The organism is Anaeromassilibacillus sp. An172 (assembly GCF_002160515.1).
In the GTDB taxonomy this organism is placed as follows: Bacteria; Bacillota; Clostridia; order Oscillospirales; family Acutalibacteraceae; genus Limousia; species Limousia pullorum.
This window is the reverse complement of the sequence record NZ_NFKS01000008.1, coordinates 57672-114034: the sequence shown is the minus strand read 5'-3', so window position 1 is coordinate 114034 and position 56363 is coordinate 57672. Positions and strand designations below refer to the sequence as shown.

Annotated in this window: 49 protein-coding genes, 2 pseudogenes and 1 other annotated feature (1 of these 52 only partly in view); of the genes and pseudogenes, 21 read left to right on the top strand and 30 right to left on the bottom strand. The window is 41.9% G+C overall.

The genetic code is table 11. From position 1 onward, the window contains the following. From B5F08_RS05665 to pheS, 7 genes and pseudogenes are all read right to left on the bottom strand, one after another. Nucleotides 1-547 (bottom strand): annotated as a pseudogene (locus B5F08_RS05665) (RCC1 domain-containing protein); the annotation flags it as partial. Nucleotides 548-575: 28 nt separating this feature from the next. Beyond that, entirely contained in the window at nucleotides 576-2519 is a 1944-nt protein-coding gene (locus B5F08_RS05660) for an RCC1 domain-containing protein (protein WP_087377243.1), read from the bottom strand. A 132-nt stretch (nucleotides 2520-2651) separates the two neighbouring features. Beyond that, nucleotides 2652-5045: a homocysteine S-methyltransferase family protein gene (locus B5F08_RS05655; protein ID WP_087377241.1), complete on the bottom strand. Its 2394-nt coding sequence runs from the start codon at nucleotides 5043-5045 to the stop codon at nucleotides 2652-2654. After that, nucleotides 5035-5679 carry a hypothetical protein gene (locus B5F08_RS05650; protein WP_087377239.1) on the bottom strand — a complete coding sequence of 215 codons (645 nt, stop codon included), beginning with the start codon at nucleotides 5677-5679 and terminating at the stop codon, nucleotides 5035-5037. Before B5F08_RS05650 ends, B5F08_RS05655 begins: the two co-directional genes overlap by 11 nt. 14 nt (nucleotides 5680-5693) lie before the next feature. Then, the gene (gene metF, locus B5F08_RS05645) at nucleotides 5694-6551 is read right to left on the bottom strand and encodes a methylenetetrahydrofolate reductase [NAD(P)H] (protein ID WP_087377237.1); all 858 of its coding nucleotides are present in this window, start codon (nucleotides 6549-6551) and stop codon (nucleotides 5694-5696) included. 325 nt (nucleotides 6552-6876) lie between these two features. Continuing rightward, complete coding sequence (pheT, locus tag B5F08_RS05640) at nucleotides 6877-9255, bottom strand: phenylalanine--tRNA ligase subunit beta (protein WP_087377235.1); 2379 nt, start codon at nucleotides 9253-9255, stop codon at nucleotides 6877-6879. A gap of 19 nt (nucleotides 9256-9274) precedes the next feature. Further along, nucleotides 9275-10297 carry a phenylalanine--tRNA ligase subunit alpha gene (gene pheS, locus B5F08_RS05635; protein ID WP_087377233.1) on the bottom strand — a complete coding sequence of 341 codons (1023 nt, stop codon included), beginning with the start codon at nucleotides 10295-10297 and terminating at the stop codon, nucleotides 9275-9277. Between the two features lie 100 nt (nucleotides 10298-10397). Next, nucleotides 10398-10621 (bottom strand) — a binding site (T-box leader). A gap of 268 nt (nucleotides 10622-10889) precedes the next feature. On the opposite strand from pheS, the gene B5F08_RS05630 reads away from it, so the two are divergent. The 6 genes from B5F08_RS05630 to B5F08_RS05605 all read left to right on the top strand — a co-directional run bounded on the left by B5F08_RS05630 (nucleotide 10890) and on the right by B5F08_RS05605 (nucleotide 14891). After that, nucleotides 10890-11423 carry a DUF6106 family protein gene (locus B5F08_RS05630; RefSeq protein ID WP_087377231.1) on the top strand — a complete coding sequence of 178 codons (534 nt, stop codon included), beginning with the start codon at nucleotides 10890-10892 and terminating at the stop codon, nucleotides 11421-11423. A gap of 56 nt (nucleotides 11424-11479) precedes the next feature. Then, nucleotides 11480-12364 (top strand): NAD(P)H-hydrate dehydratase, encoded by an 885-nt coding sequence (locus tag B5F08_RS05625; RefSeq protein ID WP_087377229.1) that lies wholly within the window; start codon nucleotides 11480-11482, stop codon nucleotides 12362-12364. A gap of 243 nt (nucleotides 12365-12607) precedes the next feature. After that, complete coding sequence (locus B5F08_RS05620; protein WP_087377227.1) at nucleotides 12608-13120, top strand: hypothetical protein; 513 nt, start codon at nucleotides 12608-12610, stop codon at nucleotides 13118-13120. Between the two features lie 131 nt (nucleotides 13121-13251). Then, nucleotides 13252-13452, top strand: a complete 201-nt coding sequence (locus tag B5F08_RS05615) for a DUF1858 domain-containing protein (RefSeq protein ID WP_087377225.1) — start codon at nucleotides 13252-13254, stop codon at nucleotides 13450-13452. 4 nt (nucleotides 13453-13456) lie between these two features. Further along, complete coding sequence (locus B5F08_RS05610; RefSeq protein WP_087377223.1) at nucleotides 13457-14125, top strand: class I SAM-dependent methyltransferase; 669 nt, start codon at nucleotides 13457-13459, stop codon at nucleotides 14123-14125. Continuing rightward, nucleotides 14118-14891, top strand: coding sequence for a Nif3-like dinuclear metal center hexameric protein (locus tag B5F08_RS05605; RefSeq protein ID WP_087377221.1), 774 nt, complete (start codon nucleotides 14118-14120; stop codon nucleotides 14889-14891). The genes B5F08_RS05610 and B5F08_RS05605 overlap by 8 nt, the downstream gene beginning before the upstream one ends. 177 nt (nucleotides 14892-15068) lie before the next feature. Here the strand turns inward: B5F08_RS05605 and B5F08_RS05600 are convergent, their stop codons facing one another. Continuing rightward, on the bottom strand, nucleotides 15069-15338 hold the full coding sequence (locus B5F08_RS05600; protein ID WP_087377219.1) for a hypothetical protein: 270 nt from the start codon (nucleotides 15336-15338) through the stop codon (nucleotides 15069-15071). Nucleotides 15339-15464: 126 nt separating this feature from the next. On the opposite strand from B5F08_RS05600, the gene B5F08_RS05595 reads away from it, so the two are divergent. Together B5F08_RS05595 and B5F08_RS05590 are read left to right on the top strand one after the other, a co-directional pair. Next, a complete protein-coding gene (locus tag B5F08_RS05595) occupies nucleotides 15465-16346 on the top strand; it encodes a helix-turn-helix domain-containing protein (protein ID WP_087377217.1) in 882 nt (293 codons plus the stop codon). 14 nt (nucleotides 16347-16360) lie between these two features. Then, a complete protein-coding gene (locus B5F08_RS05590) occupies nucleotides 16361-17110 on the top strand; it encodes a cohesin domain-containing protein (protein ID WP_087377215.1) in 750 nt (249 codons plus the stop codon). Here B5F08_RS05590 and B5F08_RS05585 read toward each other — a convergent pair. Further along, entirely contained in the window at nucleotides 17107-17640 is a 534-nt protein-coding gene (locus B5F08_RS05585) for a DUF6512 family protein (RefSeq protein WP_087377213.1), read from the bottom strand. The two genes, B5F08_RS05590 and B5F08_RS05585, sit on opposite strands and share 4 nt — an antisense overlap. A 201-nt stretch (nucleotides 17641-17841) precedes the next feature. Next, nucleotides 17842-18153, bottom strand: a complete 312-nt coding sequence (locus B5F08_RS05580; protein ID WP_087377211.1) for a hypothetical protein — start codon at nucleotides 18151-18153, stop codon at nucleotides 17842-17844. Between the two features lie 143 nt (nucleotides 18154-18296). Between B5F08_RS05580 and B5F08_RS05575 the strand changes: the two genes are divergently transcribed. The 4 genes from B5F08_RS05575 (at nucleotide 18297) to B5F08_RS05560 (ending at nucleotide 23530) form a co-directional block, all read left to right on the top strand. Continuing rightward, a complete protein-coding gene (locus tag B5F08_RS05575; protein ID WP_087377209.1) occupies nucleotides 18297-18755 on the top strand; it encodes an S-ribosylhomocysteine lyase in 459 nt (152 codons plus the stop codon). Between the two features lie 25 nt (nucleotides 18756-18780). Then, entirely contained in the window at nucleotides 18781-19158 is a 378-nt protein-coding gene (locus B5F08_RS05570) for a hypothetical protein (protein WP_087377207.1), read from the top strand. Nucleotides 19159-19565: 407 nt separating this feature from the next. Then, complete coding sequence (ilvD, locus tag B5F08_RS05565; protein WP_087377205.1) at nucleotides 19566-21221, top strand: dihydroxy-acid dehydratase; 1656 nt, start codon at nucleotides 19566-19568, stop codon at nucleotides 21219-21221. A 239-nt stretch (nucleotides 21222-21460) separates the two neighbouring features. Beyond that, nucleotides 21461-23530, top strand: a complete 2070-nt coding sequence (locus tag B5F08_RS05560; RefSeq protein ID WP_087377203.1) for an elongation factor G — start codon at nucleotides 21461-21463, stop codon at nucleotides 23528-23530. 492 nt (nucleotides 23531-24022) lie between these two features. On the opposite strand, the gene gpmI is transcribed toward B5F08_RS05560, so the two are convergent. The 4 genes from gpmI to trmL all read right to left on the bottom strand — a co-directional run bounded on the left by gpmI (nucleotide 24023) and on the right by trmL (nucleotide 28345). Then, entirely contained in the window at nucleotides 24023-25534 is a 1512-nt protein-coding gene (gene gpmI, locus B5F08_RS05555; protein ID WP_087377201.1) for a 2,3-bisphosphoglycerate-independent phosphoglycerate mutase, read from the bottom strand. 54 nt (nucleotides 25535-25588) lie between these two features. Continuing rightward, on the bottom strand, nucleotides 25589-26356 hold the full coding sequence (gene tpiA, locus B5F08_RS05550; protein WP_087377199.1) for a triose-phosphate isomerase: 768 nt from the start codon (nucleotides 26354-26356) through the stop codon (nucleotides 25589-25591). Nucleotides 26357-26467: 111 nt separating this feature from the next. Continuing rightward, nucleotides 26468-27679, bottom strand: a complete 1212-nt coding sequence (locus tag B5F08_RS05545) for a phosphoglycerate kinase (RefSeq protein ID WP_087377197.1) — start codon at nucleotides 27677-27679, stop codon at nucleotides 26468-26470. Nucleotides 27680-27832: 153 nt separating this feature from the next. Next, a complete protein-coding gene (trmL, locus tag B5F08_RS05540; RefSeq protein ID WP_087377195.1) occupies nucleotides 27833-28345 on the bottom strand; it encodes a tRNA (uridine(34)/cytosine(34)/5-carboxymethylaminomethyluridine(34)-2'-O)-methyltransferase TrmL in 513 nt (170 codons plus the stop codon). Nucleotides 28346-28460: 115 nt separating this feature from the next. Here trmL and B5F08_RS05535 point away from each other — a divergent pair, with 115 nt between their 5' ends. Beyond that, a complete protein-coding gene (locus tag B5F08_RS05535; protein ID WP_087377193.1) occupies nucleotides 28461-28643 on the top strand; it encodes a hypothetical protein in 183 nt (60 codons plus the stop codon). A gap of 465 nt (nucleotides 28644-29108) precedes the next feature. On the opposite strand, the gene B5F08_RS05530 is transcribed toward B5F08_RS05535, so the two are convergent. The 4 genes and pseudogenes from B5F08_RS05530 to B5F08_RS05515 form a co-directional block, all read right to left on the bottom strand. Then, nucleotides 29109-29939, bottom strand: a complete 831-nt coding sequence (locus tag B5F08_RS05530; RefSeq protein WP_087377191.1) for a hypothetical protein — start codon at nucleotides 29937-29939, stop codon at nucleotides 29109-29111. Between the two features lie 80 nt (nucleotides 29940-30019). Further along, the gene (ftsX, locus tag B5F08_RS05525; RefSeq protein ID WP_087377189.1) at nucleotides 30020-30910 is read right to left on the bottom strand and encodes a permease-like cell division protein FtsX; all 891 of its coding nucleotides are present in this window, start codon (nucleotides 30908-30910) and stop codon (nucleotides 30020-30022) included. 168 nt (nucleotides 30911-31078) lie between these two features. Further along, nucleotides 31079-31756 (bottom strand): annotated as a pseudogene (gene ftsE / locus B5F08_RS05520) (cell division ATP-binding protein FtsE); the annotation flags it as partial. A gap of 250 nt (nucleotides 31757-32006) precedes the next feature. Further along, the gene (locus B5F08_RS05515; RefSeq protein ID WP_087377185.1) at nucleotides 32007-33092 is read right to left on the bottom strand and encodes a PucR family transcriptional regulator; all 1086 of its coding nucleotides are present in this window, start codon (nucleotides 33090-33092) and stop codon (nucleotides 32007-32009) included. A gap of 285 nt (nucleotides 33093-33377) precedes the next feature. Between B5F08_RS05515 and B5F08_RS05510 the strand changes: the two genes are divergently transcribed. The 6 genes from B5F08_RS05510 to B5F08_RS05485 all read left to right on the top strand — a co-directional run bounded on the left by B5F08_RS05510 (nucleotide 33378) and on the right by B5F08_RS05485 (nucleotide 39793). Next, nucleotides 33378-34343 carry a calcium/sodium antiporter gene (locus tag B5F08_RS05510; protein WP_158096229.1) on the top strand — a complete coding sequence of 322 codons (966 nt, stop codon included), beginning with the start codon at nucleotides 33378-33380 and terminating at the stop codon, nucleotides 34341-34343. A gap of 360 nt (nucleotides 34344-34703) precedes the next feature. Next, nucleotides 34704-35177, top strand: coding sequence for a transcription elongation factor GreA (greA, locus tag B5F08_RS05505; RefSeq protein ID WP_087377181.1), 474 nt, complete (start codon nucleotides 34704-34706; stop codon nucleotides 35175-35177). Nucleotides 35178-35280: 103 nt separating this feature from the next. Then, the gene (gene lysS / locus B5F08_RS05500) at nucleotides 35281-37212 is read left to right on the top strand and encodes a lysine--tRNA ligase (protein WP_087377179.1); all 1932 of its coding nucleotides are present in this window, start codon (nucleotides 35281-35283) and stop codon (nucleotides 37210-37212) included. Between the two features lie 93 nt (nucleotides 37213-37305). Next, nucleotides 37306-37749 (top strand): GNAT family N-acetyltransferase, encoded by a 444-nt coding sequence (locus tag B5F08_RS05495; RefSeq protein WP_204245158.1) that lies wholly within the window; start codon nucleotides 37306-37308, stop codon nucleotides 37747-37749. Between the two features lie 109 nt (nucleotides 37750-37858). Further along, nucleotides 37859-38368 carry a helix-turn-helix domain-containing protein gene (locus B5F08_RS05490; RefSeq protein ID WP_087377175.1) on the top strand — a complete coding sequence of 170 codons (510 nt, stop codon included), beginning with the start codon at nucleotides 37859-37861 and terminating at the stop codon, nucleotides 38366-38368. A 297-nt stretch (nucleotides 38369-38665) separates the two neighbouring features. Continuing rightward, entirely contained in the window at nucleotides 38666-39793 is a 1128-nt protein-coding gene (locus B5F08_RS05485) for a dockerin type I repeat-containing protein (protein WP_087377173.1), read from the top strand. 281 nt (nucleotides 39794-40074) lie between these two features. On the opposite strand, the gene B5F08_RS05480 is transcribed toward B5F08_RS05485, so the two are convergent. Then, entirely contained in the window at nucleotides 40075-45063 is a 4989-nt protein-coding gene (locus tag B5F08_RS05480) for a dockerin type I domain-containing protein (RefSeq protein ID WP_087377171.1), read from the bottom strand. Between the two features lie 350 nt (nucleotides 45064-45413). On the opposite strand from B5F08_RS05480, the gene B5F08_RS05475 reads away from it, so the two are divergent. Continuing rightward, entirely contained in the window at nucleotides 45414-46460 is a 1047-nt protein-coding gene (locus B5F08_RS05475; RefSeq protein ID WP_087377169.1) for a Fic family protein, read from the top strand. Nucleotides 46461-46535: 75 nt separating this feature from the next. On the opposite strand, the gene B5F08_RS05470 is transcribed toward B5F08_RS05475, so the two are convergent. From B5F08_RS05470 to B5F08_RS05435, 8 genes are all read right to left on the bottom strand, one after another. Further along, entirely contained in the window at nucleotides 46536-49007 is a 2472-nt protein-coding gene (locus B5F08_RS05470; RefSeq protein WP_087377167.1) for an ATP-dependent Clp protease ATP-binding subunit, read from the bottom strand. 63 nt (nucleotides 49008-49070) lie between these two features. Continuing rightward, a complete protein-coding gene (locus B5F08_RS05465) occupies nucleotides 49071-50069 on the bottom strand; it encodes a protein arginine kinase (protein WP_087377165.1) in 999 nt (332 codons plus the stop codon). Nucleotides 50070-50071: 2 nt separating this feature from the next. Beyond that, nucleotides 50072-50599, bottom strand: a complete 528-nt coding sequence (locus B5F08_RS05460) for a UvrB/UvrC motif-containing protein (RefSeq protein ID WP_087377163.1) — start codon at nucleotides 50597-50599, stop codon at nucleotides 50072-50074. A 68-nt stretch (nucleotides 50600-50667) separates the two neighbouring features. After that, nucleotides 50668-51117, bottom strand: a complete 450-nt coding sequence (locus tag B5F08_RS05455; RefSeq protein ID WP_087377161.1) for a CtsR family transcriptional regulator — start codon at nucleotides 51115-51117, stop codon at nucleotides 50668-50670. A 365-nt stretch (nucleotides 51118-51482) separates the two neighbouring features. Then, nucleotides 51483-51659 carry a DUF4250 domain-containing protein gene (locus B5F08_RS05450; RefSeq protein ID WP_087377159.1) on the bottom strand — a complete coding sequence of 59 codons (177 nt, stop codon included), beginning with the start codon at nucleotides 51657-51659 and terminating at the stop codon, nucleotides 51483-51485. A 278-nt stretch (nucleotides 51660-51937) separates the two neighbouring features. Then, the gene (locus B5F08_RS05445; RefSeq protein ID WP_087377157.1) at nucleotides 51938-52285 is read right to left on the bottom strand and encodes a helix-turn-helix domain-containing protein; all 348 of its coding nucleotides are present in this window, start codon (nucleotides 52283-52285) and stop codon (nucleotides 51938-51940) included. 199 nt (nucleotides 52286-52484) lie between these two features. After that, nucleotides 52485-52793 carry a helix-turn-helix domain-containing protein gene (locus B5F08_RS05440; RefSeq protein ID WP_087377155.1) on the bottom strand — a complete coding sequence of 103 codons (309 nt, stop codon included), beginning with the start codon at nucleotides 52791-52793 and terminating at the stop codon, nucleotides 52485-52487. Between the two features lie 23 nt (nucleotides 52794-52816). Further along, a complete protein-coding gene (locus B5F08_RS05435) occupies nucleotides 52817-53098 on the bottom strand; it encodes a helix-turn-helix domain-containing protein (protein ID WP_442856060.1) in 282 nt (93 codons plus the stop codon). A 183-nt stretch (nucleotides 53099-53281) separates the two neighbouring features. On the opposite strand from B5F08_RS05435, the gene B5F08_RS05430 reads away from it, so the two are divergent. Continuing rightward, nucleotides 53282-53752, top strand: a complete 471-nt coding sequence (locus B5F08_RS05430) for an SLOG family protein (protein ID WP_087377151.1) — start codon at nucleotides 53282-53284, stop codon at nucleotides 53750-53752. Between the two features lie 77 nt (nucleotides 53753-53829). Here the strand turns inward: B5F08_RS05430 and B5F08_RS05425 are convergent, their stop codons facing one another. The 3 genes from B5F08_RS05425 to B5F08_RS05410 all read right to left on the bottom strand — a co-directional run. Next, the gene (locus B5F08_RS05425) at nucleotides 53830-54924 is read right to left on the bottom strand and encodes a dockerin type I repeat-containing protein (RefSeq protein WP_242968305.1); all 1095 of its coding nucleotides are present in this window, start codon (nucleotides 54922-54924) and stop codon (nucleotides 53830-53832) included. Next, nucleotides 54876-55820 carry a beta-N-acetylglucosaminidase domain-containing protein gene (locus B5F08_RS05420; RefSeq protein ID WP_158096227.1) on the bottom strand — a complete coding sequence of 315 codons (945 nt, stop codon included), beginning with the start codon at nucleotides 55818-55820 and terminating at the stop codon, nucleotides 54876-54878. Before B5F08_RS05420 ends, B5F08_RS05425 begins: the two co-directional genes overlap by 49 nt. A gap of 536 nt (nucleotides 55821-56356) precedes the next feature. Continuing rightward, nucleotides 56357-56363, bottom strand: the final stretch of a protein-coding gene (locus B5F08_RS05410) for a phosphotransferase enzyme family protein (RefSeq protein WP_087377256.1). Its footprint extends 1043 nt past the window's final position; only the last 7 of its 1050 coding nucleotides appear in the window; its start codon lies beyond the right edge, outside the window; it ends in the stop codon at nucleotides 56357-56359.

The following is a 56363-nucleotide window of genomic DNA, read 5'->3' as shown; positions in this document are numbered from 1 at the left end:
AATTTCTCTTTGCAGATATTGCGGCTATATTCTTCCAGCCTTTTAATCTTTCCTTTTCTCCGTTTTTATTGCTTCCGGCATAAACTACAGTTCCGTCTTTTTTAAGTCCTATTGTATGATAGCATCCTGCATAAACCGCCGCAAGATTTTTCCAGCTTCCCACGCTGCATTGACCGCTGTAGTTATTGCCTATTGCCGCAGCTGTTCCGTCCTCTTTAAGTACAACAGTGTGATAATCCCCCGCCGCAACGGCTGTTATTTTATTACGCTTTTTCGCCTTTTCAAGCTTTATAACCTTTCCGCATACAGGGCAGGTCAAAATATATTTCTCCTCGTCAAAGTAAAATGTATAGCCGCCGCAGACCTCACAGCGCTTTACATTTTTAAATTTCGCTTCCCTTACTATTTTCAATTTGGAACATGAGAGGCTTCCGCTTTTAATCATTGATAATGTGGGAAGTCTCTCAAAATCACAGCTTAAATCAAAGCCGCAGTCACTGCAAACAAAGCCTGTATTTTCCTTTCCGCACACGGGACACCTGTTCATAAAAATCCCTCCATCAAATTTTTTATATTTAGTCCGCCATAAGCTTCTCAGCGTCGCACTGTCCGTAATCTATATCCTTTGTTGTAACCACTGTTCCGTCACTTTTAAGTCCTGCCGTAAAGCCGAATCCAGAGGCAACAGCCACGATATTTTTCCAGTCCTTTACATCGCACTGACCGTGTCTGTTATCCCCTGCCGCAACAACCGTACCGTCTTTTCTAAGTCCCACTGTGTTATCCATACTTGCCGAAACGGACATTATATTATCCCATCCGCCCACATCGCACTGACCGCTGGAATTATCGCCTGCAGCCACAACCGTTCCGTCGCTTTTTAAACCTACTGTGTGATAAAATCCTGCCGCCGCAGACACTATATTTTCCCAACAATCCACGTTCCGCTGGCCGCTGCCGTATGCTCCGGCGGAAACAAGTTTTCCATCGTTTTTTACTCCTATTGTAAAGTCACTTCCTGCCGAAATACCTTTTATGTTTTTCCATTTACTAATATCACAGCTTCCAAAAAAATTTTCGCCCACAGCCACTGCTCTGCCGTCCGCATTAAGCCCTGCTGTATGTTCCCATCCTGCTGAAACAGCAATAATGTTTTTCCATTTTGAAACATCGCATTGCCCTCTATAATTATCTCCCGTTGCCACAACCGTTCCGTCGTTTTTAAGTCCCACAATATGACGGGAGTTTAACGAAATATCAAGTATACTTTTCCAGCCGCTTACATCATAGGAAATATTTTTATTTCTTTCGGCAAATAAAGCACTGCCGTCATATGTCACACCTGCAATGCCGGCGGCTCCTGCGGAAATCTTCCTGATATTTCTCCAGCCTGCGGTTTTCTTCTGTAAGCCTTCTTTTAATTTTGTACATATCAGCGTACCGTTTTTGTCAAGTGCCGCCATATGATATTTTCCCGACGCAATTTTACTGATGTTTTCCCAAATCGAGCCTTCAATAAGACAACATTCTCTGTCTCTTACTGACCACACTGTCCCGTCCTTTCTGAGTCCGAATATTGCGATATCTCCACCGACAACAGCGGTTATGTCCTTCCAGCTCTGTACTGTACTCATAAAGGAATAATTATTCCCCGCAAACAATACGGTTCCGTCTTTTTTAAGACCGGCTGTATACTTATATCCTGCCGCAATGGCAGCTATGTCTTTCCAGTCACCCACATTGCAGTGCTCGTTAGAGTCAAAATAGTTTCCTCCGGTCGCCACAACTGTTCCGTCTTTTTTAAGACCGACCGTGTGGTCATATCCTGCGGCGATCGCCTTAATATTTTTCCAGTCGTATACAAAGCTTTGTTTCCCGTCACCTGTACTCACAACCGTTCCGTCGCTTTTAAGACCTACAGTATGTTCGTAGCCCGCCGCAACGGAAACTATAGACATCCAATCCCCTGTTTCACACTGTCCTTTGGAATTGTTGCCCACAGCAACAACGGTTCCGTCTTTTCTAAGTCCTACAGTGTGATAGCCTCCGGCGGAAACCTGCGAAATATTTTTCCATGTTCCCACATTGCACTGTCCGCTGTAGTTGTTGCCTATTGCCCCAACAGTTCCGTCCTCTTTCAGTACAACAGTGTGATAATCCCCCGCCGCAAGGGAAACTATTTTCTTTCTGTTTTTCGGTTTATTATTTATAACAGATGTATGAGTTATTTCATCACCGTACTTTTCGGGTATTTGAAGCTTTGATGTCTTTCCGCAGGCTGTACAGATAAAAAGATATTTTTTCTCATCAAAATAAAAGATGTGACCGCCGCAGACATTACAGCGCTTTATATTTTTAAAACTACCTTTCCTTATAATTTTCAGCTTTGAAACAGATAAGCTTCCGCTTTTAACTGTTGATAATGTGGGAAATCTCTCAAAATCACAGCTTAAATCAAAGCCGCAGTCACTGCAAACAAAGCCTGTATTTTCCTTTCCGCACACGGGACATTTATTCATTTTCTTTTCCCTCCTAATTCAAATAATATCCGTTCATCCTTTTTTTCAATTATACCACAAAATAACCACTCTACAATAAAAAAGACCTGTTTTCCTCTCAAGAAAACAAGTCTTTTTGAAGTTTTTATTAAATTAACCCAGCACCAATTTTGCTGTATCAACGCTTTCCTTTGCGTCCTTGCAGTAATAGTCTGCGCCTATCTTCATGGCGTAGTCTTTGGTGAGCACCGCTCCGCCTACAAAAATAACGCACTTGCTGGTTCCGTCGGGATTTTGAAGCTGTGGAGTGTTTCTCACAAGCTTTATTGTGTCCTCCATGCTTTTAAGGGTTGTGGTCATCAAAGCTGACAAACCAATCATTTTAATGTTCTGAGCAATAGCTGTGTCAACAACCTTCTGAGGGTCAACATCTCTGCCCAAGTCCACAACGGTATATCCGTAGTTGTCCAAAAGTACCTTTACAATATTCTTTCCGATATCGTGAATATCCCCCTTTACCGTTGCAAGGATTATTTTTCCCTTGCTTACAGGGGCATTGCTTGAGGATGCTATTTTTTCCTTGATTATCTCAAAGCAAGCCTGAGCCGCATTTGCGCTCTGGATAAGCTGGGGCAAAAAGGTTTTTCCCTTTTCAAAGGAATCGCCCGCCTTGTCCAAAGCAGGAATAAGCTTTTGGTTTACTATTTCCAAAGGCTCCATTGTGTTTAAAAGCTCCTTTGTTATGGCGGCGCACTCGGATTTAAGTCCGTTTTCTATTGCTTCCGCCAAGTCCCCTGTTCCCTTTTGGGCTGTGGGCTGCGGCTTTTTCTCTCCAACATTAGCCTGATTATAGCTTTCGATAAATTTTACGGAGTTTTTATCAATGGCTTTTAAAACCTTGTAGGCTCTCACCGCTCCTGTCATGCTGTCCACATTTGGGTTGATAATAGGCAGGTCAAGGCCGTTTTCCAAAGCCATGGTGAGAAATGTTCTGTTTATAAGCTCTCTTTCCGGAAGACCGAATGAGATATTTGAAACGCCTAAAACAGTCTTGCATCCAAGCTTTTCTTTAACCATTTTCAAGGCCTTAAGGGTCTCTGCGGCTCCCTCCTGCTCCGCTGAAACGGTGAGAGTAAGACAGTCAATATAAACGTCCTCACGGGAAATACCGTAGCTTTGAGACGCCTTTACTATCTTTTCCGCAATGGCAAATCTTCCCTCTGCGGTTTTTGGTATTCCGCCTTTGTCAAGGGTAAGACCAACCACGGAAGCTCCGTATTTTTTAACCAGAGGAAGAACTGTAGCTATGCTCTCGTCCTCGCCGTTTACTGAGTTTACAATGGCTTTTCCGTTATAAACCCTAAGTCCTGCTTCCAAAACATCCGGCTTTGTTGTATCTATCTGCAAAGGCACGTCCACAACCGCCTGTATCTCCTTAACGGCACGAACCATCATTTCTTTTTCGTCGATTTCCGGAAGTCCCACGTTTACGTCAAGAATATCCGCTCCGCCCTTAACCTGAGCCACCGCCTGGTTTAAGATGTAGTCCATATCACCGTCAATCAATGCTTGTTTAAACAACTTCTTCCCGGTAGGGTTTATTCTCTCACCGATTATTCTCGGCTCCTCAATGTCCACAGCCTTTGTGGCACTACAAACTGCCGGATATTTTCTCACGGTGTTTTCCACATGCTTTTTATCCTTTAAAGCTTCACAAAGCTTTTCTATATATTCGGGAGTTGTTCCGCAGCAGCCTCCGCAGATTCTCAAACCCAAAGGCACAAGCTTTGCCATGCTCTCTGCGAACTCCTCCGGCGACACATCGTATGTGTTGCTGTTTGGGTCTGGCAAGCCTGCATTCGGCTTGATAACTATAGGCAATGGTGAAAACTGTGAAAGCTGTTCTGCTATCGGGAACATCTCCTCAGGTCCCAAAGAGCAGTTAAGTCCCATTGCGTCAACGCCCAGGCCCTTTAATGTCATAGCCATACACTCAACGGAACAACCTGTAAAGGTTCTCAAATCCTTTTCAAATGTCATGGTGCAGATTATAGGCTTATCTGAATTTTCCTTTGCGGCAAGCACTGCGGCTTTAAGCTCGTAAAGGTCGGTCATTGTTTCAAAGACAATCAAGTCCGCATCACTGCCTGCCAAAATCTGCTCCTTAAAAATCTCGTAAGCTTCTTCAAAGGCAAGACCGCCGGCCGGCTCCAAAAGCTGACCGATAGGGCCTATATCAAGAGCCACCAGAGTGTCGGTGTTTTCCGCCGCCTTTTTGGCGTTCACAACCGCTGTCTTTATAACCTCTTCTGCGCTGTAGCCACAGCCCTCTAACTTATAGCTGTTTGCGCCGAAGGTGTTGGCGTATATAATGTGGGCGCCTGCGTCTATATAGCTTTTGTGTATGCCGGTTATAATTTCCGGATGGGAAATTCCCAGAAGCTCCGGAATTTCTCCAACTTTCAATCCGGACTTTTGAAGCATTGTTCCCATTGCTCCGTCCAGAATTATAAACTCTTTTGTTTCAAGCAATTCTTTAAATGTCACAGCGCAAACCCGCCTTTCTGAATTTACAGTTTTCCCTCATATTGCAAACGGCGCAGCCTCTTTTTCTCTTTTCAATAGGATTTTTTGAAATTCCCATAACCGCCGTAACCGACTTTGTAGGGGTAAGCAAAGAGCTTTTATTGGTGCAAAGGCCTATTTTTCTCGGTGCGTCTAAAATCCTGAGAAATTCCCCCTGCAAATCTATTGGGTAATCCCCGTATCCGCAGGAAAATCTGAATGTGAGATACTCTCCCGGGTACAGCGAAGATACAATCATATCCACCTGATTACACACCTGTTCTATTGCAACGCTTGCAAGACTGTCAATAACCACCGCTTCCGACATATCGGTTATCTGGGAAACCCTTATAAGCCTGTCAATTCCTGCACCAAGAGTTGCGCACATTACAACAGCCTTTTCACAGCCCTTTAAATGTTCCTCAATATCATTTCCGTGATGAAGCACAGGACTGTCAACAGGGATTTCCTTATACAGATATTTGACCGAAGCCGTTTCAAATATTTTCTTTTCGCAGATATCCAGCATATTTTCTATCTGAGGAGTTACTGAAAGATTTTTTCCTCCCAGATATCTCAGACATTCCTGTCTGCTGAGTTTTTCAAGCTTTATCATCTGTTTCCCCTCAATCAAAGGAGATTTTTTATTGCAGAGGTGATTTTCTCTGCTATGTACGGGTTGTTCATTGTATAGATATGAATACCCTCTGCTCCGCTGGCGATAAGGTCAACAATCTGTTCAACCGCATAGGCAATTCCTGCGTCTCTCAACGCCTCGGAATTGCTCTCGTATTTCGCCATAATTTTTGAAAACTTAGCCGGAAAACTTGCTCCGCACAGGGAAACCATTTTCTCTATCTGCTTTTTATTTACAACCGGCATAATACCCGCAGAAACAGGCACATTTATTCCGGCGATTCTTGCCCTTTCTCTGAAACGGTAATAGGCGTTATTGTCAAAGAAAAGCTGAGTTATAAGATGCTCTGCACCTGCGTCAACCTTTTTCTTTAAGTTGAGTATGTCCTCAACCTCGTCTGCGGCGTCCACATGAACTTCCGGATAACAAGCTCCGCTGAGGTAAAAATTACCCTTTTCCTTTATGTAGCTGCAAAGGTCGGAAGCGTGTTTAAAGTCGTGGCAAGGCTCTTTATCGGGGACAATATCGCCTCTCAAAGCCAGAATGTTTTCAATTCCTCCAGCCTTAAATTCTTCCAAAACTCTGTCAATATGGGATTTTTCGCTGTTGATACAGGTAAGGTGAGCCAAAGCGTCTATTTTATGGTCGTTTATAAGCTTTGAAGCGATTTCAACGGTATGTCCCACATTGCTTCCGCCTGCTCCGTAAGTAACGCTTATAAAGTCCGGTCTAAGCTCCACAAGCTTTTCCAGTGTTCCGTAAATAGTCTCCACCGGAGATGTTTTTTTCGGAGGGAAAACCTCAAAGGAAAGCACTGTCTTTCCCTTATTAAATTTATCTGCTATATTCATATTCATCACCTGCTGTATCATAATTTTAAAATCTATTACCTCATATAATACCACAATACGACCGGTAACACAACACTAAATGGTAAAAATACGCCTGTTACAGAGATGATGTTAACTAACAAACCAACCTGAAATATATTTTTATAATTATGATTAAATATAAAAATAACCGTGGTTCAAAATTTAAAGAACCACGGTTGTTGTTTCTATTATTTAAAATTCAACCCAAATACAAGCGAGCCATTCCAAAGACTTAACAGAAGGTCTCGCCCGACCTGTGCAGAACCTTATTTTTATAACCACCCTTTGCAGGTCGGATATAAAATCATCGGAGGGTTGCGCCTATGGAGGCTAAGGCTTCGATTGATTTCTTCATTACAGAGTTTATCTGCTCCTCGGTGAGGGTGGCTTCTGCGCTTCTCATAACAATGTTGAATGCTACGCTCTTCTTGCCTGCTTCAATCTGCTTGCCCTGGTAAACGTCGAAGAGCTTAACCTCTTCAAGAAGCTTGCCTGCTGCCTTTGCTATTTCCTTTTCAAGGGTGAGAACCGGAATATCCTCATCACAGATAACAGCAAGGTCACGGGAAACCGCCGGATATTTTGGAAGCGGAATAAATGTCTTTTCAAGCTGTGCATTTTCAAACATAAGGTCAACGTCAAGGGTGAAGCAGTAAACCTTAGTGTCGATGTCATAGTTCTTTGCAGCGTCCGGGTGAATTTCGCCCATAACGCCAAGGCGTTTGCCGTTTATCTCAAGAACTGCGCATCTGCCCGGATGATATCCGAACTCATTTTCAGAAGCATAAATATCCCAGTTCTTAACACATGTCTTTTCAAGAACTCTCTCAACTGCTCCCTTTAATGTGAAGAAGTCTGCGTCGTCGCCGTAAACGCCGGCAACAAGTACGTTTTTCTCTATAGGAAGCTCATCAGGAGTTGTTGGGATGTACTCTCTTGCAATTTCAAAGAGAGCTACATTTGAATTTCTGTTGTTGTAGTTTTTGGAAAGTATCTCCATCATGCTTGGGAGAGCGGTTGTTCTCATAATTGAGGTATCCTCGCCCAGAGGGTTGGAGATTACAACGGAATTTCTCAAAGGATGATTTTCCGGCATAAGGATTTTATTGTAATATTTCGGGCTTATGAAAGAATATGTCATAATCTCGTTGAAGCCCAAAGCAAGCATTGCTGCGGAAATTGTCTTGTCGAACTTCTGACGCTCTGTGAACTTGCCCTGTGCGCCGCCGGAAATTGCTGTTGAATCGATTACATTGTATCCGTAGAAACGTGCGATTTCCTCGGCGATATCTGCCTTACACTCAAGGTCAGGTCTGAATGTGGGAACGGTGATTGTGTCGCCCTCAACCTTACATTCAACCTTGTGGAGAATGTCTATCATCTCTTCACGGGAAAGATTTGTTGCAAGGAACTTGTTTGTCCATTCTGGCTCGAACTTGATTGTGTGGTTGCCCTCTTCGTACTGCTTATCCATAAGGATACCGTCCATAACGTCGCCGGCGTCAAGAAGCTCTACAAGCTCGCAGGCTCTTTCAAGAGCAGGGAGGCAGGCGTTAGGGTCAAGGCCCTTTTCATATCTTGAGGAAGCGTCTGTTCTCATACCCTGGGACTTTGCGGTAATTCTTACGCTTGAACCCTTAAAGGTTGCGCTTTCAAATACGATAGTTGTTGTATCGTCCATGATACCTGAGTACTCGCCGCCCATAACACCGGCAATAGCAACAGGCTTGTTTGCGTCGGCGATTACAAGGTTTTTGTCGGTGAGTGTTCTCTCAACGCCGTCAAGTGTTGTAATCTTTTCGCCGTTTTTGGCAAGTCTTACTCTGATTTTGCCCTCGTCGATAAATCTAAGGTCAAAAGCGTGCATAGGCTGGCCGTATTCAAGCATTACATAGTTTGTAATATCAACGATGTTGTTGATAGGACGAACGCCCATTGCTCTCAGACGCTCTCTGAGCCAGCGTGGTGAAGGCTTAACTCTTACGTTTTTAACTATTCTTGCGGAGTAGATTTTGCAAAGCTCCGGGTTTTCTATTTTAACATCCAGCATACCTGTGCAGTCGCCGTTTCCGGCCTTTACAACAGGTTTGTGAAGTTTAAGCTCTTTGTTAAATGTTGCGGCTGCTTCTCTTGCAAGACCGATAACGCTGAAGCAGTCAGGACGGTTTGAGGTTATTTCAAACTCAACCTTTGTGTCGTTAAGACCTATAGCCTCTCTGATGTCCTTGCCCAGAGTTTTGTCGCAGTCGTCGCCGAGAACAAAAATTCCGTCCTCGATTGCATACGGGAAGTCGTGGGCTGTAAGTCCCAGCTCGGAAAGTGAGCAGAGCATACCGTTTGATGGAACGCCTCTGAGCTTGCCCTTTTTAATCTTTACGCCGTTTGGCAAAACCGAATTGTCCTTAGCAACAGGGATATAGTCGCCTACTGTAAGGTTTTTAGCACCTGTAACAATCTGAACAGGCTCGCCCTCGCCGATGTCTATCCGGCATACAACCAGCTTGTCAGCGTCCGGGTGCTTTTCAATGGACAAAACCTTTCCCACTACCACGTTCTTTGTGTTTTCAGCCTCAATTTCATAGCCCTCAACCTTAGAACCGCTCATGGTCATTGCCTCGGAAAATTCTCTCGGAGGCATTTCTATATCTACAAATTCTTTAAGCCATCTCATTGACAGATTCATAAAATTCTACCTCCTTTTATCAGTCAAACTGCTTGAGGAAACGAACATCGTTTTCAAAGAACAGTCTTAAATCGTTTATGTTGTATCTTCTCATTGCAATTCTTTCAAGTCCGAGACCGAAAGCAAATCCTGAGTAAACCTCCGGGTCGATGTTGCAGGTTTCCAAAACCTTTGGATGAACCATGCCGCAGCCGAGAATTTCAATCCAGCCTTCGCCCTTACAAAGAGGGCAGCCTGCGCCGTGGCAGTTAAAGCACTGAACGTCAACCTCTGCGGAAGGCTCTGTAAATGGGAAGTGGTGAGGTCTGAAACGAACAACGCTGTCCTCGCCGTAAAGCTGCTTTATAAAGATTTCAAGAGTTCCTTTAAGGTCTGCAAAGGAAACGCCCTTATCAACCACAAGTCCCTCAATCTGGTGGAAGAGAGGTGAGTGTGTTGCGTCTACAGCGTCGCTTCTGAAAACTCTTCCCGGAGAAATAATTCTGATAGGAGGCTGCTGCTTCTCCATAACACGAACCTGAACCGGTGAGGTCTGAGTTCTCAAAACTATATTTTCATTTATATAGAATGTATCCTGTGTATCTCTTGCAGGGTGGTCTTTTGGAATATTGAGAGCCTCAAAGTTGTAATAATCCTTTTCAACCTCTGGGCCGTCAACGATATCAAATCCCATACCGATAAAAATATCCTTGATATCGTCAAGCACAACGGTGAGTGGGTGTCTGCTTCCCAAAACCTTAGCCTTGCCCGGAAGAGTAACGTCGATTTTCTCTGCTTTGAGCTTTTCTGCCTGGAGCTTCTGGGCGATTGATTTGCTGTCCTCTTCGATTTTTGCTTCAATCTCGCTTCTGATAACATTTGCAAGCTGTCCTACAACAGGTCTTTCCTCGGCGGAAAGCTTACCCATCTGCTTCAAAATTCCTGTAAGCTCGCCTTTTTTGCCCAGGAATTTAATTCTCACCGCTTCAATATCCTGAATTGATGCGGCATTTTCAAGTTCATTTAAAGCCTTTTGTCTTATGGCTTCAAGCTGTTCTTTCATCAAAGTCAATCCTTTCCTTTAAGCAGTTTATATTTCTGATAAATTAACACAATTTAAAATACGGCGGAAAAATAAAAAAGCCCCATCGGCATAAAAATGCCAAAGGGACGAAATTATCCGTGGTACCACCCTGTTTTTTGCTTCAAAAAGAGCAAACACTCCTTCGGCATATAACGGTGCCTGCCGTCGAAGCCTACTGAAATTTCAGCCTCGCCACTCAAAAGGGAACTTCACAAACCCTGCAAAGCAGTGCGCTTCCAGCCACGGCGCACATTCTCTGGGCAATGCTTTTGGGAAAGCTACTTCCTTTGTCATCGTGTTATCATCAGCTATCTTTGTAATATTATCATTTTTTTGTGAAATATGCAAGGGCTTTATTGAATTTTTTTCGGATATATGTTATCATATACAATATTAGCCGAAAACCCTCTAATAGTTTGTGAGTTTTATCTACAAAAGAAACTGAGAGTTTACGGCGTATATCAACAAATAATTTATTTTAAAAAGGGTAAGATAACGGCATAACCTTTCCTCATGTTTCGGAAAAATAAAAGGCTTTGCCGGACGGAAAATTCCCGTCGGAAAGGAAAATATGGACATCTTCGTGGAACAGCTTGTTAAAAAGAAAAGAAAAGCGGTTGACTATGCCACTGTGGCACTGGTTATTATGATCGGTCTTATTCTTGCCGGACTTTCAGTGCTTCTGGTTATTATGTTTGCGCCGTTTATGCTGATTTTGTCATTCATCGTTGTGTTTGCTTTTATTTACCTTGCAATCTTTGTAGCTCAGGGAACAAATCTTGAGTTTGAATATGCAGTGACCAACGATTTTCTTGTTATTGACAAAATAATTGCAAAGAAAAGAAGAAAAAATCTCGTGGATATAAAAATTTCCACAATAGAAAATTTCTGCAAATTTACCGACCCAAAACTTCAGAGCATTAAAATCAACAAAAACGTATATGCCTGCGAGGATTACAACAATGACGATACATACGTTATAACCTACCGTGACCCGAAATTCGGTACAAAGGCTGTAGCCTTTACACCTAACGATGAAATCTTCAAGGCAATGCGCCCATACTTGAGAAGAGAAATCATAACAGAACTTTACTACAAAAAATAAATACAATTCAGGCGGCAGTAATTTTGCCGCCTGTCTTTTTAACGGAGTGATTTTAAATGTCAAACAACACACCACTTATTACAAAGGAATTTTTAAAGGATAAAATTAAATCCCGTCCCATAGATTCAAACAAGGGAACTTTCGGAAATCTTCTTGCAATCTGCGGAAGCTACGGCATGGCAGGTGCGGCAATGATGGCGGCAATGGGCGCTTTACGTTCCGGCGTTGGTCTTATGCGCCTTGCAATCCCCGAAAGCATTTATCCCATTGCGGCGGTAAGGCTTCCCGAGTGCGTTTTCCACCCAATAAAAACCACAGACAAAACCTTTTCACAGAGCAACTGTACAGAGCTTTTAAAGCTTTGTGAAACAGCCTCCGCTGTGGTTTTGGGCTGCGGCATGGGCTGGAATTTCTTCACCTCATCAGTAACCGAAAGAATAGTTGAAAGCTGTGCCGTTCCCATGGTAATAGATGCGGATGGTCTAAACTGCGTAAGCGAACATATAGATATATTAAACAGTGCAAAAGCTCCCGTAATAATCACACCTCACCCGGGAGAAATGGCAAGGCTCACAAAAACAACCATAGAGGAAGTTCAAAGCAACCGCATTGAGTGCGCCTGCAATTTTGCAAAAAAGTACAATGTAATAACAGTCTTAAAGGGCGCCGGAACGGTTGTTGCCTCACCCACAGGCGAACACAGGGTAAACACCACCGGAAATCCGGGAATGTCCACAGGCGGAAGCGGCGACATTCTCGCAGGAATTGCAGGCTCGTTATTGGCTCAGGGATATTCACCCTTTGACGCCGCCTGCCTTGGCGTGTTTGTACACGGTCTTGCCGGCGATATAACCGCCAAACAGCAGGGCATGATTTCCATGCTCCCCACAGACACCCTTAGAAACATAGGCAAGGCTTTCTTTTTTATAACCGACCAGTAAATGTAGGATATATAAATCAACTTCCGTTTCAGGTCGGACGAAACTTTTTTATCTCCGCCTTGCAAGGATTTAGTTTAGAAATAAAGTTCATTTCAAGGCGGGCGAGACGTTTTCCTTATTCTTCGGAATGGCTCACCCACATATGGGGTTAGTTAAAGTATCAATCAGCAAATATCAAGAATGATTAGTTAAAAGAAAAATAAAGAAATAAAAACTATTTAATGAAAATAGAGGTATTATATTATGAAAAAAATTTTTCTTTTATCTTCGGCAATTCTTATAATTATGTGGGCGGCGATTTTTTCCGGATGTTCTCAAAAGGAAATTTCTCCCCAAAAGGCTGACCTTTCCTTTGACTGCTCGGCAAATATAAACTGCAAGGGTCTTAAGTACACGGCGGACATAAGCTACAGCGAAAATTCTCCGTTGATTATTGAAATCACCTCGCCGGAAAGTCTTTGCGGTCTTAAAACAGGATTTAAAGGCGATGTTTTCAAGTCCGGTATAGGTGAAAAAATTTGTCAGACCGAAAACCACTATCTCCCCGACACAAGTCCATCCCAGCAGCTTTACAATTTTATTGAATATCTTTCCTCAACGCCACAGATAACCCCTTATGCTGAGGAAAACGGTCTTTTGCTCTGCAAAGGTAAAATCTATTCAAAGGAATTTGATTTTGCACTGGATAAAGCAAGCGGAAAGGTGGTTTCCTATTCCTCTGATGATGTAAAAATAGAATTTATTTTTAATATGTAAAACACAATTCCCAGGCAGTTATAGTTCTGTAAAGGAATAATAAAAATAATATTGCAAAGGGTTGTTGTGTGTGATATACTCATGATGATTATATGCATCAAAAGAATTTAAATATAACGGAGGTTTTATAAATGAGCAAAATCACAAAACAATCTATAATCGGCGATGTTCTGGACATGTATCCTGATACAGCAAAATATTTCCTTGAAATCGGTATGCACTGCCTTGGCTGTCCTTCTGCAAGAGGCGAATCAGTAGAAGAGGCTTGCATGGTACACGGCAAGGACGCTGACGAGCTTGTTGCAAAGCTCAACGCTGCAATCGGAGAATAAAAATATGCATACACTTTTTACACCGGACAACAGACTTGCCCTCTGCGCAAGCTTTGTCAGGGATAAAGTAAAGGTGGCAGACATAGGAACAGACCACGCTTATCTTCCCGTATGGCTTTGCCTTACGGGAAAAGCTGTTTCTGCGGTTGCCGCCGATATTAACCCGGAGCCTTTAAGCCGTGGAGAACTGACCATAAAAAAATACGGCGCAGAGAAGCTTGTAAAAACAAGGCTCAGCGACGGACTTAAAAATATTAAAGAAGATGAAGCCGACGATATAATAATTGCCGGTATGGGCGGAGAGCTTATAGCCAAAATTATGGACAACTGCCCTTTTTCAAAAAATCCGGAAAAAAGATTTATTTTACAGCCCATGACTAAATGCAGTGAGCTTATAAAATATCTCTGTGAAAACGGGTTTGAAATTTTAAGACAGGACACCTGTAAGGAGGGCAAAAAGCTTTACACCGTTATGCAGGTATGCTATAGGGGAGAAAAAATCCCCCATGAGGAAGATTTTTTATATCTCGGCATCTTAACGCCGGAAACAAATGAAAACCACAGGGAATACGCAGAGCTTATACTCAGCCGTCTTGAGAAACAGCAGAGAAGCAACCCGGGTTTAAAAAATGTTTCCGAGATTATTAGGAAAAGATGTGAAAATAATGTATAACGAAAAAGCATATCCAACACCAAGGGACATAATAGCATTTACCCAGACCTTTGCTCCATTGGAAACCGCTATGGATTTTGACAACAGCGGCTTTCTTGCCGGCGATATAGACGGCGAAATCAAAACAGCGATTTTGGCTTTGGATATAACAAAGGATGTTGTTGAGGAAGCAAAAGAAAAAGGAGCACAGCTTATAATAAGCCATCACCCAATTATTTTTAATCCTGTTAAAAATGTTATGGCGGATACCGCCCTTTACTCCCTTATACGAAACGGACTTTCCGCCCTTTGCCTGCACACAAATCTGGATTTAGCCGCTGACGGCGGAGTAAACATGTGCCTTGCAAAGGCTGCGAATGTTCAAAACCCACATTTTGTTGAGGGCGAATGTCTTGTTATAGGCGAGCTTTCAGAGCCTGTAACAGCAGAGAGATTTGCCTACGGTTTAAAGGACGCTTTGAACTGTCAGGGACTTAGGGTTGTAAATAAGGAAAAGACTGTTCAGAAAATCGCCATGTGCTCAGGTGCCGGCGGAGATTATGTATTCCTTGCCAAAAAGCTGGGCGCCGACCTTTTGCTTACAGGAGAGATAAAACACCATGAAATCCTCTTTGCCGCAGAAAACGACATGAGCGTTGTTGACGCAGGTCATTATAAAACAGAGGATATTGTAATAGCACCATTGGCAAAACGCCTTTCCAATCAATTCCCAACGGTGAATTTTTTAATTTCCGAAAGATACACAGACGGAGTTTCCTATATTTGATTATAATAATTTTTACATAAAAACCAATCGTCCCCGAGGATTATACGGGGACGATTGGTTTTTTATTTTTATTTAAGAAAGGACATTTTCATAAAACAGGATGACGCCTGATTTATACATTATCGGTAAATAGCTTATTTATTCAAAGAGCTTTATCTGATATAATATATGCAGCAATTAGTCTTCTCTTGCTTCCATCATATATTTCATAAGATTCTTTGCGTCTTCAATACAGTTGCATACAACATTAAGGCGAGATATCTTTCCTGACGGTGCAGAAGCGAGACAGCCTATCAAAGCTCTGAGCTTTCTGTCGTTTCTGATGTCGTATTTTGTGCCGTCATCGGACTTAAGATAAACAGGCTCTTTGCAGTTGTCAATTACCTCAAAAAAACTTTTAACGTCTGCAATATTGCAAAATGTCATTCCAATCTGATTGCTTTTCATATGAATACCTCCGCTTCAGATTTTGTGAACCTGTTTGGTTCCTGCAATAATAAGATACATCTTAATAGGAAATTTTACAATAACAATTCAGACCTATAACATAACAAAACCGACTAAGGAGATTTTATGGCCCTTCAAGACCCCAATCTGTACATAGGACAAAATAACCGAGAACTTAAACCCCACGGAACTCCCGATTTCCCCTGCGCCGGCTACAAAAGCCAAACCTATATTCAGTGGCACTGGCACGAGGAAACCGAGCTTATTGCGGTTCATTCCGGTAAAATCAAATTAAAGCTCACAAACGGAACCTATGAGCTTTCCGCAGGCGACGGAGTTTTTATAAACACAAACACCCTCCACTGTATAGAGCTTTTATGTGAGGGAACCGTTCTGCACTCCCTTGTTTTTTCAAACTCGCTTATATACGGTTCAAGGTACAGCGTTTTTGCGAGAAAATATGTTTTTCCAATATCCGAGTCCCACCAGGTTTTAAAATCAATTCTCCTGCGCCCGGATACCCCATGGCAGAAAAACGCCTTGACCTGCATTGAAAACGCCTACTGCGCCATACGTGACGACAACCCGGGATATGAGTTTGAGGTTAGAGAAAACCTTTCACGTTTCTGGTATTTGATGTTTATCAATACACAAATCCAAAATATTATTTCACAGAACACAAACAACGATTCCGTTAGAATAAAGCAAATGCTTCGCTATATTCATGTTCATTACGGTGAACAAATAAATGTCTCCCACATAGCGTCAGCCGCCAACGTGGGAGAACGTGAGTGTATGAGATGTTTTAACAGAACTATTTCCATATCCCCCACACAGTATCTTTTAAAATACCGCATGGGTCAGGCTTCCTATTTTTTGAGAACCTCCATGATGACAGTTTCGGAGGTTGCCTCTGCCTGCGGCTTTAACAACTCCTGTCATTTTACAAAAACTTTCAAAAAATATTTCAACTGCACCCCCAGCGAGTACAGAAAAAAATACAAGTAAAGGAGGTTATCCTTGTGAAAATAAAATTCACAAAATCTTTTGTTTGTCTTTTTCTTATTCTTTTCACCTTTGGCTTTACTGCAAAAGCCGAGGAAGCTGTGCAGGCTTATCTTGAGTTTGACACAACCAGCACAAAGTCAGAAATTAGGGTTGATGTTGTTATAAAACCCAGTTCATCTGTTGGAGCATTTCAGGCTGAATACGGTTATAATCCCGCATACCTACAGCTTAAAAGCATTTCTTCAAACGGCGGCAAGGTTTACAGCAACGACGAAAACGGAAACATCGGCGTTATTTACATGAACGATGTTCCCTCTGATGAACATGTTTTGACCCTTAAATTCAAGGTTTTACAGGAGGGCAGCTCCGACATTACCGCCTATTATTCCGAAATTCTCTCCACCGGAAATTCGCCGCTGGAATTTGTAAACAACAACGACTGTGAGATTTCAGTAACCTCAACGGGCGTTACCTCCACATCAAAAACCGCCTCCAAAACCTCCTCTTCCTCATCGGGAAAAGTGTCGGTTATAAAGGACGATGATGGCAAAACTCCCACCGTGGAAAAGACTACAGAAAACCAATCGGGCTTACAGGACTTTTTCAGCTTTCAGTCCGACAATCCTGCCTTTTGGGCTTTGTGCGGCGCATTGGTTACAGCCGCTGTGGTTTTGATAATCTTCACCAGCTACAAAATGGGAGTTAAAAAAGCGCAGTCAGACAAGGAAGCAAAGAAGTCCGAGGACACTGACAAGGACTCTTAAAAACTTGTTCCGTATGTCCCTGTGAGAGGGTCTTTGAACAGGTTTATCTGAGGCGGATTAAATGATGCATAGGCGGTAAACACAAACAAAATTGCAAAACCTGCCAGAGAAATAAACACCCATTTATCCGATGAGAGCTTTCCGCTTTTGATTATTTTATAGCGCAGATAATATGTTACAAAAACACCTATAAAAAATGTGGCTATGTCCGCTATCATAAAGTTTTGACCTATTATTCCCGTATAGGTGTAAAAAGCGGCGGTTATGGCGAACATTCCCGCAAGGATGGAAATAAAAAGCGCTGGGAAAAAGTTTTTATAATTTTTCCCGTAAATAAACCACTCCACAATCCCAACCAAAAACGCAGGGGTTAACAGCAGTTTTAAATGCTCCCATGTGCTTTCGTTTACTGCGGCAAACATTCCCACAAAGTTATTATTTCCCGAAAACTCATAGACAAAGTGAAACAGGGTTCCCATAACCGAAGTGACTGCGGCTGCAATCCATGAATATTTTTTTAACTCTTTCAATCAGGCTCCTTCTTTCTATAGTTTATTACTCTGAAAGTATATGACATACCTGATGAAAATATTATCGAATAGGGTCGCTTTATAAAAACAAAACGCCGGAAAAAACCGACGTTTTATTTTTTGCAATGTTTAATTGTTTCAGAAAATAATAAAAACCCGACTGATACAAAATCGGGTTATCATAATCAAAACAGAAACCGTTTAGTCAATTCCCACGCTTCTTCTTCTGCCGTTGACAATTTCCGGCTTTCCGTCTTTTTTATCCGGCATAGAATCCTCTATCTGCATCATAACCGACCTTTTCAATCTTTCAAGGAATTCAGTCTGACGTGTTCCGTAACCTGTGTTGCTCTTTTTAGGCGGGATATTTGATGCTCCGGGAAGGCACTGCATCCTAACAACTATCCCCTCTTCTTTTATCACGTCAAACAGTTCGCTGATTGTCTTGCAATGGTCAATTCTTGACAGCAGGGCATTTTTTGAACGCTTTTTCTTAACGGGTTTCTTCTCCATTTTCTCACGCCCTCCACAAACAAGTCTGAGTTCATTATACATTTTTAGCCGACAATATTCAAGGAGTTTTTTAAAATTATTTGCACTTTATTATTTCTGTGGTATTATATCTATGTAACAAATAAAACAAAGGAGAAATCTTTATGGACAGAATTGCAAGCTTTTGTATAAATCACGACACATTGGTTCCGGGAGTATATGTTTCAAGAATTGACGGTGACATAACCACCTATGACCTGCGCTTCATTAAGCCAAACACTCCCCCATATCTTCCAAACCCCACAATGCACACAATAGAGCACCTTTTCGCAACCTATGTGAGAAACAGCGCTCTCAAGGATAAGGTTGTTTATTTCGGCCCTATGGGATGCCGCACAGGTTTTTATTTTCTCATAAAAGATACCGACGAGAAAACAGCCTTACAGCTTATCAAGAACACAATAAAAGAATGCATGGAACATGAGGGTGAAATCCCCGGAAGCACCGCTGTGGAATGCGGCAACTACCTTGAACACGACCCTAAGGACGCTAAAGATAAGCTTCTGTGGTACTACGGAATAATAAAAGACCTTACAACCGAGGATTTAAAATATCCCCTTTAATTAAATCATAGAAAGGACGGTTATTATGGGCAGATTTTATCACGTTACATCATGCAGGAATTTAAAATCAATAGAGGAATACGGCCTTGAACCCCAGTACGGATTTCTCTCCGAAATGATGATGGAAGAAAGGTCCGCAGTATATCTTTTTAAAGACCTAGACGAGGTAGTATACGCCATGAATAATTGGATGAACTACATAACACATGTTTATTATAAAGAGGACTTGATTCTTTTGCAGATAGATTTGCCCGATGACTTCAGACTTATTGAAAGACACGGCTGGGAAGCCATAAGCTATAAAACAATCCCCTGGGAATGTATCTCAGTAATAGATTTTCCGGATTTGGATAAGGGAAAAACAGAACATTCCACAGAATCAAATAATTCTATAAATGAATAATAAAAAAACCATCGTTTATAAAAGATGTGACATCGGATGTGTTATGCCGTTAAATAAAAAATATAATCCGCCCCTACGACATTAATTCTATAAAAGAACAATAAAACAATCTCACCGAAAGTGAACCATTCCGAAAACTAAGCAAAAGTTTTCACCCCGCCTTGAAACGATGTTTATTTCTAAAACAAAGTTCCGCAAGGCGGAAACAAAAGTCTCGCCCGCCTTGAAACGAACTTTATTTTTAAGCCAAACCTTTGCAAGGCGGAAATAAAAAACTTGATAATGGGGTGAGGTTGTGATATAATTCTTTTTTAAAGAAGCCTTTGGCTTGTTTACTTTAAATTTCTTCGCCGCAGAAAACCCGAGTTTTCTGCGGCGTAAATTGAAATTAAGGGAGGATTAGAAAGATGAGAAGTGATTTGATGAAATCCGGCCCTACAAGAGCGCCTCACCGTTCTCTTTTAAAGGCTATGGGTATTACTGAAAGCGAGATGAAAAGACCCTTTGTAGCCGTTGTAAACGCTCAGAGCGACTACATTCCGGGACACAAGCACTTGGACGAGATTGCCGACTGCGTTAAGGCGGGTATCAGAAACGCCGGCGGTGTTCCTTTTGAGTTTGGAACTATCGGCGTCTGCGACGGTCTTGCTATGAACCATAAGGGCATGAAGTATTCCTTGTGTTCAAGAGAGCTTATTGCCGATTCTATAGAGATTATGCTTACCGCTCATCCACTTGATGCGGTTGTATTTATACCAAACTGTGACAAGATTGTACCGGGTATGCTCCTTGCTGCCTGCCGTCTTAATCTGCCTTGCGTATTCGTAAGCGGCGGCCCTATGATGCCTGGACAGCACAAAGGCGAGAGATACGGACTTTCCGAAATGTTTGAAGCTGTAGGAAGCTTTGCAGTCGGAAAGATTGACGAAAAAGAGCTTACAGAGCTTGAAAACGCTGCATGTCCAACCTGCGGTTCCTGCTCAGGTATGTACACAGCAAACTCCATGAACTGCCTTACAGAGGCAATCGGTCTGGGACTTCCGGGAAACGGAACAATCCCGGCTGTAATGTCAGCACGCCGCCGCCTTGCAAAGGAAGCAGGCGAAAGAGCTATGGAGCTTTTAAAAGCCAATATCAGACCTTCCGACATTCTCACTAAGGACGCATTTGAAAATGCTTTGAGATGTGAAATGGCTATGGGATGCAGTACAAACTCCGTTCTCCATTTGACCGCTGTTGCCTATGAAATGGGCGTTCCTGTTGACCTTGAGCTTATAGATGAGATAAGCAAGACAACTCCTCAGATTGCAAAGCTCAATCCGGCAGGCAAGATTTTCATTACAGACCTTGACAATGTAGGCGGTATTCCTGCAGTAATGAAAGAGCTTTCAAAGAAAAATCTTATCCACACAGACTGCCTTACAGTAAGCGGAACTGTAGGCGACAGAATTAAGGATTCCAAGGGCGCAGACGGCGAGATTATTAAGCCTATAGACAAACCTGTAAGACCTGACGGCGGAATTGCAGTTCTCAAGGGCAACATCGCCGAAGAAGGCGCAGTTGTTAAACAGGGCGCAGTTGCTCCGGAAATGATGTTCCACACAGGCCCTGCCCGCTGCTTTGACAGCGAGGAGGCAGCTTCCGAGGCAATCCTGGGCGGCAAAATCAACAAGGGCGACGTTGTTGTTATCAGATACGAAGGCCCTAAGGGCGGCCCTGGCATGAGAGAGATGCTTGCACCTACCTCAGCTCTTGCCGGCATGGGACTTGACAAGGACGTAGCTCTTATCACAGACGGACGTTTCAGCGGCGCAACAAGAGGCGCTGCAATCGGCCACGTTTCTCCTGAGGCTGCCGCAGGTGGCACAATCGCCCTTATTAAGGACGGCGACCGGATTACCGTTGACATCAACAACGGCAGACTTGAGCTGAATGTTTCAGCTCAAGAGCTTGAGGAAAGAAAGAAAACCTGGACAGCTCCGAAGAAAGAACTTTCCGGATATATCAAGAGATATGCAAGCCTTGTAACATCAGGAGCAAAAGGCGCAGTCTTTGAAAAGTAATATTTGTATAAGTTGCATATAGAAAAAAATTGAATAAAAATTAGTGAAATTGCACAATTCACCTCTTTGCTAATTGGTAAAGGGGTGAATTTTTTTATTTATAGTAAAATTATACAAAATTCTACTTGCAATCATTTATATAAATGTGCTATAATCAAACCATCGTTATGAAACTAATTGTAAAAAATTAACGAAATTTGACATATAGCCAAACTAAGTTATGAAGGGAGATAATGTAATTGAAACAGTACGACGCAAAAAAAATTCTCAATATTGCACTTGCAGGTCATAGCGGTGCAGGAAAAACATCAGTGGCTGAGTCCATGATTTACCTTGCAGGTCTTTCCGACAGAATCGGCAAGATTGCAGACGGCAACACTGTGCTTGACTATGACCCGGAAGAAATAAAGAGAAAGGTTTCCGTTATTACGGCTGTTGCGCCTATCGAATGGAAAAACACAAAGATAAACATAATCGACACTCCCGGTCTCTTTGACTTTGAGGGCGGAGTAAGAGAGGGTATGCGTGCAGCCGACTCAGCTTTGATAGTTGTTTCCGGTAAAAACGGCGTTGACGTAGGAACAGAAAAAGCCGTTAAGCTTGCCGATAAAATGGGACTTACAAAAATGTTCTTTGTAAACGGTCTTTGCGACGAAAGCGCACGTTTCTACAGAGTTTTTGAAACTCTCAAGAGCACTTTCGGCCCTGCAGTTTGCCCTGTTATAGTTCCTTACATTCAGGACGGAAAAGCAAACGTTTATGTTAACCTTTTTGAATACAAGGCTTATAAATATGAGAACGGAAAAATGAGCCAGACAGATATGCCTGATATGGGCGACAGACTTGAGGGTCTGCGTGTTGCTATCAAGGAAGCCGTTGCAGAAACTTCCGAGGAGCTTCTCGACAAGTTCATCATGGGCGAAGAGTTTACACCTGAGGAAATCATTCTCGGCGTTAGCCAGGGTGTTAAGGACGGTTCTATCCTTCCTGTATTCTGCGGCGACGCTCAGAACACATTCGGTATCAACCAGCTTCTTGACAGCCTTACATGGCTTGCTCCAAGCGCTGCCGACAAGGGTTCAGAGTTTGGCGTAGACACAAACGGCGACCCTGTTGAGATTTCCGTAAACGAAAACGGCGCAGCTGCTGCTATCGTGTTCAAGACAGTTGCTGACCCATTCGTTGGTAAGCTTTCATATTTCAAGGTTATTTCCGGAAAAATTTCCACAGATACTCCTCTTATCAACATGCGCACAGGCAACCAGGAGAGAATTACAAAGGTTCTCATAGTAAGAGGAAAGAAGCAGGAGGATGCTTCCTATGTAGGCGCAGGCGACATCGGCGCAATTCCAAAGCTTCAGAACACAATTACAGGCGATACACTTTGCGCACCTACAAGAAAGGTTGTGCTTGACGGAATTACATATCCAAACCCAACATACACAATGGCTATATATCCAAAGACCAAGGGCGAGGAAGAGAAAGTCGCCGCAGGTCTTGCAAAGCTTGCAGAAGAAGACCCAACAATCAAGTTCGGCATGAACACAGAAACCCACGAAATGATTATTTCCGGTATGGGTGAACAGCATCTTGATGTTATAGTTTCAAAACTTAAAAATAAATACAATGTTGACGTTGTTCTCAAAGAACCAAAGATTGCCTACAGAGAAACAATCCGCAAGAAAGTTTCCGTACAGGGACGTCATAAGAAGCAGTCCGGCGGTCACGGTCAGTTCGGTGATGTTTGGATTGAGTTCGAGCCATGCGACTGCGACGATTTGGAATTCGCAGAGAGAGTTGTAGGCGGCGCAGTTCCTAAGGGCTTCTTCCCTGCTGTTGAAAAGGGACTTAGAGACGCTATCCAGAAAGGACCTCTCGCAGGATATCCTGTAGTTGGACTTAAAGCCACACTTTACGACGGTTCTTATCATCCGGTTGACTCCTCTGAAATGTCCTTTAAGATGGCTGCTGCAATAGCTTACAAAAACGGTATGCCACAGGCAAATCCAACACTTTTGGAGCCTATCGGTTCTCTTAAAGCTATGGTTCCTGACAACAACATGGGCGACATCATGGGCGAAGTAACCAAGCGCAGGGGTAGAGTGCTTGGCATGACACCAGGTGAAGACGGCATGCAGGTTGTTGAGGCTGAAGTTCCAATGGCAGAAATGCACGACTTCTCCACATATATCCGTCAGGTAACTCAGGGCAGAGGCAGCTTCACATTTGAATTTACACGCTATGAGGACGCACCTGCAAACATAGCTCAGAAAATTATCGAAAACGCTAAAAATGAGGGTAATGTATAATTTAGCTTGCAGATAAAATAAATAACGATTACAAGAAGATGTATGTATCTTTAAACTACAACCGGACAGCTCCCGCTGTCCGGTTATTTTTTTGTCCGCCGTGCAAAGGTTATTTTAAGAAATTAACGTCGTTTCACGGCGGGCGAGACGTTTCCCGCAGTCTTTGGAATGGCTCGCTCACAGTTAAGTTTTTTATTTTATTTCCGCCTTGCAAGGGTTTAGTTTAAAAGTTAAGTTCATTTCAAGGCGGGCGAAACCTTTTCCGCAGTCTTTGGAGTGGTTCACTCACAGTTAAGTTTTATTTATTTTTATTTTCGACCCGCAAAGGGAGGATATAAAAAATACCCACATGGTAAAGTAAAAAACCAAACCATGTGGGTAAATTGTTTTTATGTAAAACTCTTATGTGAGCGAGCCATTCTGAAAACTAAACAGAAGGTTTCGCCCGACCTGTGATGATGTTTATTTCCAAAAATAACCTTTGCAGGTCGGTTATAAAATAAGGGAGGTGCCGGTCATTTCTTCCGGCTGCTCGAGACCGAGGATCTGGAGCATTGTTGGAGCGATGTCAGCAAGCTTACCGCCCTCACGGAGCTGGCATGGGTAGCCGATTACGCAGAAAGGTACAGGATTTGTTGTGTGAGCTGTGAACGGTGAACCGTCATCCTCAAACATCTTGTCAGCATTTCCGTGGTCTGCTGTGATAAGGGAAACGCCGCCCATCTCTGCAATAGCGTCTGTTACCTTGCCAACACATGCGTCAACTGCTTCTACAGCCTTTACAGCTGCGTCAAACACGCCTGTGTGTCCAACCATGTCGCAGTTAGCAAAGTTGAGAATAATAACGTCATACTTGCCGCTCTTGATAGCTTCTGCGCACTTGTCAGCAACTTCGTATGCGCTCATCTCCGGCTGGAGGTCATAGGTTGCAACCTTTGGAGAAGCAACAAGAATTCTGTCCTCGTTCTCATAGGTCTTTTCAACGCCGCCGTTGAAGAAGAATGTTACATGAGCATACTTCTCTGTCTCGGCAATTCTCAGCTGTGTAAGACCCTTGTTGGAGATGTACTCGCCGAATGTATTGTCAAGGCTCTGTGGCTTGAATGCAACCTGTACGTTAGGCATTGTAGCGTCGTACTGGGTCATGCAAACGTATGTAAGAGGGAAGAAGCCTTTCTTTCTCTCAAAGCCGCTGAAATCAGGGTCAACAAATGTACGTGTGATTTCTCTTGCTCTGTCAGGTCTGAAGTTGTAGAAAATCATGCTGTCGCCGGCACCGATTGGTGCTGCTCCGTCGATAACTGTAGGAACAACAAACTCGTCGGTTACGCCCTCAGCATAGGAAATAGCTACTGCCTCTACAGGGTCTGCGCACTTAACGCCTTCGCCGTAAACCATTGCGGAGTAAGCCTTTACAACTCTCTCCCAGCGGTTATCTCTGTCCATTGCGTAGTATCTGCCCATTACTGTAGCAATCTGTCCAACGCCGATTTTCTTCATTTCTTCAACGCAGGCTGCTACATAGTCCTTGCCGCTTGAAGGAGGAACGTCACGTCCGTCAAGGAATGCGTGAACATAAACCTTTTCAAGGCCCTTCTTCTTTGCAAGCTCAAGAATACCGTAAAGGTGTGTGTTGTGACTGTGAACGCCGCCGTCTGAAAGAAGTCCCATAATGTGGAGAGCTGTTCCGTTCTTAACTGCGTTGTCGATAGCGTTGCAGAGAGCTTCGTTCTGGAAGAAATCGCCGTCCTGGATAGACTTTGTAATTCTTGTAAGCTCCTGATAAACAACACGGCCTGCGCCGATATTTGTGTGACCAACCTCACTGTTTCCCATCTGTCCGTCAGGAAGACCAACGTCCATACCGGAAGCGCCTATCTGTGTAACAGGGTTAGATGAGAAAAGTCTGTCGATATTTGGCTTATTGGCGGCTTTGATAGCGTTGCCCTTGTCTCCTGCAATGCCGAAGCCGTCAAGAATCATTAAAATTAAAGGTTTTTTCATTTTATAGTAGTCCTTTCAAGAATTTATCGAAAATTTATTTCTATAATTCAAGAATTATTTTGAAGCTGCCTTAACGATAGCTGCAAACTTCTCTGCAACCAGGGAAGCGCCGCCGATAAGACCGCCGTCAACATGCTCTTTGCTCAAAAGCTCGTCTGCGTTGCCGTCGTTCATAGAACCGCCGTACTGGATTGTTGTAGCCTCAGCAGCCTCTGCGCCGTAAAGGTCAGCAAGTACGTTTCTGATGATGCCGCAAACTTCGTCAGCCTGGTCAGCAGTAGCTGTAAGACCTGTGCCGATAGCCCATACCGGCTCGTAAGCGATAACGATTCTCTTGAGTTCCTCAGCTGAAACGCCGCCGAGAGCAACCTTTGTCTGAAGAGCAACCAATTCAGCTGTGATGCCCTGCTCACGCTCTTCCTTGAGCTCGCCTACGCAAAGGATAACTGTAAGACCTGCGTCAAGAGCAGCTCTAACTCTCTTGTTAACTGTTACGTCTGTCTCACCGAAGTACTGTCTGCGCTCGCTGTGACCGATGATAACATACTCAATACCCATAGCCTTGAGCATCTTAGCGGAAATCTCGCCTGTGAATGCGCCGGACTCTGCCCAGTGGCAGTTCTCTGCACCGATTTTTACGTTTGTGCCGGCTGTTGCTTCCAAAGCTACGCTGAGGTCAACAAAAGGAACGCAAGCGATAACTTCGCAGTCAGCGTCCTTAACGAGAGGTGTAACAGCGTTCAAAAGCTCTTTAGCCTCTGCGGGAGTTTTATTCATTTTCCAGTTACCTGCGATAATTGCTCTTCTTTTCTGCTTGTTCATCTGAAAAACATCCTTTCATGTTTTAAATTTTATCTTTATTTGGTTAATAACATTATTCAACATAGGGGCGAACAATGTCCGCCCCCGTTTTAATGGTTTTAAATTGTCAAATTATTTCTTGTCAGCGATAACTGCGATACCTGGGAGAACCTTGCCCTCGAGGTACTCAAGAGATGCGCCGCCGCCTGTTGAGATGTGGGACATCTTGTCAGCAAATCCAAGCTGGATAACTGCTGCTGCGGAGTCGCCGCCGCCGATGATTGTTGTAGCGTCTGTGTCAGCAAGAGACTGAGCAACTGCGATTGTACCCTTTGCAAGAATTGGGTTCTCGAATACGCCCATAGGTCCGTTCCAAACAACTGTCTTTGCGCTCTTAACAGCGTCTGCATAAAGCTCTGCTGTCTTTGTGCCGATGTCAAGACCCATCATGTCAGCTGGAATCTTGTCGGAATCAACAACTGTAACCTCGATAGGAGCATCGATTGGATCTGGGAAATCCTTTGTGATTGTTGTATCGATTGGGAGCAGGAGCTGCTTGCCGAGGTCAGCAGCCTTCTGAATCATCTCTTTGCAGTAGTCAATCTTTGTATCGTCAACCAAAGATGTACCAACCTCATAGCCCTTAGCCTTGAGGAATGTGTAAGCCATACCGCCGCCGATGATGAGTGTGTCGCACTTCTCCAGGAGGTTGGAGATAACGTTGAGCTTGTCAGCAACCTTTGCGCCGCCGAGGATAGCAACGAATGGTCTAACAGGAGTTTCAACAGCGTTTCCAAGGTAGTTGATTTCCTTCTGCATGAGGTAGCCAACTGCTGTATCCTTAATATGATCTGTAACACCGGCTGTTGAGCAGTGAGCACGGTGTGCGCTGCCGAAAGCGTCCATTACAAATACATCTGCAAGAGAAGCAAGCTCAGAGCTGAATGGCTCAAGATTCTTTGTCTCTTCTTTTCTAAAACGTGTGTTCTGGAGAAGAACAACGTCGCCGTCCTTCATCTCTGCAACAGCCTTCTTTGCGTTTTCGCCTACAACTGTATCGTCGTCAGCAAATACAACCTCTTTGCCGAGGAGCTCAGAAAGTCTAACTGCTACTGGAGCGAGGGAGAATTTAGCCTCAGGTCCGTTCTTTGGCTTGCCAAGGTGGGAGCAAAGGATAACCTTTCCGCCATCATTGATAAGCTTCTTGATTGTTGGGAGAGCGGCTGTAATTCTGTTATCGTTTGTGATAACGCCGTCCTTAAGTGGTACGTTGAAATCGCAGCGTACAAGAACTTTTTTACCTGCAACGTTAATGTCGTCAACAGTAACTTTGTTTAAATTCATTTCAAAAACTTCCTTTCCAATTTTAAAATTGTCCGGATATTTTAACGGACCTTACATACACCTACATTATATAACATTCGGGCATTTTTATCAAGAGTTATTGCATAAATTCACATTGTTAAAAGCCGATTTTTTATCAAATAACTGCAATAATTACAATCCCGCCTCACTCCATTTATGGCGGTGAAGCTCGCCTTTACACAAAAGCTCCGGATAATCCCACTGTCTCAGAGTTTCATAAACTCCTATAGCCACTGCGTTTGAAAGATTAAGGCTTCTCGCCTCGTCTATCATTGGAATTCTCACGGCGTTTTCCGGATACTGCATAATAAATTCCTCCGGAAGTCCCGCTGTTTCCTTTCCGAAAATCAGATACGCACCGTCCGGGTATTCCACATCTGAATGTCTATTCAAGGCTTTTGTTGTAAAAAGGAAATATTTTCCTCCCTTTGTTTTTTCCAGAAAATCATCAAGGCTGCTGTAATAGGTTATATCCAGCAAATGCCAGTAATCAAGTCCTGCTCTTTTAAGCTTTTTATCATCAACCTTAAATCCCATTGGTTCAACAAGATGAAGTCTTGCACCTGTTGCGGCGCAGGTTCTTGCTATATTTCCCGTATTCTGGGGAATTTCCGGTTCAACAAGCACTATATTTAATTCTGCCAAAAATTATCACCTCTATCTTATTGTAAAACGGATAGAATATAATTGCAAGACAATTCTTGCACAGTTGATTTTAAAAAGAAATTACAAATATATTTTTTCTCGGAGGTAATTTAAAATGCAGAAAAGTACAATGAATGTAGTTAAAGGCGTTTCCGCAGGTCTTATGACGGGGATGGCTGTTGGCTATATCGGCAAAAAAATGATGGACAAAAACGGAAATCAAATCAAGAAAAAGGCTTCAAAAGCCGTTCAAACCATGGAAAATCTCCTGGACACCGCCCAATATATGCTCAAATAGTTTTTTATATCCGACGGGGATAGGTTAAGCTTGAAATTAGCTCACGTTTTCCGTCGGGCGAATCTTTTATTTCCGACCTGCAAAGATTTAATCTGAACGTAAGGTTCTGCACAGGTCGGGCGAGACGTTTGGTTTAAGCGACTTGGAATGGCTCGCTCACATTGAGGTTAAATTTAAATAAAAACAAATAACAACCGTGGTTCTTTATTTTTTAAACCACGGTTGTTATTATATGTATTTTTATGTAACAATCAATTCGTAGGGGCGGATTATCATATCCGCCCGGTCGCAGTGAGAGTTCTGTTAAAAATAAGTTATTTTATAACGATTAAATTCACCGACAGATGAACCAATTCCACATTTTCAAAATATGTTTTAGGTTGGGTTTATTATTCAACATCCTCTCCGTAAACGTCATTATTTTTATCATTCGCCGTTGATAATTACATAAAAGAAAAATAAAACTCAAACCGAATTACAGGACTCTATATTTGCACAATAGGTTCCCATTGAGGCGGCGGTATGGGCGGTGGTGCTATTTCTGCAAACCAGTGGAATCTGAGAGCCAAGCTCGTACACACCGCACAGTTCAAACAGTGCGCCGCAGAATGTTATTTCCGGCACATCTTTGGGTCTGAGCTTTTTATACTGCTCTGGAACATCCACTGAATAATCCCAATAGCACTGACACTGCAAAGGAACCGATGGTTTATCACTGCTTATAATTACGCAGTTACCCTTTGGATATATTTTCTCACGTATAGGCTCAAGGGCTATTACAAAGTCACAGTTTTCCAAATCGGTAATATTTGATGACAAAGAAAAAACCGCTCCTTTTTCCTCCAGCATCATATCAGCGCACGGTGAATAAATTTCCGGAGCATATGTAACCACTGTGAGATTTCTTGTGCAGTCCAAAAGAAAAGCCGGCAGGTCGCTGTTTTCCCCGTCCGGGTCAAAAAGTCCGATTTTAACATTAGTGTTTTCCCTGCTCATTCTCTGGGCGGCGGCAACGGCGAAATTTCCGCATAGCCTTTCCCTGAGCTTTCTATCCGAAAAGCATCTCACACCGGCTGGAAGCAAACTTTTTCTTTCTCTGTCGCAGACCACAAGCTTTTCCCCGTCCAGCTTTTTCAAAAGCTTCTCACGGTTTATTCTGCCGTTTTTAATAACGCAGGTTATCTTTTTAGCTGTAATTCCTCCCGACTCCGTATAGGTTTCCGCAACACTGCCTTTTCCAAAAGCAAAGGGAAAAGTCTTTTTCTCTTTTTCTTCAAAGCTTATAAACGTAAACAAAAAAATCACCCCGACACAACAAAATGTTTGATAACAAATTATTATGCCGGAGTGACCCGTGTTATGTGTTTAATTAAAGATTACCAGTTTAAAACCTCTTTGCCCTCTTTTTTAAGGTGCTTTCTTATTGAAATAGCGCCGCCGATTACTCCTATAGCCATACCTGCAACAATAAATCCAACAGCAACGTAAACAAACACGCTCATAAACGGAATAGTATTGAAAACAAATATGCTGTTTATGGCAGATACCAAAATATCATAGATAAAGTACATTGCCCCGGAGGCTATTATTCCGGAAATCAAACCAATCATCATACCCTCGATTATAAAGGGAACTCTGACAAAGTGGTTTGTAGCTCCCACGGATTTCATTATGCTTATTTCAAATCTTCTTGAGAACATTGACATTCTTATTGTATTTGAAATTATAAACAGTGAAATCACAGCCAGTGCAATAACTATCCAAATACTGAGGTTTGTTATTGTTTCGTTAAGGCTTGTCAGCTTGTTTGCCACATCTCTTGTGTTTCCCACAGAGTCAACGCCTTCGATTGCCATTATCTGCTGTACCGTTTCGTCGTATTTTGAAAGGTCATTGAAAGTGACTTTAAATGCGTGAGGCAGAGGGTTATTCTCTCCCTGCATGTTGGCAAAAATCTCTTCGCCCAGTTCTTCTCTGTATTCCTCTATTGCGTCGTCACGGGAATAAAAATCCACCGTAAGCACATTCCCAAGTTTACTAAGCTCGTCCCCTATTGCCATTGCGTCAGCTTCGGCAGTGATAGATTCATCCAGGTAAACCGTTGTGACGTTGGAGTCCCCAACCTCTTCCACCATAAGCTTTACATTCATGGAGAACAAAGCCGCTGTACCTGTAAGAAGCATTCCCGCAATGAGAACGCCTATTGACGCCAGCGTCATCATTCTGTTATGGGCCATATTTTTAAAACCCTCTTTTAAAAAGTACATATATTCACCTGCTTTTAATCAGTTTTCGTTTTCTATATCCTTAATCAATCTGTTCACTCTCTCGTGTATTTCGTCGTAATTATCAGAGTATGTTGTTTCAGTTTTGTTTTCGGAAATTTCATCAAAGCCTGCAAATCTGTCCTCAGACTCTCTTTCCTTTTTATTCCTTTCCTTGTAATACTCTTCGGCTGTGTCCTTAACAATCTTACCTCTTTTCATCTTTATAACACGTCCGTTAAACTTTGTTACAAGGTTATGCTCATGGGTTACAACAAGGACTGTTGTTCCCATTTTATTTACCTCTTTCAAAAGGTTCATAATTTCGTAAGAGCGTTTCGGATCCACATTTCCTGTAGGTTCGTCGGCGATAATAAGTGAAGGCTCGTTTGCCAAGGCTCTGGCAAGGCTCACTCTCTGCTGTTCACCGCCAGAAAGCTCGCTGGGGTGACGTGTGCCCATTCTCTCAAGACCGACAAGCTTTAAAACATAGGGAACTCTTTTTTTGATAACGCTTTGTTTTGTTCCTGTAACTCTCATGGCGAAAGCCACATTTTCAAAGACGGTCATTTTATCAATCAGTCGGAAATCCTGAAAAACAATTCCCATTGTTCTTCTGAGATAAGGAACCTGGCTTCTTCTCATTTTGGTAAGGTCTCTGCCGTTTACAATAACTTTACCTTCGCTCGGGGTTTCCTCACGCATGATAAGCTTGAGCATTGTGCTTTTGCCTGCTCCCGACGGGCCTACAATAAACACAAACTCTCCGTCTTCTATTTTTAGATTTATATTTTCCACGGCATGGTTTCCCTCCGGGAAAGTTTTGGACACGTTAATGAATTCTATCATTTACACATCTTCCTTTTTCTCATTTCTCAAAAGAGAAAACATTTTATTTGTTAAAAATTGAAACATTGGTTTCAAAACTGTAACCTTTAGGGTTAATATATACTATTCTGTCATAATTGTCAACTAAAAGCGAATAATTGCTAGGTTATGGTAATATGTTAGTTTAAAAAAGTGATATTTTTTTAATTTTTCCGCAAAGACAAAATAGCCGGCACTCACTAAAGAGTGCCGGCTGCAAAATATTCAGTTATCAGTACTTTGTAGGATTAGCTGTCAGGTACTTTTTAACCATAAGAGCTACCTTGAACACAATAGCGTCCTCGAACTCACGAAGGTCAAGACCTGTAAGCTTCTTGATTTTCTCAAGTCTGTATACAAGTGTATTTCTGTGTACGAACAGCTTTCTTGATGTTTCTGAAACATTCAGGTTGTTTTCAAAGAACTTCTGAATTGTAAACAGTGTTTCCTGGTCAAGGCTTTCGATAGAGCCTTTCTTAAACACCTCTTTGAGGAACATCTCGCAGAGAGTTGTAGGAAGCTGATAAACAAGTCTTGCAATACCCAGATTATCGTAAGTAACGATTGTGCGCTCTGTATCAAATACCTTTCCTACCTCGATTGCAACCTGTGCTTCCTTAAAGGAATGAGCCAAGTTCTTGATACCTGTAACTGTTGTACCGATACCAACAACACATCTTGTGTAGAATTCGCTTGTGAGTGTATCTACAATTGAGCTTGCAAGCTTTTCCAAATCCTTGCTGTCGATGTCAGGCTTGATTTCCTTTACAAGAACGATATCTGTTTCGTTGATATTGATAACGAAGTCCTTGTTCTTGTCCGGGAAAAGATTTTGAATAACGTCAAAAGCGGAAATATCTGTCTTTGTAAGTATTTTAATAAGAATACAAACTCTTGAAACCTCGCTGTTGAAACGCAGCTCTCTTGCTTTAAGATAGATGTCGCCTGGGAGCACGTTGTCCAAAATTACGTTTTTAATGAAATTGCCTCTGTCGTATTTCTCGTCATAATACTGCTTAACACTTGAAAGTGAAATGGCGAGAACCTGAGCATATTTCTGAGCCAGCTCGTCGTTTCCGGAAACAAAAACAGCATACTCGTTTCTTCCGTTATTGCCGAAAGACTTAAAGGTATGACCGTTTATTACAAAAGGTGCAGTTGTGCTGAGTGACTCCGAATTAAAATTATTGACAACCTCGCCTATTCTGCCCAGCTCGGAACATGCAATGACAACCGATGTTTCGTCAACAACGCCGATAGTTCTGTCGATTGTATCTCCCATCTGATGAATTATACCTTGAAAAAGTCTGTTTGACATTTTAATATCCTCCGCTTCTCTATAATCTTGCCACTTTCCCGACCTACGGAAAATAACAGAAAACCGTCAAAAAGACCCGGCTTTCCATTTTTTTGTTACATATACATTTTACACAATTTTTTTAAAAAAATCAACCTTTATTTTTTGTTTTTTCTCCTTTATAATTTCTAAATTTTTCTGCCGGAATTATAATTCTTTTCAATTTTCCATAAAAGAAAACTGCGGGATTTCAATGTTATAAATTCCCGCCCTGCGCATATACATTCAATGAAAGAAGGGATGTACATGTCAACTTTTGAAACCATAATGGTTTTCGGACTTTTTATTTTCGGTCTGCTTGCAATAATAAAGGGCGGCGACCTTTTTGTAGAGGCTTCCGCCTGGATTGCCAAAATCTCCGGTATCCCTCAGTTTGTAATCGGCGCAACAATAGTGAGTTTAGCTACAACTTTGCCGGAACTTATGGTATCCGCCATAGCCTCAGCCCAGGGCAACAATCAAATGGCTGTCGGCAACGCCGTGGGTTCTGTCACCGCAAACACGGGACTTATAATGGCTTTAAGCATTATTTTTCTCCCCCATGCCGTAAACCTCCAAAGGTTTGCACCCAAAGCCATAATCCTCATGGGCTCAATATTTTTCCTTGCCATATTCTCCCTTACAGGAAAACTCAACATTGTGGGCACTGTGGGAATGTTCATAATTTTTGCTATTTTCATAATTCAGAACCTTCACGACGCAAAACAAAGCGTTTCCCAAGGTCAGATTTCCGCCCAAGACATGCGCATTGCAGTTTCACGCCGTGACATAGTTCGTCACATCGTCTACTTTGTTGTGGGAACTGCCGGAATTGTCATAGGCTCAAATCTTTTAGTGGAGAACGGAACCCTTATAGCCGACAAAATTTTCATGGTAGACCGCAGAATTATAAGTCTTACCGCCGTGGCAATCGGCACTTCTCTTCCCGAGCTTGTGACCACTGTTACAGCCATTGCCAAAAAGCAAAGCTCTCTGTCAATCGGCAACATAATGGGCGCAAACATCATAGACCTTACACTTATAATGCCTGTCTGTTCCATAATCTGCGGCGGAACCTTAAAAATCTCAAAAAGCACCCTCTTAATCGACCTGCCATTTTTGGCTCTCATCACCCTCGCCGTATTTATCCCGGTTTTCAGAAACAGACGCTTCTCCCGTTCTCAGGGCTTCCTTGCAATCGCCCTCTACGCTATATACATGATGTTTTTATAATTTTTTTATTTCCGCTTTTTTTATTTCCGCTTTTTTTATTTCCGCTTTTTTTATTTCCGCTTTTTTTATTTCCGCCTTGCAGAGGTTTGTCTTAGAAATCAACGTCGTTTCAAGGCGGGCGAGACGTTTTCCTTAGTTTTGGGAATGGTTCGCTCTCGGTTGAGTTTCTCTTTCTTTTACATAACACAACAAACGATATATCTGCTTTATTTATTCAAAAACTATCATCCTAAGAACGTAATAATAAAATAAAAATTCTTGACACAAGGGGTTAATATGAATATAATAGAGAATATATGCAGTGATTTAAAAGCGCTGTTATATCATAAGAAAAAGGAAACCTGAAAGGACGGAAAAGTTATGCAGAAATCTGTAATGCTGACAGAAGAAGGTCTCAGAAAACTTGAAGAAGAGCTTGAATTTTTAAAAGGCGAAAAACGAAAAGAGATTGCCGAAAAAATTAAGGTTGCCCGTTCATTCGGTGACCTTTCAGAAAACAGCGAATACGACGACGCTAAAAACGAGCAGGCTATTCTCGAAGCAAGAATTGCAACAATCGAGGCTGACCTGAAAAATGCGGTTATTATCGACGAAAGTGAAATAAACAACGAGCACGTACACGTAGGTTCAAGCGTGCGCCTTGAGAACCTTAAATCCGGAACAATTGCTTCTTACAGAATTGTAGGTTCAAACGAAGCAAACCCAATGGAAGGCAAGATTTCCGACGAATCACCAATCGGCAAGGGTCTTTTGGGATTTAAGCAGGGCGATGTTGTTGAAATTGAAATTCCGGTTGGAACAGTATCTTTCAAGATATTGGAAATTTCAAAATAATTTCAGTTTTGGCGGCCGCACAGGTCGCCATTTTGGATTTTAAGCTAAAAAATTATTTTAAATACAGAATAACCCTAAAGGGGCAAAGAAAGGAAAGTAAAATATGGGTGAGCAGAACGCAACTCAGAATAATACACAGAACTTAAGCGAAATACTTCAGGTACGCCGTGACAAGCTGAAGGCTTTGCAGGACGCAGGCAAGGACCCATTTCAGGTAAACACCAGCGACAGAGATATTCTCGCTTCTGAAATTCTCGAAAGATTTGAAGAGCTTGAAAACAAGGATGTATGCATTGCCGGACGAATCATGTCAAAAAGAGGCAAGGGCAAGGTTGCTTTCATTGATATCCACGACAGAAGCGGAAAAATGCAGATTTTCGCAAAGCACGATGATTTGGGCGAAGATGAGTACAAAACAATTCTCAAGTACGACATCGGCGATATTATCGAGGTAAAGGGTTTTGTTTTCCGCACAAAGGTTGGAGAAATCAGCGTACACGCAAAGAAGATTACTCTCCTTTCAAAATCTTTGCTTCCTCTTCCTGAGAAGTATCACGGTCTTAAGGACACAGATTTAAGATACCGTCAGCGTTACGTTGACCTTATTATGAACCCAGAGGTTAAGGACACATTTATCAAGAGAAGCAAGATTATAAAGACAATCAGAAGCTATCTTGACGACATGGGATACATCGAGGTTGAAACACCTGTTCTCAACACAATCCCGGGTGGAGCTGCCGCACGTCCTTTCATCACCCACCACAACACATTGGACATTGACCTTTACATGAGAATTGCTCCTGAGCTTTACCTCAAAAGACTTATCGTAGGCGGCATGGAAAAGGTTTACGAAATCGGCAGACTTTTCAGAAACGAGGGAATGGACGTTAAGCACAATCCTGAGTTTACAACAATCGAAATTTACGAAGCATACACAGACTACAACGGCATGATGGACAGAACCGAGCAGATGATTAACAGAGCCTGTGTTGAGGTTAACGGCACAGACCAAATCAAGTACCAGGGCGAGGATATCGACCTTTCTGTTCCTTTCAAGAGAATGACAATGATTGACGCTGTTAAGCAGTATGCAGGCGTTGACTTCGGCGAGTTTATCGGCGATACAGAAAAGGCAAAGGAAGTTGCAAAAGAGCTTAAGCTCGAAGTAAAGCCAACAGATACATGGGGAAATATTCTCAACACAGCATTTGAAGATTATGTAGAGGAACAGCTTGTTCAGCCTACATTTATCTGCGATTACCCTGTTGAGGTTTCACCTCTTACAAAGCGTAAAAAGGATGTTCCGGAGCTTGTTGAGCGTTTCGAGCTTTTCATAACAAGAAGAGAGCTTGCAAACGCATATACAGAGCTTAACGACCCGATTGACCAGCGCAAGCGTTTCGAGCACCAGCTCATGCTCAGAGAAGCAGGCGACGACGAGGCAAACATGCTGGATGAAGACTTCCTCACATCTTTGGAGTACGGTATGGCTCCTACAGGCGGTATGGGAATGGGTATCGACAGACTTACAATGCTTCTCACAGACAGCGCAAGCATAAGAGACGTTATCATCTTCCCAACCATGAAGCCTCTCGGCGACTCAAAAAGAGACACAGCTCCAAAGGCTTCGGAAGCACCTAAGGCAGAGCCTGAGAAGATTGATTTTTCAAAGGTTGAGATTGAGCCTTTGTTCAAGGATTACGTTGACTTTGAAACATTCTCAAAGTCCGACTTCCGTGCAGTAAAGGTTTTGGCTTGTGAAGCAGTTCCAAAGAGCAAGAAGCTTTTGAAGTTCACTCTTGACGACGGCACAGGCGAAAACAGAACAATTTTAAGCGGCATCCACGCTTACTATGAGCCGGAAGAGCTTGTTGGAAAGACATGCATAGCTATTACAAATCTTCCTCCAAGACCAATGATGGGCATTGAGTCCTGCGGAATGCTTATCTCCGCTGTACACAGTGAAGAGGGAGAAGAAAAGCTTCACCTTTTGATGGTAGACGACCACATCCCAGCCGGCGCAAAGCTTTATTAAGATGTATTCAAACTAATAATAAAAAATAAATGGGCAGTCCTTTATTGGGGATTGCCCATTTTCAAATAAAAAATATTATATGAAGTGAGAACCATGGATATTAAAGAAGTAAAAGAAGATAAAAAACAATATCTTAATTTGCTGTTATTGGCAGACGAACAGGAAAATATGATAGACCGATATCTTACAAATGGAACAATGTATGTTTTAGAGGATAATGGAGTCAAGGCAGAATGTGTTGTGTTAGATGTAGGTGACGGAGTTCTTGAAATAAAAAACATTGCCACAGACCCACAGTTTCAGGGTAAGGGCTACGGTAAAGCATTGATTGAGTTTATTACTAAAAAATATCAGGGCGATTATTCCATATTGCAGGTCGGAACAGGTGACAGCCCGTCAACAATCCCTTTTTATGAAAAGTGCGGCTTTACCCGTTCTCATGTTATTAAGAATTTCTTTGCTGATAATTATGACCACCCGATTTATGACGGCGATGTTAAGCTGACAGATATGATTTACTTACGAAAAAACATATAGGAACAAGCTTGCGACTAAAACATATCCAATGTTAATATGCGTTGCTTGCGGCAACGGGGTGTTTTCTATACAATAATGGTAACAACTGAAAGAAAGGTGGTTATCCTTAATGCTGAATGAAAATATTAAATCTCTCAGAAAATCAAAAGGGCTTTCACAGGAGGAACTTGCCGTAAAGCTCAATGTTGTACGACAGACAATTTCCAAATGGGAAAAGGGCTTGTCTGTACCGGATTCCGATATGCTGATTTCCATTTCAGAAGCCTTGGAAACTCCTGTAAGCACTTTGCTTGGAGAAACGATTGATGAGCCAAAACCGGATGAATTAAAAGCCATTTCCGAAAAGCTGGAGGTTATAAACCTACAGTTTGCCAAAAGAAAAACAATGACACGAAAAATATTTCACTGGGTTTTTATCTCACTGTGTACTTTAATAGTAATTGTTTTTGCGGTTTTATTTCTGCTGAACAGTCCGTACTTGGGCTGGGATTACAGTAAACCGGAAACCGCAGTTATGGGAGTAGGCTTTCAATCATTTGAGTGGCTGTTCGTAAGATTAGCACCGCTTGCCTTAATCGGAGGAATAGTCGGAGCTGTATTGACCCGAGAGAAAAGATAAAATATTTTAACAGGCGTTTGTTTGTATATCTACGATGTACATTCAAACGCTTTTTATTTTCTCTTTTCATATTTCACCTATAAAACAAGCCAATTTCAAAGTGTAGTTATAAAAATGCAGTTATAAAAAATAAATATTACAGCAAGATTTAATCGAACCTTACATTTTTGTAAGGTTCAGGGTTTTGGTGTTTTTTTATGCTATAATTATTTCACAGGTAAAAACAGGAAATACAGCATATAAAATCTTGTATATTCTGTAACTTTTCAAAATTATTTTTTAATTGGAGGAACGAAAATGAAAAAGCGTTTATTAGCAGCAGCCATCTGCCTGTGCATGGTTATCGGACTTTTCCCAACTATTGCTATGGCAGAAGAAACAACTTCAATCGTAGTAGGTTCACAGACTATTTCAGGCTCTAAAAGCAATCCGGTGTACGCTGTTACAAATCCTGATGACGGCAACGTAACTGTTGACTCAGGTTTGACAGAAGATGACAGCTGGAACATCAAATGGGACGGAGAAACTCTTACACTGAAGGAAGCATACATTACAGCTTCTTCACAAGTTGATTTTACAACAACAATATTCTTTTATCCCGTACAATCATCTATCTTCTGTAAAAATGATTTTACAATAGAAGTAATAGGAAATAACACAATCACAAGTGACAACAAATATTATCTTGCACCTATATCATCAGAAAGAAATATTACAATATGCGGAAGCGGTACACTTAATTGCTATAACAATACTTCCGGAGCATTCCAAAGAAGAGCTGTCTATTCAGACGGAGATGTTACTATCAAGGGCGCCAATTTGACACTTGAAGGCGCAGACCATTCTATTGAAGCAAACAATATCTTTGTTTCAATTCCTGACCTCTCAGACCCATGCGCAAGACCTGCTGTAAAGGTATACTCAGGAAGCAATCAGGAAAGCGCATCAGAAATTGCAGGTTCACCTGTTACTTCCGACAAAATAAATATCACAGATAATTTGTCAAAATATCTCCGCACAGAAACTTTAATAACTATGGACCACAAGCTTGCAAAGTACGAGTCCACACCTGCTACATGCACAAAGGACGGAACAAAGGCTTATTACTATTGCCCTGTATGCGGTAAATATTTTGAAGACGAAGCAGCCACAAAGGAAATTTCCGATATAGACATCTGGAAGGTTATTCCTGCAACAGGTCACAATATTGAGGACGGAATATGCTCAAACTGCAATGCTATTTTAGGCGATGTAAATAACAGCTCTATCCTTGATATCAATGACGCAACTTTGGTTCAGCTTTATCTGGCTAATACTTTGACAGAAACAAATGTATTTGATGAATTGCTTGCAGATGTAACCGGCGACGGAGATATTACAATTCTCGACGCAACTGCTATTCAGGCAATGCTTTCAAACGTATAAGTTTTCTGACAGCCACATAAAACATGTGCAGAAATTATTCAGCTCTTATTTAATGATAAGCAGTTTTTACAGGATGCTTAAAGCCTCTGCAAAGGGATGACATAATGACATAAAACTTAATAAAAACTAATTATTGTAATGCTGAATAATCACTGTATACAGCGGGCCTTGAATTTTTCAAGACCCGCTGAAATATTTTATCCCACAAAGATAAAACCGCAAACCTTTTTCAAGGCTTGCGGTTTTCCTATTAGAAAACATTATCTATTGTTTTCTGTAAATTATTTTTTTGTAAGTATTATCTGAAGAGCTGTAACATCGTTTATTGTGATTTTTCCGTCCTGATTTACATCAGCCAGCTCTTTATTGAATATTCCCTCTATCGGTATCAATACCACATAGCACTGGATAGCTGTTGCGTCGTAAATATCAAGCTTTTCGTCCTGATTTACATCGCCAAGCTCATATTTTACTTCCGGCTTTCCGCAGTTTATGCATACGCCGTCTTCATATGTATGTCCAAGTGCAGAGATTTCTACAGGAGCGGTTATTTCATTTTCTCCCTTTTCATCGGAGAAAAGCTTTTTGCAAACTTCACATGTCCAGTATGCTTCAAAGCCCTTTTCCTCGCAGGTTGCTTCCTTGGCATCTGTCTTTGTAAGTGTATGTGCAAGAGCAGGTATTTCTACAGGCTCGGCTATCTCTGTTTCTCCGTTTTCGTCAGAGAACATCTTTCCGCATACTTCGCATGTCCAGTATTCTTCAAATCCGCTTTCTCCGCAGGTGGCTTCCTTGCCCTCTACCTTTGTGAGAGTATGCTCAAGTGCAGGGATTTCTACAGGAGCTTCTATCTCGTTTATTCCGTCTGCATCGGAGAACATCTTTTGGCAGGCGTCGCATGTCCAGTATTCTTCAAATCCGCTTTCTCCGCAGGTGGCTTCCTTGCCCTCTACCTTTGTAAGCTTATGTCCACGGGCAGGAATTTCAACCGGTTTTCCTATTTCAGCAAAAAGCTTTCCGCAGTTTTCGCAAATCCAGCATGCCTCATATCCGCTTTCTTCACAGGTCGGTTCCTTGCCGTCAGTCTCTACTATGGAGTGAGGCTTCAATTTTCCGTAGGATGTTCCGCACAGACTGCAAGATGCCTGCTCTGAACAGGTAGCTGTTCCGCCTGAGTGGCTGTTACAGATTATTGTTCCGATTTTTTCTACAGTTCCCAACACATTCACTATTCCGTTGTTGGTCATTGTTATATCTTCGGCTATTGTGAGAGTTATGTTTTCAGGAATATCAAGGGTATAATTTTCCAAAACTTCAAAGTCCTCATCAGGTGTTACATTTCCGTAAACCTTACCCTGAGTTCCTTCAAAGATAATTCCCTTCCAGTTTTCTTTCTGGCTCTGGTCGCCTATTGAGGAAGCTATAATAACGGCATTTCCGTTTTCTCCTGTTGTAAAGGCTGAGGCTTCTCCTATGACATTTTCAGAGTCAGCTCCTCCTCCGATTCCGTGTCCATAAGTACTTATAGCTGTAACACTTCCTCCGGTAATTGTAATTTTACCTGCGGTTCCGTAATTTAAAGAATGACCGCCGCCTCCGCCGATTCCGGCTCCCGAACTACTTTGGGCTTTTACAGTTCCTCCGTTAATGGTTATATTTCCGCCGCCTCCGCCGATTAGACAATAGCCAGCGCCGATTCCGGCTCCCAAACGGCTTTGGGCTTTTACAGTTCCTCCGTTAATGGTTACATTTCCGCCGGCTACGCAATGCATAGCACTGCCGCCGCCGATTGCAGCACTCATGTCACTTGCGGCATTTATATTTCCGCCGTTTATAGTTATATTTCCGCATGGAACTATATATTCGATGAGTGATCCGCTATCGTCTACAATACCATCAGAGCCTATCGGTGAGTCAGAAGCATTATCGTCGCTTACTGTCGCCACAATACTTCCCATTGTGCTTTCGTCTGTGGACTGAGCGTAAATTGTAAGGCTGTTGAGGCTTCCGTTTTCCGCAGTATCATCGTCGTCCTGAACCTTAATACCCAAAGGTGCAATAAGCTTTGCGCCGTCTTCAAGTATCAGATGTACGTCGCCCTGAATCTCCACACGGTGTGTAAGGGTTACCTCTCCCTTTACTATATACCAGTTATCACTCCACAGAACATTGCTTGCGCTGATTCCCAGAGCATTGGCTGTTTGTTCTTCACCGTTTTCGTCTATGTACTTTACGTCCTTATAAGCCGAATTTACCGGGCTTCCGGTGATTTCTCCGGTTCCCTCTATTTTGCCCAAGTCATCAATTGTTCCGTTATTATTGATAATTCCGTTGTTGATGATTGTTCCGTTGTTAATTATTGCTCCGTTTACATTTATTGTTCCGTTATTTGTCAGGGTTATATTCTTGTCTATTGTCAGTTTTTGTCCTGCTTCTATTGTAAGAGTATATCCCTGCGGAACTTCAAAGTCAGATGCAGGTGTTACAGTATCTCCGTAAAGCTTTCCTTCTGTTCCCTCGAAGATAATACCTTTCCAGCTGTCCTTGTGGCTCTGGTCGCCTATTGAGGAAGCTATAATAACAGCATTTCCGTTTTCTCCGGTAGTAAATGTTCCGCCATCGCCGATTCCTTCTTCGGTAAGTGCGTTGTTGTATCCGCCGCCGATTCCGTGTCCCATTTCACTTGTGGCTGTGACAATACCTCCGGTTATAGTAATTGTTCCGCCGGCTCCACCTTCCGGTCTCATTGTTGTACCGGCGCCGCCGCCGATTCCGGCTCCTCTGCTGCCTTTGGCTGTGACAATACCTCCGGTTATGGTAATTTCTCCTCCCGGATATACCTTATCCCATAACTCAAAATCGCTGCCGATTGCTGCATTGCTGATATCATATGAAGTTGCCTCAAGGCTTCCCATCACGGCTGCGTCTGTGCTTTGAGCATAGATTGTAAGCTTGTTAGAACTTCCGTTTGAAACGTCGTTATCATCGTCCTGAACCTTAATTCCCATAGGTGCAATAAGCTTTGCGCCGTCTGCAAGTATAAGGTGTACTTCTCCCTGAACCTCAGGACGGTTATTAAGGGTAACCTCTCCCTGCACTATGTACCAGCCGTTACTCCATACTGTATCGTCAGCTTTTACACTGAATGCTAAAGCGCAGATTTGCTCTTCGCCGTTTTCGTCGATGTATGTTTCATTTCTGACAGTGTCTGTTATATCTTCTCCGGAAATATTTCCACTGCCCTCAATAGCTCCGTTATCACTGATTTTAATAATTCGTCCGTTGTTTATTATTGTACCGTTGTTTATTATTTTTCCGCCTAACTCAATTACTCCGCTGTTTGTCAAAGTTATATCTTTCTCTATTGTCAGAGTATTTCCATCGGGGATATTAAGAGTATAATTTGCAGGGATTTCAAAGCTTCCTTCCGGAGTTACGTTTCCGTAAACCTTACCCTGAGTTCCCTCAAATATAACACCGTTCCAGCTGTCTTTTTGGCTCTGGTCTGATATTGAGGAAGCAAAAATTACCGCATTTCCGCTTTCTCCTGTTGAAAGAGGTCCTTCGATTCCTACACGACCACCTGAGACTGTAACATTTCCTCCGCCAATGGTGATATTCTTTCCATAAATACCCACAAAATCTTTACTTGTAGCTGTAACTGTTCCTCCGTCGATGGTAATATCATTATTTCCGACAATACCTGCATCTCCTGAGGCTATAACCGTTCCTCCGCTGATGGTTATAACTTCCCTTGCTTCAATGCCGCTGCCTACGCCGCCATCTTTGCCTGTGGCTGTAACATTTCCTCCGCTGATGGCAATATTGCTTCCGTTCATGCCTCTTTCGCCTGTGGCTGTTACTGTTCCTCCGCTGATGGTGATTGTTTTTGCAAGAATTCCACTTCTTTGTTCTGAGGTAATAGTGACATTTCCTCCGTTGAAAGTGACTTCTCCAGCATCAGGTCTATCACCTATGGCATTCTTGTATCCCTCACTGCTTACTTCAAGCTTGCCCATTTTTTCTTCATCTGTGCTTTGAGCATAGACTGTAAATCTGTCGGAATCTCTGTAAAGCGAAATACCCTTAGGTACATTAAGCTTTGCTCCGTCTGCAAGTATAAGGTGTACGTCACCATTAAGCTGTACTCTGTCTGTAATGGTCACCTCTCCATTTGCTATGTACCAGCCCTCGTTCCATATGGTATCGTCTTCCATGAGTTTCGTGGCAGAAACACAGATCTGCTCTTCTCCGTTTTCGTCAAGGTACTTTACATTTCTGTCTGTCAAATTTATAACGGAATTTCCCTGTACTGTTCCGCCGCCTGCGAAAGTATTGTAAGTCTTAATTGTTCCGTTGTTTACTATTGTTCCGTTATTTGTAAGGGTTGCATCTTTACCTATTGTCAGTTTTTTATCTGCTTCTACTGTAAGAGTATACCCCTGGGGAACTTCAAAATCACTTTCAACAATTATATTATCGCCGTAAGACTTTCCTTCGGTTCCCTCAAAGATAACACCTTCCCAGCTGTCCTTGCGGCTCTGGTCGCCTATTGAAGAAGCGAAAATTACCGCATTTCCCTTTTCTCCGGTGGTAAATATTCCGGGTTCGCCTAATCCTACAGCCAGCGGGTAGTCGCAGAATCCGGCGCCGATTCCTTGTCCCTTTTCACTTGTGGCTGTGACAATACCTCCGGTTATGGTGATTGTTCCGCCGTCTCCCCCTTTTTTGCTTAGTATTGATACACCGCCGCCGCCGATTCCGGCTCCTATGCCGCCTTTGGCTGTGACAATACCTCCGGTTATGGTAATTTCTCCTCCGGGATATACATCATCATGCCAATCAGAAATACTACTACTGCCGATTGCCGCATTTTTTTCATACGACACAGCCTCAAGTCTTCCCATTGTGGCTTCACCTGTGCTTTGAGCATAGATTGTAAACTTGTTGGGACTTCCGTTTAAAATATCTTTATCGTTGTCCTGAACCTTAATGCCCGAAGGCGCAGTAAGCTTTGCTCCGTCTGCAAGTATCAGGTGTACATCTCCCTGAACCTCCACACGGTTTGCAAGAGTCACCTCTCCCTGCGCTATGTACCAACCCGCTGTCCACACGGTATCTTCTGCTGTGACCTCCGTGGCAGAAGCGCAGATCTGCTCTGTGCCGTTTTCGTCAAGGTATGGTATTTCCTCTGCTGCGAAAACCATCGTTGGCATCATTGAAATCAGCATACACACAACGATAGCCATTGATAAAATTTTCTTTTTCATGTATTGACCTCCTTATTGTAAATTTTAATATATTTGACGGTCAGTCCAATATATCTTTAGTTATATTATACCATACAAAAACACAAAAATCGCGAACCTTACAAAATTGTAAGGTTCACAAATATAAATAAAGTATAAACAGATTATTTTATAATCTTTGCTGTAATCCCCACCGTAAAACAGAAACACAAAAGAAAAGGCTTGCTTTATTTTTAATTAAGCAAGCTCATCACATAAATAATAAGCATGTTTTTCCACATACTAATTAAGAGTCCGTAAAATACGCCCAGCCCATTGACTATCGCCCAATTATACGGTAAAATTAGGCGTAAATGTATAGAGGTGAGGGAATGAGAAGGTTTAATTATTCATTTTTAAAAGATAAAAAATGGGACAGTGAAATGCTTGGCTTAGTGGCGCAAATTCACGAATACAAAGGCAGGCAGGAATTATATCTGAAACAAAAACCTGCCGTATTAGATAAGCTTGTGGAAGCTGCGAAAATTCAAAGCACGGAGGCTTCCAATAAAATAGAAGGCATAGTTACAACAAGTAAACGCATAAAACAGCTCTATCAGGAAAAAACCACTCCAAAAAACAGGGACGAACAGGAAATTATGGGTTACCGTGATGTACTTAATACGATTCACGAAAATTTTGAATATATCCCTCTAAGAGCTTCCTATATTCTACAGCTTCACAGGGATTTATATAAGTATTCAGAAAAAACAATCGGCGGCAGATTTAAAAACACGCAAAACTATATTTCAGAAACACGTTGTGACGGAACACAGGCAATAAGATTTATGCCTCTTGCTCCATATGAAACACCCGAAGCTATAGATACTATCTGTGAAAGCTTTAATCAGTCGATAGATTCATGTGAAATTGATTCGCTGATTTTAATACCCTGTTTTATCAATGATTTTCTTTGTATACATCCATTCAATGACGGCAACGGACGTATGTCAAGGTTGCTTACCACGTTGCTTTTGTATCGCTGCGGTTACGTTGTGGGACGATATATAAGCATAGAAAGTAAAATCGAAAAAACAAAGGATAAATATTACGATGCTCTTGAACAAAGCGGCATAGGATGGCACGAAGCTGAAAACGACCCTTCTCCCTTTATAAAATATATACTTAGGATTATTCTTTCAGCATATCGTGAGTTTGAAAGCCGTATTGACCTGTTCGATGAAAAACTTCCAGCTGTGGAATTAGTGCGAAGGGCTGTTTTAGAAAAATTAGGAAAGTTCACTAAGAGTGATATTATGGAGCTTGTCCCGTCTATAGGAAAAACTTCGGTAGAAAATTCACTGAAAAAGCTTGTAGAGGAAGGCACTATTATACGACACGGTACAGGCAAAGCAACATTCTACACTCGAAATGATTAACAGCAAAAAGGCTTGCTCCCTATTTGAAGCAAGCCTTTTGTTTATATTAAGGTTTCAGTCCGCTGTTTGCGGCTTTTATCCTTTTGGTGTAAAGGTGAACTTTCCGTCCTTGAAGTCGCAGACGATGTGGTCGCCTTTCTTTATCTCGTTTTCCAGCATCTTCTCGGAGAGTGCGTCCTCAATCTTTGAGGTTATAGCTCTTCTCAAAGGTCTTGCGCCGTAGGTATCGTCGTAGCCCTCGTTGGATATCTCTGTTACCGCCTGGTCTGTAAACTCTGCGTCGATATCAACAGCCTTAAGTCTTGCCTTGAGGTTTTCCAAAAGCTTTCCGGCGATTTCCTTGATTTCCTCCTGAGTAAGCTTGTTGAACACGATAATGTCGTCAACTCTGTTGAGGAATTCCGGACGGAAGAGTTTTTTAAGCTCGCCGATAACAGCCTCTCTGATTTCCTCGTTGGTCTTTTCCTTCTTGTTTTCAGGATTGTCGAAAGCAAATCCCAAACCGTTCTGCTGGTCTGTGATAAGTCTTGCGCCAACGTTGGAGGTCATGATAATTACAGTGTTCTTAAAGTCAACTGTTCTGCCCTGAGAGTCTGTAAGTCTGCCGTCCTCAAGAATCTGGAGAAGAATGTTGAATACATCCGGATGAGCCTTTTCAATTTCATCGAAAAGAACTACAGAGTATGGTTTTCTTCTTACCTTTTCTGTGAGCTGGCCGCCCTCGTCATAGCCAACATATCCCGGAGGTGAACCGACAAGTCTGGACACTGTGTGTTTCTCCATGTATTCGGACATATCAAGTCTGAGCATTGCGTTTTCGTCGCCGAACATAGCTTCCGCCAAAGCCTTGCACAGCTCTGTTTTACCTACACCTGTCGGACCTAAGAAGATAAATGAACCTACCGGGCGTTTCGGATCTTTAAGACCAACTCTGCCACGTCTTATAGCCTTTGCAACGGCTGTTACAGCTTCGTTCTGACCTACAACTCTCTTGTGGAGAATATCCTCCATCTTCAAAAGTCTCTGGCTTTCCTCCTCTGTAAGCTGGAATACAGGAACACCTGTCCACTGGGAAACAATCTCCGCAATGTCCTCGCCCTTTACTTCGCCGCTGACATTGGCGTTTTTGTCCTTCCAGCTCTTCTTCATTTCCTCAAGCTTTGCGCTGGCTTCTTTCTGCTTATCTCTGATTTTTGCGGCATTCTCAAAATCCTGCTCGTTTACAGCGCTTGCCTTTTCGTTTTCAAGCTTCTTTATCTTATCCTCAAGCTCTTTTATCTCCTGCGGATAGGTAAGGCTTGAAAGTCTTACACGGGAAGCCGCCTCATCGATAAGGTCGATGGCTTTATCAGGCAGATATCTGTCTGCAATATATCTAGATGAAAGTGTTACCGCTGATTCAATGGCTTCATCTGTGATTTTTACCTTGTGGTGGGCTTCGTATCTGTCACGGAGGCCTTTAAGAATTTCAACAGCCTCTTCCTGTGAAGGTTCGCCGACTGTTACAGGCTGGAAACGTCTTTCAAGAGCTGCGTCCTTTTCGATGTACTTTCTGTACTCCTCCATTGTTGTTGCACCGATTACCTGGAAATCGCCCCTTGCAAGTGACGGTTTCAAAATATTTGCGGCGTCTGCTGAACCCTCTGCTGAGCCTGCGCCAACGATTGTGTGAAGCTCATCTATGAAAAGGATAATATCCTTTGACTTTTTAACCTCGTCGATTGCCGCCTTAATTCTTTCCTCAAAGTCGCCACGGTACTTAGTACCTGCAATCATGCCTGTAAGGTCAAGGCTTACAATCTTCTTGTTTTTCAGAATTTCCGGAATTTCTCCCTTTACAATTCTAAGGGCAAGACCCTCGGCAACCGCTGTTTTACCAACACCGGGTTCACCGATAAGCACAGGGTTGTTCTTTGTTCTTCTTGAAAGAATCTGGATAACCCTCTGGATTTCCTCTTCTCTGCCGATTACCGGGTCGATTTCGCCGTTCTTTGCGGCGGCGGTCAAATCTCTGCCGAACTTGCCCAGGGCATTGTTGCCGCCCTTTGACTGTCCGTTTTTGTTAAGCATTCCGTCAATTCCTGACTGCTGGTTTTCTTCCTCGGAGTCAGCACCCATGCTGGCTTTAAGTGAGGAAAGAACAGAATTTATATTTACATTTAATTCCTCAAGGAATCTGATTGCATAGCCGTCCCTTTCGGAAATAAGAGCCATGAGCAGATGCTCTGTGCCAACATAGCCGTGGCCAAGTCTTGCGGAAAGCACCATAGCTGTCTGCATAACTCTCTTAGTTCTCGGTGTAAAATCGTCGGGAGTTATAACAGTTCTGCTTCCTGTGCCGATTGTCCTTTCGATAAGGTCTTTCAAATCCTCGGCGGAAAGTCCGTTTTGCTGCAAAACTGAGGCTGCAACACCGGACTCCTCTGACACAAGGCCCAAAAGTATATGCTCAGTGCCAACATAGGTGTGACCCATATCCTGAGCCGCATCAACTGCCATATTCAAAGCGTTATTTGCTTTCTGTGTAAATCCGTTAAAATTAAACATATACCTGCCTCCCTTTTCTTTTTCTCATTTTTTTCATTTATCGCAAATATGTTAATTTTAAGTTTAAGCTCCAAGTCTTTCTCTTATGGTCTTTGCCCTCAAAATATCTCTCTTTTCAGGGTCCAGGTTTTCCCCTGCTGTTACAATCATTGTTGCCGGCTGAATTTCCGGTATGAGCTTGTCGATTGTTTCGCAGGTAATTCCGGTAATTTCTCCGGAAACAACGCCCATTCTCACATTTGAAAGCAATTCCATAGCCTCGTCATGGCTTACTGCCAAGGCGTATTTTAAAATACCCAAGCTTCTGTGAACTGTATCCCTCATGGAAACAGATTTCATAATAGTTTCTCTTGCCTTTACTTCCTGAGAAGCAAGCTGGTCAGTAATATTTTTAAGGTTTTCGATGGCGGCGCTTTCGGAAATTCCCAATGTTACCTGGTTGGAAAGCTGATACATTGCGCCCTTAGGCTCTGTACCCTCGCCGTAAATTCCCCTTATGGTCAAGCCAAGCTTTGAAAGGTTTCCGCCGATTCTGCTCAAAGCTCCTGTTTTCTGCAAAGCAGGAAGATGAAGCATAACTGACGCTCTCATGCCTGTACCCAAGTTTGTAGGACACTGGGTAAGATATCCAAGCTTTTCATCAAAGGCAAAATCAAGATTTTCGTCAAGAAGCGTATCAATCTTATCCGCCAAATCGTATGCGCCCTCAAGGTTAAGACCATCTGTGATAATCTGTATTCTCACATGGTCTTCCTCGTTTATCATAATGCTGACCTTTTTGTCATCCTTTAAAACTAAGGCTCTGCCCTCTTTATCGCCGTTTATAAATTCCGGACTGATAAGGTGTTTTTCAACAAAGGACAAGCCCTGAGCTCTTGTAAGCTCTCCCACCTTGATAAGCTGGAAATCGGAGGATATTGCGCTGTTGCCCTCTTTAAGAGCATTGTAAACCTTTTGAACTATCTCATTTTTCCTCTTGCTGTCAAGTCTTGACGGGAAAGGATATCCTTTCAAATTTCTTGCCAGCCTGATTCTTGTGGAAACAACTATTGAGTTATCCATAATTATCCCTCCATTCCCTTAATCTCATCACGAAGCTTTGCTGCCTGCTCAAATTCCTGAGCCTGTATAGCCTCCTGAAGCTGTTTTTTCAAATTGTCCAGCTTGCTGTTTGTTGTGGTGAGTTCTTTTTTCTGAACCTTTGCAATCTTTCTGTTCTGCAAATTATTTCTCCACTGGGTTGATTTCTTTCCGCAGTGTGTAGTATTTCCATGTATTCTTCTTATTGTGGGAACAAGCTCATCTCTGAATGTGTCGTAACACTGGGCGCATCCCACAATTCCGTTTTTAACAATGTCGTTGTATGTGCTTCCGCAGAAAGGACATCTTGTGGCCTGTGTTCTCTCCGGAAGAGCGTTTCCGAAAAAGCTTCCAAGCAAATTGGAAAACTCAGAGGAAAAGTCTCCGAACATATTTGTATAGCCCATCTTCTCTGCGCAGTCCGGACAGAGGTAATACTCTGTGTACTGACCGTTTATCATTGTTTTTATATGTGTAGTAGCTTCGTTAACACCGCATTTTTGACATTTCATAAAGCAATCCCCCTTGCTTAAATCATACATTATATATGTTTATTAACTTGTTTTACTTTTTAAGACCGCTAAATCAAGGTCAGAAGCATATTTTTAAATATGCCCGCCCTCAATCCGTCACGGTATTTCTGCGGGACTTCCTGATATGACCTTTCAGAAATTCCGCAGGCCATCAGTCTTGCTGTCTGCTTATCTATTATTTCCTGTGAAACCATATTTGTAAGCATAGCCTCTGCGGTGGCTCTGTCCAGAGTTTTGCCAATTGAATTTATTATATGCATTATGGCGGAACTTCTGCCCAGTTTTATTCTCGTTATTCTGATATAGCCCCCGCCTCCCCGTCGGCTTTCAACAATGTATCCCTGTTCCGGCGTAAACCTTGAGGTGATAACATAGTTTATCTGACTGGGAACGCAGCCCAAGGTGCCGGCAAGCTCGTTTCTTCTTATTTCGGCGTTGCCGTTTTGCTCGTCCAGCATATCCAATATATAATTGGCGACTAAATCGCTCATTCTCATACTAATGCCACCTATCATACGGACATTTCACTGCCCTTTGTTTGACTTTCCCTGACCTTTGTTAATATTATAGCGTGAAGGTCAAAGAAAGTCAAAGTCAATAAAAGTCAAATACAAGCAATTAACCCTATACAATCTCCCGTTTTCTCCGTTTTTCTCCATTTTGCTCACGTTTTAAAAATTTTTTATTTTTTATTTCCGCCTTGCAAAGGTATATCTTGGAAATTAACTTCATTCCAAGGCGGACGAGACCTTTTCCGTAATTTTGAGAATGGTTCTCACTAATTTAAGTTTTTCTTATAAAAAACAAAAGGTCAAACTCTCTCAGTTGAAAGTTTGACCTTTTATAATAAAATCAAAAATTATCACACAAAACGATTTTGTTTTTCATCGTATTCGTAATTTATCATCTTGAGCTTTTCGACAATCTCATTTGTATCTACATCTAAATCCTTGCCCAGCTCCTCAAGTGAGGGATAAAAATCCCTGAGCTTTGTATTTATAAATGAAAGCAAAATAACCGGATCCTGCGGAACAGCCACTAAAAATACCCCCTATTTAAAATTAAAAACTTATCAACATTGAGCCTATCCTATGTTGATAACTTTTTCTTTTATAATTATACCTTTAACTTTACCTTTGTCAATTATTTTATTTCCGACATGCAAAGGTTTAATTTAAAAATTGACTTCATCACATGTCGGGCGAAACCTTTTCCTTTTAGTTTCGACACACAAAGGTTTAATCTAAAAATTCACTTCATCACATGTCGGGCGAGACCTTTTTTTACATCCGACATACAAAGCTTTAATTTAAAAATTCAATTCAAATTCTTATATCTATCCACTTCCAAAAGGATTTTAAACAGCTGTTCCTGCTCTTCTTTGCTTTTTGACAAAAGAAAATCGTAACATTCCAACGGTATGTTTTCAGACTCGGTTCCGCTTTCAAAATTTTCAATTTTATCAAAAAGCTTAGACAACGGGACTTTTAACGCTGATGAAATTTTTTCGACACTCTCAAGGGTGGCGTTTTTCTCCCCTCTCTCAATCTGCCCTATATAAGTTGGATGACAGCCGGACATTTCCGCAAGCTTTTCCTGACTTAAACCCAATTCTACCCTGTAACTCCTGATACGCCTGCCTATTCTTTTTGCGATTTCGCTCATAACTATCACCTCTGCATATAGTCTATAAATATTTATTTATTTTTACTATATACTATTGATATTATATACATGAGCTGATATACTATAATTATTACTAAAGATAATTATATATTTATAGTAACTAAAACAGACAAAAAAATTTCCGGCACAACAAAATATTGCCCGGAAACTTTAAATACAATATAATATAGATACCAAATTATTTTTTTATGTCGTTTATAATAGCAATAACATGTTCAAGCTGTGATCTGTTCAATCCCTTGGCAGCAGAAACAAGCTCTTTAATTTTTGCAGGGTCGTTATTATCTATATCGAAAAAATCCTTGGGCGTAATTCCCAAATATTCACAGATATAAAATATACCAGTAAGTGAAGGCATGGACTTTCCGCTTTCTATATTATTTATATAACCGGGGTTCTGCCCCATTGATAAACTCATATCTCTTGCAGATACTCCCTTTTCCTCTCTCAGTCTTGCCAAACGCAAAGAAAAATCCTTTTCAGTCATTTTTCCACCAAATAATTTTACATTTATTTACACTGTTTATTTTTTATTAAATCATTGATAATCGTAATAATATGTTCCAGTTCTTCGGAACTCAGGTGCTTTGCCACTGTATCAAGTTCCCTGATTTTAGCAGGGTTACTATTATCCTCGTCAAAAAACTCCTTTGGTGTTATGCCAAAATAATCACAGATATAAAAGAACACGGTCATAGAAGGAAGATTAACTCCGTTTTCAATATTGTTGATATATCCCGGACTCTGTCCCAGCGACAGGCTCATATCTCTTGCTGAAACGCCTTTATTCATTCTAAGCTCGGTCAATCTCTTTATAAATTCTTCCTTTTCCACGATTATCACCACCTATATATATAATTTTACTATATACATATCCAATAGTTATCCTTTTTAATTATCAATTAGTATTGACATATATATTTTATTTAGATATAATTTTGTAAATATTAAGTTAAAATAAAGGAGTTGAAAAAAGTGAAAGAAATAACATGTTGTTTTACCGGACACAGAACTATTCCCATGGGACAACTGAACTATGTAGCAAACCTCTTAAACCGCACTGTAGAAGAACTGATTGCAAAGGGCTACAGTGTTTTTGCCGCAGGGGGTGCACTGGGCTTTGACACAATGGCGGCACAATGCGTGCTGAACTTAAAATCCAAATATCCCCACATAAAACTGATTTTAATACTGCCATGTTTAGAACAGACAAAGGGCTGGTCGGAATATGATATTTCCGTTTATGAAGATATAAAAAATAAAGCCGACGAGGTTATATACACATCATTAAACTATACAAAAAGCTGTATGTTTAAAAGAAACCGAGCTCTTGTGGACAAAAGCAGTGTCTGCATAGCCTATCTCACAAAAAACGCAGGAGGAACAGCCTACACCGCAAAATATGCCGTTGAAAAGGGTTTGCAGCTTATAAACTTAGGCAAATAAATCCATACAAATACAAAACGACCGCTTCCGAAGAAGCGGCCATTTTTTTAGGTTATTTAATAACGGGTAATAATCAATTATGATGCCAGCATAAGCTGAATGAGAGTTGCGTCATAGACAGTAATCTTTCCGTCCTTGCTGTAGTCTGCATTTTCCTTATAGAAAGCTGTATTTCCCAAAGCCTTTGCAAGGTGCATCTGTATAAGTGTTGCGTCGTCGATATCGACAATTCCGCTGTGGTTAACGTCACCCATTTCAAAAGCTCCCTCAACTGCTTCAAGATTATTTACAGTCTCTGCCATATCAGCCATTGCTGCGTCCAAAGCTTCCTGTGTAACAGGCTCGCCTATTGCCATATCAGCAAGCAAAGCTTCTACAGCTGCAATTTTTTCCTTGATAACCTTCAATGAGTCCTCTGTATACATTGCTGTATTTTCGGAAAGCACTTTTGCGGCGTCAACCTTCTTTTCAGCTTCATATGTATTCAAAGCAACAAAGCGGTCTGATTCTGTTTCAATCTCATTGAGATAAATTCCGTCTGTAAATGCTATTCTAAAGGACTTAACTCCCTTGAGAGCGGAAACATCATAAACATGAGTGTTGACATTGCTCTTGTCCTCTACAACTGCAAGCTCTGTTTCGCCGTCCTCTGTTACTGCGTATACAGATACGCCGTCCCACTGACCTGCTGCGTTGTAAATCCTGAGGCTGTTTACCTTAGCACTTTCATAAACATTGTAAACAACTTCGCCCTCGCCTGTAGGATTTACAAATGTTCTCATATCCATGTCGTTAAGCTTTGTTTCGCCTACACCGTTTACAGTAATTATGTTTTTAGCGTTTGTATTTGCTGCGTTAAATTCAGCAACCTTGAGCCAGTTTGTGCTGCCTGCCTCTGTAACTACAAAGCGGATACCCTTTGCCTTTACCTCTTCAAAGGTTATAGAGGTTGCGCCGTCCTGGAAGTCGTCGGAATTTATTGAACCTGCAACAATCCACTGTCCAGCTTCGTTAAGATATTCGATATTTGCCTTACCTACAAATCTGCCGCCGTCTGTTGTTGTAACAAACTCAACATAGTTGATAGCTCTTGTGCTGTCAAAATTCATTGTAAGGTTTGTATTTACAGCCTGGCTGTAAAGCCATACAAATGTTGTCTTATTTCCGTCGATAATATTTGTTGTAGGATATGTTCCCGGCTGATAAAAGCGTAATTTGACTTATCCTGACGATATTTGTCAAATACTGATTTAATATCTGTGTAATCCTGGTCCTTAGAAGCATAGCTTGCAAATGTTCTCAAAGCTTCTGCCATAGCCACATCGTCTGTATATGTGCAGAAGGACTCTTCCCAGTTTTCCTGAGCATTAAAGTTTGCGGTATTCCATGTGTAATCAGCAACGCCGTACAAGGAAACCTTACTTGCTTCCGCCTGATTCATCGGGTTGGAAAGTATTCCAATACCGTCAACAACGTCAAGGTCTGTTCCGTAAACAGAGTTAAGTCTGTTCATGTAAAGCTGGTCGTCAACTGTTGTCATAGCCTCGTCAAGAGTTGCAAGACCATAGTAAACAGCGTCGTCATCCTCACCGAGAATTGTAACTCTGCCGTTCTCGTTGATATCGATATAATGAATATCATATTTTGTTTCAGCGACTGTAAACAAATCGCTGTCATAGCCTGCTGTGTTCTGGTCTACTGCCTCTGCTGAGTCCTTAATGCCAAGAGCCAATGTACTCTGGCTGTAATCCTCAACCACTTCATAAGCCACGCCCTGTTTTTCCATTATCTCATTGACACGGCTCTTTGTAACCTCAGTTATGCCTGTTTCGTAGAAGACTTTTACATTGTCAAAGTCTATTGTTTTGTAGTTCATAACAAGGCTGTGTGGTGTTGGGTTTATGTCGTATGTATTGTCGATGTCCTGCTGTGACAAAACTTTAACCTTAATAACGTAGTCATATTCATTGTCGTTGTAGGAAATCTTTGCAGTAAGTTCTACCTCGGCAGTTGTCTCAGGCTTTGTAACCTTTAAAACTCCGTCCTCAACAGTCAGAAATATTATCAAAAGTCTTAATATAATCAGCCAGCAGAATAGCATAAAACAGAAGCGGTATATATTGCCCCTTACCTAGAACCTCCTTTTTCAAATTTGCTCAATCCTGCCAATTATACTATAATCAATAAAAAATATTTTTAATGCTTAGAAATATTGTATTATTTAGCCTGTTTTCAGCTTATTATAACATACCGCAATAAATATATCAATATTATAAAGTGTTTTCTTATGTTTCATATGGTTTTTTACTAATGTCAAGATGATTAAAATCACAAAACAAAAAAAGGGAAAGTATCCGAAGATACCTTCCCCTTCTGCGAAAGAGCCGCAGTGCTCGTTTAAAATAATAGAAAGATTTGAAACGCAGGTGCTTAGAATAACTTTTTGATGATTTTTTTGCAAATCAAAAGACTCATATTAAATCATAACAAGCACCGCAGCCCCGTGCAGACTTATCATCGATAAGTATTTAATACTATCGATTTTTGTCGTTCTGACAATACAATTATACACAAACTAAGAATATTTGCAAGCTGCAAAATGAATTATTTT

Excerpts from the sequence above, each read along its gene's own strand:
- B5F08_RS05660 (WP_087377243.1), bottom strand. The coding sequence starts at position 2,519 with ATGAATAAATGTCCCGTGTGCGGAAAGGAAAATACAGGCTTTGTTTGC.
- B5F08_RS05650 (WP_087377239.1), bottom strand. The coding sequence starts at position 5,679 with ATGATAAAGCTTGAAAAACTCAGCAGACAGGAATGTCTGAGATATCTG.
- metF (WP_087377237.1), bottom strand. The coding sequence starts at position 6,551 with ATGAATATAGCAGATAAATTTAATAAGGGAAAGACAGTGCTTTCCTTT.
- pheT (WP_087377235.1), bottom strand. The coding sequence starts at position 9,255 with ATGAATCTGTCAATGAGATGGCTTAAAGAATTTGTAGATATAGAAATG.
- pheS (WP_087377233.1), bottom strand. The coding sequence starts at position 10,297 with ATGAAAGAACAGCTTGAAGCCATAAGACAAAAGGCTTTAAATGAACTT.
- B5F08_RS05630 (WP_087377231.1), top strand. The coding sequence starts at position 10,890 with ATGGACATCTTCGTGGAACAGCTTGTTAAAAAGAAAAGAAAAGCGGTT.
- B5F08_RS05625 (WP_087377229.1), top strand. The coding sequence starts at position 11,480 with ATGTCAAACAACACACCACTTATTACAAAGGAATTTTTAAAGGATAAA.
- B5F08_RS05620 (WP_087377227.1), top strand. The coding sequence starts at position 12,608 with ATGAAAAAAATTTTTCTTTTATCTTCGGCAATTCTTATAATTATGTGG.
- B5F08_RS05615 (WP_087377225.1), top strand. The coding sequence starts at position 13,252 with ATGAGCAAAATCACAAAACAATCTATAATCGGCGATGTTCTGGACATG.
- B5F08_RS05610 (WP_087377223.1), top strand. The coding sequence starts at position 13,457 with ATGCATACACTTTTTACACCGGACAACAGACTTGCCCTCTGCGCAAGC.
- B5F08_RS05605 (WP_087377221.1), top strand. The coding sequence starts at position 14,118 with ATGTATAACGAAAAAGCATATCCAACACCAAGGGACATAATAGCATTT.
- B5F08_RS05600 (WP_087377219.1), bottom strand. The coding sequence starts at position 15,338 with ATGAAAAGCAATCAGATTGGAATGACATTTTGCAATATTGCAGACGTT.
- B5F08_RS05595 (WP_087377217.1), top strand. The coding sequence starts at position 15,465 with ATGGCCCTTCAAGACCCCAATCTGTACATAGGACAAAATAACCGAGAA.
- B5F08_RS05580 (WP_087377211.1), bottom strand. The coding sequence starts at position 18,153 with ATGGAGAAGAAACCCGTTAAGAAAAAGCGTTCAAAAAATGCCCTGCTG.
- B5F08_RS05575 (WP_087377209.1), top strand. The coding sequence starts at position 18,297 with ATGGACAGAATTGCAAGCTTTTGTATAAATCACGACACATTGGTTCCG.
- B5F08_RS05570 (WP_087377207.1), top strand. The coding sequence starts at position 18,781 with ATGGGCAGATTTTATCACGTTACATCATGCAGGAATTTAAAATCAATA.
- ilvD (WP_087377205.1), top strand. The coding sequence starts at position 19,566 with ATGAGAAGTGATTTGATGAAATCCGGCCCTACAAGAGCGCCTCACCGT.
- gpmI (WP_087377201.1), bottom strand. The coding sequence starts at position 25,534 with ATGAAAAAACCTTTAATTTTAATGATTCTTGACGGCTTCGGCATTGCA.
- tpiA (WP_087377199.1), bottom strand. The coding sequence starts at position 26,356 with ATGAACAAGCAGAAAAGAAGAGCAATTATCGCAGGTAACTGGAAAATG.
- B5F08_RS05545 (WP_087377197.1), bottom strand. The coding sequence starts at position 27,679 with ATGAATTTAAACAAAGTTACTGTTGACGACATTAACGTTGCAGGTAAA.
- B5F08_RS05535 (WP_087377193.1), top strand. The coding sequence starts at position 28,461 with ATGCAGAAAAGTACAATGAATGTAGTTAAAGGCGTTTCCGCAGGTCTT.
- ftsX (WP_087377189.1), bottom strand. The coding sequence starts at position 30,910 with ATGTACTTTTTAAAAGAGGGTTTTAAAAATATGGCCCATAACAGAATG.
- B5F08_RS05515 (WP_087377185.1), bottom strand. The coding sequence starts at position 33,092 with ATGTCAAACAGACTTTTTCAAGGTATAATTCATCAGATGGGAGATACA.
- B5F08_RS05510 (WP_158096229.1), top strand. The coding sequence starts at position 33,378 with ATGTCAACTTTTGAAACCATAATGGTTTTCGGACTTTTTATTTTCGGT.
- greA (WP_087377181.1), top strand. The coding sequence starts at position 34,704 with ATGCAGAAATCTGTAATGCTGACAGAAGAAGGTCTCAGAAAACTTGAA.
- lysS (WP_087377179.1), top strand. The coding sequence starts at position 35,281 with ATGGGTGAGCAGAACGCAACTCAGAATAATACACAGAACTTAAGCGAA.
- B5F08_RS05495 (WP_204245158.1), top strand. The coding sequence starts at position 37,306 with ATGGATATTAAAGAAGTAAAAGAAGATAAAAAACAATATCTTAATTTG.
- B5F08_RS05490 (WP_087377175.1), top strand. The coding sequence starts at position 37,859 with ATGCTGAATGAAAATATTAAATCTCTCAGAAAATCAAAAGGGCTTTCA.
- B5F08_RS05485 (WP_087377173.1), top strand. The coding sequence starts at position 38,666 with ATGAAAAAGCGTTTATTAGCAGCAGCCATCTGCCTGTGCATGGTTATC.
- B5F08_RS05480 (WP_087377171.1), bottom strand. The coding sequence starts at position 45,063 with ATGAAAAAGAAAATTTTATCAATGGCTATCGTTGTGTGTATGCTGATT.
- B5F08_RS05475 (WP_087377169.1), top strand. The coding sequence starts at position 45,414 with ATGAGAAGGTTTAATTATTCATTTTTAAAAGATAAAAAATGGGACAGT.
- B5F08_RS05470 (WP_087377167.1), bottom strand. The coding sequence starts at position 49,007 with ATGTTTAATTTTAACGGATTTACACAGAAAGCAAATAACGCTTTGAAT.
- B5F08_RS05465 (WP_087377165.1), bottom strand. The coding sequence starts at position 50,069 with ATGGATAACTCAATAGTTGTTTCCACAAGAATCAGGCTGGCAAGAAAT.
- B5F08_RS05460 (WP_087377163.1), bottom strand. The coding sequence starts at position 50,599 with ATGAAATGTCAAAAATGCGGTGTTAACGAAGCTACTACACATATAAAA.
- B5F08_RS05455 (WP_087377161.1), bottom strand. The coding sequence starts at position 51,117 with ATGAGAATGAGCGATTTAGTCGCCAATTATATATTGGATATGCTGGAC.
- B5F08_RS05445 (WP_087377157.1), bottom strand. The coding sequence starts at position 52,285 with ATGAGCGAAATCGCAAAAAGAATAGGCAGGCGTATCAGGAGTTACAGG.
- B5F08_RS05440 (WP_087377155.1), bottom strand. The coding sequence starts at position 52,793 with ATGACTGAAAAGGATTTTTCTTTGCGTTTGGCAAGACTGAGAGAGGAA.
- B5F08_RS05435 (WP_442856060.1), bottom strand. The coding sequence starts at position 53,098 with ATGAATAAAGGCGTTTCAGCAAGAGATATGAGCCTGTCGCTGGGACAG.